General features: G+C 66.7%; 53 protein-coding genes (2 of these 53 running past the window's edge). 21 read left to right on the top strand and 32 right to left on the bottom strand.

The window, feature by feature from the left end; genetic code table 11:
- Both WFK61_RS15635 and WFK61_RS15630 read left to right on the top strand, forming a co-directional pair.
- Positions 1-212, top strand: the 3' portion of a protein-coding gene (locus WFK61_RS15635; protein ID WP_336813009.1) for a cupin domain-containing protein. It extends 151 nt beyond the left edge of the window; 212 of the gene's 363 nt are visible here — the last part of the coding sequence; its start codon lies off the left edge, out of view; it ends in the stop codon at positions 210-212.
- Positions 213-261: 49 nt separating this feature from the next.
- Positions 262-1,227: a LysR family transcriptional regulator gene (locus WFK61_RS15630; RefSeq protein WP_336813008.1), complete on the top strand. Its 966-nt coding sequence runs from the start codon at positions 262-264 to the stop codon at positions 1,225-1,227.
- Positions 1,228-1,233: 6 nt separating this feature from the next.
- Here the strand turns inward: WFK61_RS15630 and WFK61_RS15625 are convergent, their stop codons facing one another.
- The 9 genes from WFK61_RS15625 to WFK61_RS15585 form a co-directional block, all read right to left on the bottom strand.
- On the bottom strand, positions 1,234-2,490 hold the full coding sequence (locus WFK61_RS15625) for an acetyl-CoA hydrolase/transferase family protein (protein ID WP_336813007.1): 1,257 nt from the start codon (positions 2,488-2,490) through the stop codon (positions 1,234-1,236).
- Positions 2,491-2,492: 2 nt separating this feature from the next.
- Positions 2,493-3,689, bottom strand: a complete 1,197-nt coding sequence (locus WFK61_RS15620; RefSeq protein ID WP_336813006.1) for an acetyl-CoA C-acetyltransferase — start codon at positions 3,687-3,689, stop codon at positions 2,493-2,495.
- 169 nt (positions 3,690-3,858) lie between these two features.
- Complete coding sequence (locus WFK61_RS15615; RefSeq protein ID WP_336813005.1) at positions 3,859-5,028, bottom strand: acyl-CoA dehydrogenase family protein; 1,170 nt, start codon at positions 5,026-5,028, stop codon at positions 3,859-3,861.
- A gap of 50 nt (positions 5,029-5,078) precedes the next feature.
- The gene (locus WFK61_RS15610; protein ID WP_336813004.1) at positions 5,079-5,987 is read right to left on the bottom strand and encodes an SDR family NAD(P)-dependent oxidoreductase; all 909 of its coding nucleotides are present in this window, start codon (positions 5,985-5,987) and stop codon (positions 5,079-5,081) included.
- A 28-nt stretch (positions 5,988-6,015) separates the two neighbouring features.
- Positions 6,016-7,179: an acyl-CoA dehydrogenase family protein gene (locus tag WFK61_RS15605; protein WP_336813003.1), complete on the bottom strand. Its 1,164-nt coding sequence runs from the start codon at positions 7,177-7,179 to the stop codon at positions 6,016-6,018.
- Entirely contained in the window at positions 7,176-8,252 is a 1,077-nt protein-coding gene (locus WFK61_RS15600) for an acyl-CoA dehydrogenase family protein (RefSeq protein ID WP_336813002.1), read from the bottom strand. Before WFK61_RS15600 ends, WFK61_RS15605 begins: the two co-directional genes overlap by 4 nt.
- Positions 8,253-8,309: 57 nt before the next feature.
- The gene (locus WFK61_RS15595) at positions 8,310-9,173 is read right to left on the bottom strand and encodes a MaoC/PaaZ C-terminal domain-containing protein (protein WP_336813001.1); all 864 of its coding nucleotides are present in this window, start codon (positions 9,171-9,173) and stop codon (positions 8,310-8,312) included.
- Positions 9,170-10,024: an HTD2 family dehydratase gene (locus WFK61_RS15590; protein WP_336813000.1), complete on the bottom strand. Its 855-nt coding sequence runs from the start codon at positions 10,022-10,024 to the stop codon at positions 9,170-9,172. The genes WFK61_RS15595 and WFK61_RS15590 overlap by 4 nt, the downstream gene beginning before the upstream one ends.
- 17 nt (positions 10,025-10,041) lie before the next feature.
- Positions 10,042-10,908: an HpcH/HpaI aldolase/citrate lyase family protein gene (locus tag WFK61_RS15585; protein WP_336812999.1), complete on the bottom strand. Its 867-nt coding sequence runs from the start codon at positions 10,906-10,908 to the stop codon at positions 10,042-10,044.
- A gap of 396 nt (positions 10,909-11,304) precedes the next feature.
- On the opposite strand from WFK61_RS15585, the gene WFK61_RS15580 reads away from it, so the two are divergent.
- A complete protein-coding gene (locus tag WFK61_RS15580) occupies positions 11,305-13,245 on the top strand; it encodes an AMP-binding protein (RefSeq protein ID WP_336812998.1) in 1,941 nt (646 codons plus the stop codon).
- 19 nt (positions 13,246-13,264) lie between these two features.
- Here the strand turns inward: WFK61_RS15580 and WFK61_RS15575 are convergent, their stop codons facing one another.
- Entirely contained in the window at positions 13,265-13,915 is a 651-nt protein-coding gene (locus WFK61_RS15575) for a TetR/AcrR family transcriptional regulator (RefSeq protein ID WP_336812997.1), read from the bottom strand.
- Positions 13,916-14,311: 396 nt separating this feature from the next.
- On the opposite strand from WFK61_RS15575, the gene WFK61_RS15570 reads away from it, so the two are divergent.
- From WFK61_RS15570 to WFK61_RS15560, 3 genes are read left to right on the top strand one after another with little or no spacing between them, the layout of a single operon-like run.
- A complete protein-coding gene (locus tag WFK61_RS15570; protein ID WP_336812996.1) occupies positions 14,312-15,091 on the top strand; it encodes an SDR family oxidoreductase in 780 nt (259 codons plus the stop codon).
- Between the two features lie 31 nt (positions 15,092-15,122).
- Positions 15,123-15,926, top strand: coding sequence for an enoyl-CoA hydratase/isomerase family protein (locus WFK61_RS15565; RefSeq protein ID WP_336812995.1), 804 nt, complete (start codon positions 15,123-15,125; stop codon positions 15,924-15,926).
- A gap of 10 nt (positions 15,927-15,936) precedes the next feature.
- Complete coding sequence (locus WFK61_RS15560) at positions 15,937-17,961, top strand: oxidoreductase (protein ID WP_336812994.1); 2,025 nt, start codon at positions 15,937-15,939, stop codon at positions 17,959-17,961.
- Positions 17,962-17,979: 18 nt separating this feature from the next.
- Here the strand turns inward: WFK61_RS15560 and WFK61_RS15555 are convergent, their stop codons facing one another.
- The 10 genes from WFK61_RS15555 to WFK61_RS15510 form a co-directional block, all read right to left on the bottom strand.
- On the bottom strand, positions 17,980-18,468 hold the full coding sequence (locus WFK61_RS15555; RefSeq protein WP_336812993.1) for a MaoC family dehydratase: 489 nt from the start codon (positions 18,466-18,468) through the stop codon (positions 17,980-17,982).
- Between the two features lie 50 nt (positions 18,469-18,518).
- A complete protein-coding gene (locus tag WFK61_RS15550; protein WP_336812992.1) occupies positions 18,519-19,775 on the bottom strand; it encodes a CaiB/BaiF CoA transferase family protein in 1,257 nt (418 codons plus the stop codon).
- Between the two features lie 64 nt (positions 19,776-19,839).
- Positions 19,840-20,715, bottom strand: a complete 876-nt coding sequence (locus WFK61_RS15545) for an HpcH/HpaI aldolase/citrate lyase family protein (protein WP_336812991.1) — start codon at positions 20,713-20,715, stop codon at positions 19,840-19,842.
- A 21-nt stretch (positions 20,716-20,736) separates the two neighbouring features.
- A complete protein-coding gene (locus tag WFK61_RS15540) occupies positions 20,737-21,903 on the bottom strand; it encodes an acyl-CoA dehydrogenase family protein (RefSeq protein ID WP_336812990.1) in 1,167 nt (388 codons plus the stop codon).
- Positions 21,904-22,067: 164 nt separating this feature from the next.
- A complete protein-coding gene (locus tag WFK61_RS15535; RefSeq protein ID WP_336812989.1) occupies positions 22,068-23,537 on the bottom strand; it encodes an MmgE/PrpD family protein in 1,470 nt (489 codons plus the stop codon).
- Positions 23,538-23,618: 81 nt separating this feature from the next.
- Positions 23,619-24,689: a zinc-dependent alcohol dehydrogenase family protein gene (locus WFK61_RS15530; protein ID WP_336812988.1), complete on the bottom strand. Its 1,071-nt coding sequence runs from the start codon at positions 24,687-24,689 to the stop codon at positions 23,619-23,621.
- Between the two features lie 59 nt (positions 24,690-24,748).
- Positions 24,749-25,981, bottom strand: a complete 1,233-nt coding sequence (locus WFK61_RS15525; protein ID WP_336812987.1) for an ABC transporter substrate-binding protein — start codon at positions 25,979-25,981, stop codon at positions 24,749-24,751.
- A 150-nt stretch (positions 25,982-26,131) separates the two neighbouring features.
- Positions 26,132-27,619: an aldehyde dehydrogenase gene (locus WFK61_RS15520; RefSeq protein ID WP_336812986.1), complete on the bottom strand. Its 1,488-nt coding sequence runs from the start codon at positions 27,617-27,619 to the stop codon at positions 26,132-26,134.
- 161 nt (positions 27,620-27,780) lie between these two features.
- Positions 27,781-28,521: a nitroreductase gene (locus WFK61_RS15515; RefSeq protein WP_336812985.1), complete on the bottom strand. Its 741-nt coding sequence runs from the start codon at positions 28,519-28,521 to the stop codon at positions 27,781-27,783.
- A gap of 212 nt (positions 28,522-28,733) precedes the next feature.
- Positions 28,734-29,714, bottom strand: a complete 981-nt coding sequence (locus tag WFK61_RS15510; protein ID WP_336812984.1) for a LysR family transcriptional regulator — start codon at positions 29,712-29,714, stop codon at positions 28,734-28,736.
- A gap of 360 nt (positions 29,715-30,074) precedes the next feature.
- Here WFK61_RS15510 and WFK61_RS15505 point away from each other — a divergent pair, with 360 nt between their 5' ends.
- Positions 30,075-31,247, top strand: coding sequence for a CaiB/BaiF CoA transferase family protein (locus WFK61_RS15505; RefSeq protein ID WP_336812983.1), 1,173 nt, complete (start codon positions 30,075-30,077; stop codon positions 31,245-31,247).
- 112 nt (positions 31,248-31,359) lie between these two features.
- On the opposite strand, the gene WFK61_RS15500 is transcribed toward WFK61_RS15505, so the two are convergent.
- The 4 genes from WFK61_RS15500 to WFK61_RS15485 all read right to left on the bottom strand — a co-directional run bounded on the left by WFK61_RS15500 (position 31,360) and on the right by WFK61_RS15485 (position 36,049).
- Positions 31,360-32,130, bottom strand: coding sequence for an SDR family NAD(P)-dependent oxidoreductase (locus WFK61_RS15500; protein ID WP_336812982.1), 771 nt, complete (start codon positions 32,128-32,130; stop codon positions 31,360-31,362).
- A 75-nt stretch (positions 32,131-32,205) separates the two neighbouring features.
- Positions 32,206-33,402: an ABC transporter substrate-binding protein gene (locus WFK61_RS15495; protein ID WP_336812981.1), complete on the bottom strand. Its 1,197-nt coding sequence runs from the start codon at positions 33,400-33,402 to the stop codon at positions 32,206-32,208.
- Between the two features lie 883 nt (positions 33,403-34,285).
- The gene (locus WFK61_RS15490; RefSeq protein WP_336812980.1) at positions 34,286-35,662 is read right to left on the bottom strand and encodes a PleD family two-component system response regulator; all 1,377 of its coding nucleotides are present in this window, start codon (positions 35,660-35,662) and stop codon (positions 34,286-34,288) included.
- 18 nt (positions 35,663-35,680) lie between these two features.
- Positions 35,681-36,049, bottom strand: coding sequence for a response regulator (locus tag WFK61_RS15485; protein ID WP_047574547.1), 369 nt, complete (start codon positions 36,047-36,049; stop codon positions 35,681-35,683).
- Here WFK61_RS15485 and WFK61_RS15480 point away from each other — a divergent pair.
- Together WFK61_RS15480 and WFK61_RS15475 are read left to right on the top strand one after the other, a co-directional pair.
- Positions 36,009-36,473 carry a DUF3572 domain-containing protein gene (locus WFK61_RS15480; RefSeq protein WP_336812979.1) on the top strand — a complete coding sequence of 155 codons (465 nt, stop codon included), beginning with the start codon at positions 36,009-36,011 and terminating at the stop codon, positions 36,471-36,473. The two genes, WFK61_RS15485 and WFK61_RS15480, sit on opposite strands and share 41 nt — an antisense overlap.
- Positions 36,470-37,819: a DNA polymerase IV gene (locus WFK61_RS15475; protein ID WP_336812978.1), complete on the top strand. Its 1,350-nt coding sequence runs from the start codon at positions 36,470-36,472 to the stop codon at positions 37,817-37,819. The genes WFK61_RS15480 and WFK61_RS15475 overlap by 4 nt, the downstream gene beginning before the upstream one ends.
- Here WFK61_RS15475 and WFK61_RS15470 read toward each other — a convergent pair.
- Positions 37,776-38,621, bottom strand: coding sequence for a cell envelope integrity EipB family protein (locus WFK61_RS15470; protein WP_336812977.1), 846 nt, complete (start codon positions 38,619-38,621; stop codon positions 37,776-37,778). The two genes, WFK61_RS15475 and WFK61_RS15470, sit on opposite strands and share 44 nt — an antisense overlap.
- Before the next feature lie 195 nt (positions 38,622-38,816).
- Between WFK61_RS15470 and WFK61_RS15465 the strand changes: the two genes are divergently transcribed.
- From WFK61_RS15465 to WFK61_RS15435, 7 genes are all read left to right on the top strand, one after another.
- Entirely contained in the window at positions 38,817-39,290 is a 474-nt protein-coding gene (locus WFK61_RS15465; protein WP_257731959.1) for a RidA family protein, read from the top strand.
- Positions 39,290-40,069 (top strand): glycerophosphodiester phosphodiesterase family protein, encoded by a 780-nt coding sequence (locus WFK61_RS15460; RefSeq protein ID WP_336812976.1) that lies wholly within the window; start codon positions 39,290-39,292, stop codon positions 40,067-40,069. The genes WFK61_RS15465 and WFK61_RS15460 overlap by 1 nt, the downstream gene beginning before the upstream one ends.
- Positions 40,066-41,304, top strand: coding sequence for a GNAT family N-acetyltransferase (locus WFK61_RS15455; RefSeq protein ID WP_336812975.1), 1,239 nt, complete (start codon positions 40,066-40,068; stop codon positions 41,302-41,304). The genes WFK61_RS15460 and WFK61_RS15455 overlap by 4 nt, the downstream gene beginning before the upstream one ends.
- A gap of 67 nt (positions 41,305-41,371) precedes the next feature.
- Positions 41,372-42,193, top strand: coding sequence for a 2'-5' RNA ligase family protein (locus WFK61_RS15450; RefSeq protein ID WP_336812974.1), 822 nt, complete (start codon positions 41,372-41,374; stop codon positions 42,191-42,193).
- A gap of 89 nt (positions 42,194-42,282) precedes the next feature.
- Complete coding sequence (locus tag WFK61_RS15445) at positions 42,283-42,711, top strand: HIT family protein (protein WP_336812973.1); 429 nt, start codon at positions 42,283-42,285, stop codon at positions 42,709-42,711.
- 62 nt (positions 42,712-42,773) lie between these two features.
- Positions 42,774-43,244 carry a carboxymuconolactone decarboxylase family protein gene (locus WFK61_RS15440; protein WP_336812972.1) on the top strand — a complete coding sequence of 157 codons (471 nt, stop codon included), beginning with the start codon at positions 42,774-42,776 and terminating at the stop codon, positions 43,242-43,244.
- A 19-nt stretch (positions 43,245-43,263) separates the two neighbouring features.
- Positions 43,264-44,157, top strand: a complete 894-nt coding sequence (locus WFK61_RS15435) for a sigma-70 family RNA polymerase sigma factor (protein WP_336812971.1) — start codon at positions 43,264-43,266, stop codon at positions 44,155-44,157.
- Here the strand turns inward: WFK61_RS15435 and WFK61_RS15430 are convergent.
- From WFK61_RS15430 to WFK61_RS15410, 5 genes are all read right to left on the bottom strand, one after another.
- The gene (locus WFK61_RS15430) at positions 44,154-44,513 is read right to left on the bottom strand and encodes an AzlD domain-containing protein (RefSeq protein WP_336812970.1); all 360 of its coding nucleotides are present in this window, start codon (positions 44,511-44,513) and stop codon (positions 44,154-44,156) included. The genes WFK61_RS15435 and WFK61_RS15430 overlap by 4 nt on opposite strands.
- A complete protein-coding gene (locus WFK61_RS15425) occupies positions 44,510-45,232 on the bottom strand; it encodes an AzlC family ABC transporter permease (protein ID WP_336812969.1) in 723 nt (240 codons plus the stop codon). Before WFK61_RS15425 ends, WFK61_RS15430 begins: the two co-directional genes overlap by 4 nt.
- A gap of 138 nt (positions 45,233-45,370) precedes the next feature.
- Complete coding sequence (locus tag WFK61_RS15420; RefSeq protein ID WP_336812968.1) at positions 45,371-45,781, bottom strand: hypothetical protein; 411 nt, start codon at positions 45,779-45,781, stop codon at positions 45,371-45,373.
- The gene (locus WFK61_RS15415; RefSeq protein ID WP_336812967.1) at positions 45,778-46,230 is read right to left on the bottom strand and encodes a DNA polymerase III subunit chi; all 453 of its coding nucleotides are present in this window, start codon (positions 46,228-46,230) and stop codon (positions 45,778-45,780) included. The genes WFK61_RS15420 and WFK61_RS15415 overlap by 4 nt, the downstream gene beginning before the upstream one ends.
- Before the next feature lie 49 nt (positions 46,231-46,279).
- Positions 46,280-47,773: a leucyl aminopeptidase gene (locus tag WFK61_RS15410; protein ID WP_336812966.1), complete on the bottom strand. Its 1,494-nt coding sequence runs from the start codon at positions 47,771-47,773 to the stop codon at positions 46,280-46,282.
- Positions 47,774-47,927: 154 nt separating this feature from the next.
- Here WFK61_RS15410 and lptF point away from each other — a divergent pair, with 154 nt between their 5' ends.
- The 5 genes from lptF to rsmA are packed head-to-tail and all read left to right on the top strand — an operon-like array spanning position 47,928 to position 54,752.
- Positions 47,928-49,121 (top strand): LPS export ABC transporter permease LptF, encoded by a 1,194-nt coding sequence (lptF, locus tag WFK61_RS15405; protein WP_336812965.1) that lies wholly within the window; start codon positions 47,928-47,930, stop codon positions 49,119-49,121.
- Positions 49,121-50,212: an LPS export ABC transporter permease LptG gene (lptG, locus tag WFK61_RS15400; protein ID WP_336812964.1), complete on the top strand. Its 1,092-nt coding sequence runs from the start codon at positions 49,121-49,123 to the stop codon at positions 50,210-50,212. Before lptF ends, lptG begins: the two co-directional genes overlap by 1 nt.
- A gap of 49 nt (positions 50,213-50,261) precedes the next feature.
- The gene (locus WFK61_RS15395; protein ID WP_336812963.1) at positions 50,262-52,835 is read left to right on the top strand and encodes an LPS-assembly protein LptD; all 2,574 of its coding nucleotides are present in this window, start codon (positions 50,262-50,264) and stop codon (positions 52,833-52,835) included.
- Positions 52,836-52,887: 52 nt separating this feature from the next.
- A complete protein-coding gene (gene pdxA / locus WFK61_RS15390) occupies positions 52,888-53,907 on the top strand; it encodes a 4-hydroxythreonine-4-phosphate dehydrogenase PdxA (RefSeq protein WP_336812962.1) in 1,020 nt (339 codons plus the stop codon).
- Positions 53,904-54,752 carry a 16S rRNA (adenine(1518)-N(6)/adenine(1519)-N(6))-dimethyltransferase RsmA gene (gene rsmA, locus WFK61_RS15385; RefSeq protein ID WP_336812961.1) on the top strand — a complete coding sequence of 283 codons (849 nt, stop codon included), beginning with the start codon at positions 53,904-53,906 and terminating at the stop codon, positions 54,750-54,752. The genes pdxA and rsmA overlap by 4 nt, the downstream gene beginning before the upstream one ends.
- Here rsmA and gmk read toward each other — a convergent pair whose 3' ends face one another.
- Together gmk and WFK61_RS15375 are read right to left on the bottom strand one after the other, a co-directional pair.
- The gene (gene gmk, locus WFK61_RS15380) at positions 54,753-55,400 is read right to left on the bottom strand and encodes a guanylate kinase (RefSeq protein ID WP_336812960.1); all 648 of its coding nucleotides are present in this window, start codon (positions 55,398-55,400) and stop codon (positions 54,753-54,755) included.
- A 5-nt stretch (positions 55,401-55,405) separates the two neighbouring features.
- Positions 55,406-56,191: the 3' portion of a YicC/YloC family endoribonuclease gene (locus WFK61_RS15375; protein WP_336812959.1), read on the bottom strand. It continues 96 nt past the right edge of the window; 786 of the gene's 882 nt are visible here — the last part of the coding sequence; the start codon falls outside the window, past its right edge; it ends in the stop codon at positions 55,406-55,408.

Here is a 56,191-nt window from a genome sequence, read left to right as displayed (position 1 = left end):
CGCCGGGGGTCGAGACGAAGGAAGCGCTGACGCACGACTATTTCGAAGAGGCCATGCTGATCGCCGGCGACCTGCACGGCGTTCGGGAAGCCAGCGCTTTCGGCTCCTTCTCCGAACAGGCCTATGTCTTCCGCCCGCCGGGCACGCCGCATGGCCCGATCCGCTCCGAAGGCGGTTGCGTGCTGCTGGAAGTGCAGTACTACGCCGATTGAACGGCCGCTCCGGTTCGCCGCCCGGCCCGACGGTCCATGAGATGCCCCGATGCGCAAACCCAAGCCATCCGTCGACCTGCGCCAGATCCGCTATTTCGTGACGGCCGCCGAAACCGGCTCGATCTCGGCCGCGGCGGCGCAGCTATCGCTGTCGCAGCCCTCGCTATCGGAGATGCTGGGCCGCCTCGAGGACGCGCTCGCGGTCCAGCTCATGACGCGCGGCAACCGCGGCATCCAGCTCACGAATGCCGGGCGCCTGTTCGCCGAGCGCGGCCGCGCCATCATCGCCAGCCTCGATGAGGCGATGGCCGAGGTCACGCGGATCGGCGGTGAGGCAAAAGGGCCGGTCGTGATCGGTTTCCCGCCCTCGATTGCCCTGCTGCTCAGCGTACCGCTGGCCGAGACCGTTCAGCAGGAGCTCCCGGATGTGAAGCTGCGCATCGCGGAATCGATGTCCGGCTATGTGCTGAACTGGGTCGAGGAGGAGCATATCGACCTCGGCATCGTCTATCAGGGGCTGAATTGCAGCCATCTCGACGTGAAGCCCCTGCTCAAGGAAGAGCTTTTCCTCGTCACCGCTCCCGATAACTGGCCCGGCGCGGCGGAAATCGAAGGTCCACTGCTGCCCCCGGTCGAATTCAGCGCGCTATCCGGCATTCCTCTCGTGCTGCCGAGCCGCCTTCATGGCCTGCGCGAGCTCGTCGAGCGCTATGCCAGGGCCCAGAACGTCGCGCTCGACGTCACCATGGAGGTCGATGCGCTCCGGCACATCGTCTCGATCGTCTCGCGCGCCAGCGCTCACACCATCCTCTCGCAGGCAGCCGTGATGGACGAGGTGCTGCGCGGCGAGCTCAAGCTCGTTCCCATCGTCAACCCACGGATCGAACGTACGGCCCATGTGGTGCGCAAGCCCGGCCGCGAGGTCAGCGCGGCGAGCCTCGCCGTCGAGCGGCTTCTGGGCGCCATCCTCGGCGAGCTGATCCAGCGCCACCATCTCATCGCCTCGCTGACGTGAGGCCCCTCAGCCGGTTGCGACGGCGCGCTCCAGTTCCTCGCGAAACTCCGGCGCCGCGAGCGCGATCATCCGGGCCCGCCGCTCGGGCAGCGACAGCCCACGCAGATCGGCGCTCCCATATTCGGTGACGATGATCCCGGCATCGGCGCGCGAGGTGCTGACCGGGCCGCCAAGCCTGGCGACGATGCGGCTGACCGGCCCGTCCCGCCCCTTTGCCGTCGCCGGCAGGGCGATGATCGGCCGGCCGCGCGCCGCCAGATGCGCGCCGCGCAGGAAATCGGCGGCGCCGCCGACGGCGCCGACATAGCGGCCTGCGACCTCCTCGGCATTGATCTGGCCGGTGAGATCGACCTCGACGGCGGCGTTGATCGCAGTCAAGCGGTCGAGCCGGCTGAGGACATTCAGATCGTGGGTATAGGCGGTCTCGCGCAGGGAGAAGGCCGGATTGCGATGCGCCAGATCGGTCAGGCGCCGGCTTCCGGCCAGAAGCCCGGCAACGTTGCTGCCGGCATCGAAGGGCTTGCGCGCATTGGTTATGACGCCGCGCTCGATCAAATCGGCCATGCCATCCGTCATCAGGCCGGAATGGACGCCGAGGTCGCGATGGCCCGCAAGCGCCTGCAGGGCGCTTTCCGGCAGAGAGCCGAGCCCGACCTGGAGCACCGCGCCGTCCTCGACCAGTCCGGCGATGATCTGGCCGATAGCCTGCTCCGCCGCACCCGGGGCCGGCGAAGGGGCGCTCACGAGGGGCCGCGAGCTGTGCACGATGATGTCGATATCGGCTTCCGTCAGCGCATGCGGGCCGGGCGTGGCCGGCGCCTGGTCGTTGACCTCGGCGATCACCAGCCGGGCACTATCGACCAGCGGGCGCAGATATTCGCAGGCCGCCGCCATGCTGTAGTGTCCCTCGGAATCCGGCGGCGCGAGCTGGAGCATGAGCACATCGACCCGCGGCGCCAGCACGCGCGGCAATGTCGAATAATGCGAGGGAATGATGTGGAGGCAGCCAGCCGCGGCGAGGCGCCGGTTCGTACCGGTCGCGCAATAGGAATGGAAGCGGACATGGTCGGCGAAGGCGGGGTCGGCGGTCTCGCTCCAGCCGATGCCAATGAAGGCGTCGAAGCGGCCGATCTCGGCGCGCCGCTCCATCAGCGCTTGCGTCAGCATGAGCGGTTCGGCCGAGGCCTGCCCCCAGCAGACCATGCTGCCGGGGCGGATCAGTGCCGGGAAATCCAGCGCCTCGACCGTCATCTCGATCGCCATGCTCAGGCGCCTTCGAAGATCGCGGCCATGCCCTGCCCGCCGCCGATGCACATGGTCTCGAGGCCATAGCGAACACCGCGGCGCTTCATCTCATGCAGCAGCGTGGTCATCATGCGCACGCCGGTCGCGCCGATCGGGTGGCCAAGGGAGATGCCGGAGCCGTTGACGTTGACGCGGCTCTGGTCGTCCAGATTCCACGCCTTCAGAACCGAAAGCACCTGCGCCGCGAAGGCCTCGTTGACCTCGATCAGATCCATTTCGTCGAGTGTCAGGCCGGTTTTTTTAAGCAAACGCGCGGTCGCAGGCACCGGGCCGATGCCCATGGTCCCCGGCTCGCAACCGACGGCCGACCAGCCGACGAGGAAGCCCAGCGGCGTCAGGCCGAGCTCTTCCAGCTTGTCCTCGGCAACGATCAGGCAGGCGGCGGCGGCATCGTTCTGCTGGGCGGCATTACCAGCCGTCACCGTTCCGCCAGCAATGACCGGCCTGAGCTTCGCGAGGATCTGCGGTGTAGTGTCGGGGCGCAGGCCCTCGTCCTTGGCGACGACAACCGGATCGCCCTTCTTCTGCGGCACGCTGACGGGAACGACCTCCTCGGCAAAGCGCCCCTCCGCCCAGGCAGCCGAGGCGCGCTGCTGGCTCTGCGCGGCGAAGGCATCCGCCGCCTCCCGCGGGATGTCGTATTCGCGGGCGAGATTCTCGGCCGTCTCGACCATGCCTGAGATGTAGCCGAAGCGTTCGACCGGCTGCGAGCGCTCGCGCCCGCGGTCGAGCCGGTCATAAAGCATCATCGAGCCGGAGCGGCCGCCCCAGCGCGCACCAGTCGTATAGTACTCGATATTGCTCATGCTCTCGACGCCGCCGGCGAGGACGACGTCGCAGGCACCGCTCTGCACCATCATCGCGGCCGTCGTGATCGCCTGAAGTCCGCCGCCGCAGCGCCGGTCCAGCTGCATGCCGGGCACATGGACCGGTAACCCCGCCTCCAGCGCGATCCAGCGGCCGACGCAGGGCGTCTCGCTATTGGCATAGGACTGGGCGAAGACGACATCCTCGATCAGAGCCGGATCGAGCCCCGTGCGCTTGAGCACCTCGGTCACCACGACCGAGCCTAGTTTTTCGACGGAAACCGGCCGGAGCGCGCCGCCGAAGGCGCCGACCGGGGTGCGGACTGGACTGACGATGGCGGCGCGGCGCATGGCGACTCTCCGATTGGCTGTTGGGCTTGGTCCCGGGTCGAACCTTCTCGGTCCTCCCGGGCGACCGCAGGGAGACCCGGGATCCATGCCAGAACCGTTCCGGCATGGATCCCGGATCGGCGCCGCTTGCGCGGCCTGTCCGGGATGACCCGCGGGTAGGTTGCGAATTTCAGTAGGATCTCGGCATGCCCAGCACGTGCTCGGCGATGAAGGAGAGGATCAGGTTCGTGGAGATCGGCGCGACCTGGTAGAGCCGCGTCTCCCTGAACTTGCGCTCGACATCGTATTCCTCCGCGAAGCCGAAGCCGCCATGGGTCTGGATCGCGGCATTGGCCGCCTCGAAGGAAGCATCAGCCGCCAGCATCTTGGCCATGTTGGCCTCGGCGCCCGGATTGGCGCCGGCCTCATAGAGCCGGATCGCCTCGCGCACCATCAGTTCAGCGGCGCGCATGTTGGCGTAGGCCTTGGCGATCGGGAACTGGATGCCCTGGTTCTGGCCGATCGGCCGGCCGAAGACATGACGCTCCTTGGCGTAGTTCGAGGCCTTGTCGATGAACCACTTGGCGTCGCCGATGCATTCCGAGGCGATCAGGATGCGCTCGGCATTCATACCGGAGAGGATGTAGCGGAAGCCCTTGCCCTCCTCGCCGACGAGGTTTGCGGCCGGGACCTTCACATTGTCGAAGAAGACCTCGGTGGTGGCATGGTTCATCATCGTACGGATCGGCCGGATCGTCAGGCCGTCCTTCAGCGCCTCGCGCATGTCGAGGATGAAGACCGAGAGCCCGTCGGTGCGCTTGGCGACCTGATCGCGCGGCGTCGTGCGGGCGAGCAGCAGCATCAGGTCGGACTGTGCGGCACGGCTCGTCCAGATCTTCTGGCCGTTGACAATGTAGTGGTCGCCCTCGCGGCGGGCGGTGGTGCGCAAGGCGGTGGTGTCGGTGCCGCTGGTCGGCTCGGTGACGCCGAAGGCCTGGAGGCGCAGTTCGCCGGAGGCGATCTTCGGCAGATAGCGCTGCTTCTGATCCTCGGTGCCATGACGCAGCACCGTGCCCATCACATACATCTGGGCGTGGCAGGCGGCGCCGTTGCAGCCCTGTCGCTGGATTTCCTCCATGATGACCGCCGCCGCCGAGAGCGGCAGGCCGGCACCGCCATATTCCTCGGGGATCAAGGCCGAGAGGAAACCGCTTTCGGTCAGCGCCGTCACGAATTCCGTCGGATAGGCCATCTCGCGGTCGAGCTTGCGCCAGTACTCGCCCGGATAATCCGCGCAGAGCCTGGCGACGGCGTCGCGGATATCGGCATGGGCGTCGGCGTGGTGATGATCTGTCGTCATGGCTTCGACTCGTTCTTGGCGCGGGGCGAGGGTTCGGTCCGAACCGTCGCTTACACCGGGTCCCAGGTGAAGATATCGGCGCTGCGGTCGAGCGGCACGAAAGAGGCGCGCAAGGCAGGCTCCGCGTGTTCGGCGACCGTCTCGGGCGTCCAGCCTTCGCTCCGTTGCACCGAGCGCAAGGGCCGGCTCTGGCCCATCAGGAATATCTCGTTATGGCGCACGGCGAATATCTGGCCGTTGACGTGGCTTGCGGCATCCGAGGCCAGGAAGACGGCGAGCGGCGCGTTCTTATCCGGCGTCATCTTCATCAGCCGCTCGACGCGGGCCTGCTGCTCGGGGCTGTCGACCGGAATGGAATCCGTCATCCGGCTCCAGGCGAAGGGCGCGAGGCAGTTCGAGCGCACGCCGAAGCGCTGCATATCGAGCGCGATCGATTTCGACAGCGCCGCGACGCCGAGCTTGGCGGCGGCATAGTTCGCCTGGCCGAAATTGCCGATCAGGCCGGAGGTGCTGGTCATGTGCACGAAGGCGCCGGATTGCTGCGCGCGGAAAGCGTCCGCCGCGGCGCGGCTGACATAGAACACGCCGTTCAGGTTGACGTTGATCACCGAGAGCCACTGCTCCGGCTCCATCTTGTGGAAGATGCCGTCGCGCACGATGCCGGCATTGTTCACGACGGCATCGAGCCGCCCGAAACTGTCCTGCGCGCATTGCACGATGCGGCGGGCGCCCTGCCATTCCGCGACGCTGTCGGCATTGGCGACCGCCCGGCCGCCTTCCTGCTCGATCAGCTTGACCGTCTCCTGCGCGGGCGAGGCCGACTGACCATCGCCGCCGAGCGAGGCGCCGACATCGTTGACGACCACCGCCGCGCCCTCGCGTGCCATGGCGAGCGCGACCGCGCGGCCGATGCCACCGCCGGCGCCTGTGACGATCGCGACCTTTCCGTCCAGAAGCATGTTCGTTCTCCCTTGCTCCGCAGCCGTCTCAGGGCAGCCGCAGGACGTTCTTGGCGATGATGTTGCGCTGAACCTCGGAGGCGCCGCCATAGATCGTGGCGGCCCGCGCGGTCAGGAAGATGCCGGGCGCATGCAGGTCGGCGTTGCCGTCGACCGGCTCCAACCGCCCGCCATCCTCCCCAGTGATCTGCAACATGAATTCCGAGATGCGCTGGTAGAGCTCGCTCTGGTTCAGCTTGAGCAGCGAGACTTCGGCGCCGAGCATCTCGCCGCGGCGCAAGGTGTCGGCGAAGCGCTCGTAGAGGGCCTTGTGGTCCTCCAGATCGAGCCAGAGCTGGTTGTAGCGATCGCGCACGACCGGATCGTCCCAGACGCCGTAATGCTGCGCCAGCCCCTTCAGCCGCGCGAAGGCATGGGCCGATTGGCGCGGCGAGCCCAGGAAGATTCGCTCGAAGCCGAGCAGGGCTTTTGCCATGCTCCAGCCCTTGTTGAGCTCGCCGACCAGATTGGCCTTGGGCACGCGGACATCGTCGAAGAAGACCTCGCTGAACTCGTCCTGCAGGTCGAGATTGACGATCGACTTGACCGAGACGCCCTTGCTCTTCATCGGCACGAGCAGGAAGCTGATACCCTCCTGCTTCTTGGCGCTCGCGTCGGTGCGCACCAGCATGAAGATCCAGTCGGCATCGCCGCCGAGCGTGGTCCAGGTCTTCTGGCCGTTGATCACCCATTCGTCGCCATCGAGCACGGCCTGCGTGCGCAGGCTCGCGAGATCGGAGCCGGCATTGGGCTCGCTATAGCCCTGGCACCAGATATGCTCGCCCGAGAGGATCTTCGGCAGGAAATGCGCCTTCTGCTCCTCGCTGCCGTAACGGATCAGCAGCGGGCCGAACAACATCATGCCGTGATCGGGCGTGCGGGCCGCGCCGAAATTCTCGAACTCCTCGACATAGATCAGCTGCTTGGAGGCCGAGAGCCCCATGCCGCCATATTGCTTCGGCCAGTTCGGCGCGAGCCAGCCATATTTGGACAGCTCCATGTACCAGGGCTTCGCCTCGGCCCAGTGCAGGCGCTTCACCGGGTTGCGCAGCTCCGGCGGATGGCGCTCGGCCAGGAAATCGCGGACGAGCACGCGGAAATCATTGTCGCTCAGCGCGTTATAGTCGTCGATTGTGTAGCGGGAGGCGCTCATGCGGGCTGCCCTTCCTTGCTGTCGGCGGCGGCCAAAGTCTGGAAATGCGCGAAGCGGCGGCGATGCAGGGCGGAATCGCCGAGCGAGGGCACCAGCACCATGGCCTTGCGCAGGAAGAGCCCGATATCGTGCTCATCGGTATAGCCAATGCCGCCATGGAGCTGGATCGCCTGCCGCGTCACGATCAGCGCCGCGTCGCTGGCGCGGGCCTTGGCGCGGGAGGCAGCGGCCTTGGCGGCCGGGCCCTGCCCTTCGTCCATGATCGCGGCAGCGTCCTCGATGCTGGCGCGGGTCAGGAGCGCCTGCTGCTTCAGATCGACGGCGCGATGCTGCAAGGCCTGGAAGGTGCCGATCTTGACGCCGAACTGCTGGCGCACGTTGAGGTAATCGATGGTCCGCTCCAGAGCGGCATCGATGATGCCGAGGAGTGTGGCCGCCGTCGCGAGAACCGCTTCGTCCAGCCAGCTTTCGCGCGGTGCCCGGCCCGGCTCGCCGCGGGCGCCATTGAAGGTCAGTGTGCCCCAATGGCCGCCATCCTGCGCCGGCGTGATCTCGATGGTCAGGCCAGGATCCTTGGCATCGACAATCGCCACGCCCTGCCGGGTCGCCACCGCGAAGGCATCGGCGCCCGCCGCCATCGGCACATGGAGCTTCCGCCCGCTGACGCGTCTGTCGACGAAGGTGGTTTCGACCTCGCCGTCGAGTTGGCGGGGCTTCTCCTGCCAGGCCGCGAGGATGATCGCTTCGCCGGTCAGAGCTGCTTCGAGGCGCGCCCCATCGAGCATGTCGGTGGCCATCAAAGCGGAGATGAACGGCTCCGGCGCGAGTGCGGCGCCCATCTCCTCGGCGAGAGCGATCAGCTCGGCCATGCCGAGCCCTGCTCCGCCCTGCTCCTCCGGCAGCCGCAGGCCGAGCCAGCCGAGCTCCGCCATCTGCCGCCAGACGGCGCGGTCGAAACCGGGCTGGCGGAAGCGCTGAGCCCGAACCCGTGAAAGATCGCTCCTGTCGGCAACGGCGGCAGCGCTTTCGCGCAGCATCCGCACGTTTTCGAGCCGCTCCTCGTCCAAGGCCATGTCGTCTTCTCCCTGCCGCCGCCCATCGCCTTTTTCAGGCGGCGGCCCTGTTGTCGTTCAGCCTGTCGTGGCCAGTCCGTTGGTAGCGACGAGCACGCCGCGCTCCGGCACGTGCGCCTGAAAACTGCCGTCGCGCCAGAGATCGACGGCGATCGTCTCGCCGGGATAGACCGGCGCTGAAAAGCGCAGCTTCATGCTCTTGAGGCGCGTCGCGTCGTAGTCGAGAAGCCCGCGCAGGATCGCGTGGCAGATCACGCCAAAGGTGCAGAGGCCGTGCAGGATCGGGCGGGCGAAACCGGCCTCGGCCGCCCGCTTCGGGTCCGCATGAAGCGGGTTGTCGTCGCCATTCAACCGGTAGAGCAGCGCCTGCTCCGACCGCGTCGGCAGTTCGATCGTCAGGTCCGGCGGCGCCCCGGGGACGGCGTGGACCGGGCGAACGGGGCCGTCAGCCCCGCCGAAACCGCCATAGCCGCGCAGGAAATGCGACATGGTCGTGGTAGCGAGCAGGGCGCCGCTTTCGGCGTCGAGGATCTGGCGCTCGCTATAGAGCAGCGCGCCGCGCCCAGCCCCCTTGTCGATCAGGCTCGTGATCCGCGTCCGGCCGACGATCCGGCCGTTCACCGGCAGGGGCCCGTGCAGCGCGATCTCCTGCTCGCCATGGAGGGCGGAACGCGGATCGACGCCCGTATCAGGATTGCCGATCCAGAAGCCGGGAAAGCCGAGCACGACGGCGTAGGACGGTACAACCTGAAGCGCGCGATGATGATCGACATAGCGCAATTGCTGCTCGTCGAGCGGGTCCTGCCCCAGCCCGATCGACAGCGCGTAGAGGATCGTATCCTTCTGCGTGAAGGACTGCTCCATCTCCGGGATCGGATAGGCGAGCAACCGGGCGGGATCGAAACCGGCCAATGCAGTCATGGCGCCACCTGCGCTTCCGCCTGCATGCCGATCTCGCCGGCACTGTCGGCGGCCCAGATGGAGTACTGCCCGTCGCCCGTCGCCTTCAGGGCGACGGTCAGGGCGTCCCCTGCGAAGAGCGGTTTCATGCCGCGATATGAGAATCTTACAACGGGACTTTCGAGCTTCTCCGTAAGCACGGAGAACAGCTTGGTCGCGGTGAAGGGCCCCTGCACCACCAGCCCCGGATAGCCCTCGACCTCCCGCGTATAAGGCAGGTCGTAATGAATGCGGTGGCCGTTGAAGGTCGCCGCAGAGTAGCGGAAGAGCGCGACCTCGTCGGGATGCCAGGCTTCGCTGTGATCGGCATCGGCCGGAGCCGGTTTGCCCTTCGGGGCCGGCTGGCCGGGCGCCGGGTCGTCGCGATAGACGATGTTCTGGATTTCCGAGATCGCCGGCCCCTCGCGATCGGAAATCTCGTGCTGGACCTGGACGAAGACCAGCGGGCCGCTGCCGCCCTCCTTCAGCGTGACGCTGAGGATCGTCGAATTCCGCCGCAGCAGGGCATCGACCCGGATCGGGCGCAGGAACGAGACCTCGCCGCCGGCCCACATCCGCCGCGGCAGCGGCACCGGCGGCAGGAAACCGCCGCGAACGGGATGACCGTCCGGCCCGATCAGCGATTGCCGCTGCGGCGGAAAGGCGTTGGCCCAGTGCCAGAGCCCGGGCACAATATCGCCCTGGCGCGGCGGAGCCTCCCGGTCGAAGAGCGCCGCAAATTGCGCCGCCTGCAAACTGGTCACGGTCTCGCCATTGGACTGGCTCCGTCCGACCCAGCCTTGCAGATGCGCAATGTCGATTGCGTTCGCCATGCTTGCCTCCGCCCCCGTCACTCTGCCGCCTGCAGCGGCGCGGCCCGGCGCAGCAGCTGGTGCGCCCGCACGAGATGCGGGCGGTCCACCATCTTGCCGTCGAGCGAGATGACGCCGCTGCCCGCGGCTGCGTCGAAGGCGGCGACGATCTTCCGGGCCCAGTCGATCTCGGCCGGGCTCGGCGAGAAGGCCTCGTTGACGATGCCGACCTGACCGGGGTGGATGCAGAGCTTGCCGGAGAAGCCGTCCGCCAGCGCGTCCGTGCTTTCGCGGCGCAAGCCGTCGAGATCGCCGGGAACGGGATAAGGCGTATCGATCGCCGGGACGCCGGCCGCTGCGGCTGCCAGGAGCACCGTAGCGCGCGCCAACAGCATCGGGGCACGATAGCGTCCAGCCGGCGAGCGCGGCGCGATGCCGAGATCGGTCGACAGGTCCTCGGCCGCGAAGCACAGGCCGATCAATCGCCCGGACACGCCGGCATAATCGCATTGCCGGACAGCCGCCGCATCTTCCGTGACCAGCGGCAGGATGCCGATGCTCCCGGCGGCGATCCCGGACTGCATCTCCAGCAGGTCGAGATGATGCGCGAGCCGGGCGATATCGGCCGCGCCATTGCATTTCGGCAGCATGACGAAGCGCGGCTTCGCCGGGGCGACGGCGATGAGATCGGCGAGATACCAGGGCGTGTCGATCGCGTTGACCCGGACGCCGACATGGCCGCGCCCGCCTTGCCCGAGCGCATCGGCCACCATGCGGCGCGCATCGTCCTTCCGCGACGGCGCAACCGCGTCCTCGAGGTCGAGGATCAGCGCGTCGGCATCGCCCGTCATCGCTTTCGCGATCTTCCTGTCGGAATCGCCGGGAACGAAAAGGAGGCTGCGCATGGGTTCGCTTGCCGTGATCTGGGGTTGTTGCCGTGGCTCGCCGGCCTGTCGGCCCGGGCCTCGTCTTGTTGCGACGAGTGACCATGGATCGCCCGGAGACACAAGGACACGTCGACTTCCATAGGTTTTACCTATGTCTCCCAAAGGCCTGCGGCGAAACCTCTTTCAAACGTTAGATTTATGATCGTAAGAATTCTGCATCGACGCCGTTGGCGATCGGCCGCGCGCAAGACGCGGCCCGGGAGAGAAACGATGCCAGAGACATCCGTTCCGGTTGCCGCCCGCATGCGGCGCGCCCATCCTTTCCCGCCGAAGGGCTGAAGACCTGCCGCAACCCCGGCAAAGCTCGCCGAGCGCCGGTCATCCCACCCTGCATCCGCATCAAAGGCCATGATCATGAACGCAGCATCCGGCGAAGCCTGGCAGCCTTCACCCCGGCAGATCGCGGAGGCGAACGTCACCGAGATCGCGCGCCGGCTCGGCGTCGCGGATTTCGATGCGCTGCAGCGCCTCTCGGTCGAGGACCCGGCTGCCTATTGGAAGGTGATCAACGACTATTGCCAGATCGTCTGGTCGAAACCTTACGAGCACTATGCCGACCTCTCACGCGGCAAGCAGTTCCCGCAATGGTTCGTCGGCGGCGAGTTGAACTGGACCGATTCCGTTTTCGCCTGGGGCAAGCGCGGCGCTGAAAAACGGCCGGCCGTCATCGCCGAGAGCGAGGATGGCAGCCTCACGCAAGTGACCTATGCCGAGCTGCAGCAGCGGGTCGAGCGCTTCGCGGCCGGCCTCAGCGCGCGCGGCATCAACCGCGGCGATCGCGTCGGCCTGCTGATGGAGAGCGGGGTCGAGGCGACGATCTCCTTCCTGGCGATCGCCTATCTCGGCGCCCTCGTCGTGCCGCTGTTCAGCGGCTTCGGCTCGGACGCCATCGTCTCTCGGCTAAGTGCCTGCGAGGCTCGCGCCATCATCGCCACCGCCGGCTTCCACCGCCGCGGCAAGCTCGTCGATACCAGCGCGGTGGTGATCGAGGCGTGCAAGCGGCTGCCGACCGTCGAGCGCGTGATCCTGAAGGCCGCAGTCGAGCACTCCCCCCAATTCGCCCTCTCGGAAGCCTGGAGCGCCATCGAGCAGGACGCGCCCGCCGGCTTCGCGGCCGAGCGGATGGGCGCGAACGATCCCTTCATGGTGATCTACACATCCGGCACGACCGGCAAGCCCAAGGGCGCCGTCCACGTCCATGGCGGCCTGCCGCTCAAGATCGCCCATGACTCCGCCGTCCATTTCGACGTGAAGCCCGGCGACGTCTTCTTCTGGCCGGCCGATATGGGTTGGATCGCCGGCGCGCTGATCATCTGCTCGACGCTGATGCGCGGCGCGACGCTGGTCTGCTACGATGGCGCGCCCGACTTCCCGGACTGGTCGCGCATGTCGCGGCTGGTCGAGCGGCACAAGGTCACGCAATACGGCTCGGCGCCAACGCTGATCCGGGGGCTAGCCGCCCATGAGGCACTCGCCACCAAGGGCGATCTCTCCTCGGTGCGCCTGCTGATCACGGCCGGCGAAGGCATCGATCCCGATCATTTCCTCTGGTACCAGCGCCATTTCGGGCGCGATCTCGCTCCGGTGATCAATTACACCGGCGGCACCGAGGTCTCGGGCGCGCTTCTGTCCAGCGTCATCGCCAAGCCGATCCTGCCGACGGCCTTCAACACCGCTTCGCCCGGCGTCTCCGTCGATGTGGTCGATCCGCAAGGCCGCTCGATCAGCGAAACGGTCGGCGAACTCGCCGTGCGCGAGCCCTTCGTTGGGATGACCCGGTCGTTCTGGCAGGATGACGAGCGCTATCTCGAAACCTACTGGAGCGCGGTGCCGGGCCTCTGGCTGCATGGCGATCTCGCGATCCGGCTGCGCGAAGGCGGCTTCATGCTGCGCGGCCGCTCGGACGACACGATCAAGGTCGCCGGCAAACGACTCGGACCGGCCGAGGTCGAGGAGGTCGTGCTGGAACTGGCCGGCATCAACGAGGCGGCGGCGATCGGCGTCGACGATCCCGTCAAGGGCCAGAAGCTCGTCGTCTTCGTCGTGCCTTCCGACAAGGCCGGCGCGGATATCCCGAAGGAGGTATCGGCCCATGTCGACGTCCGACTGGGCCGGCCATTCCGGCCATCGCATGTCCATGTCGTCGCGATGCTGCCGAAGACCAAGAGCTCGAAGGTGATGCGCCGCGTGATCCGCAGCCTCTATTCGGGGCTGCCGGCCGGCGACCTTTCCTCGGTCGATAACGAGGCGGCGCTCGACGAGATCCGGCGGGTTGCTCCCGCAGCCAATGGCTGACCGGCGTCGCCCGCCATCGTCAGGCCCGCAGGCCGACGCCCCTCAGCAACATGGTCGTGGCCAGCGTCGTGACGGTGTCGCTGGTCGCGCCGCTGGCACGGATCCACTCCGGAACGCGGTTCAACCCGCCGAGGAAATAGGGAATGACGATCGCCAGATCGATCGCCGGGTCCACTTCCCCGCCGTCAACGCCGGCGGCGAAGAGATCACGCCAGAGCTGCGCGTATTTCTCACGCATCTTGCGGCTGCGGCGTTTGATGACCGGGGGAAGGTGCTCGTAGACATGCATGAACGTGCGATCCTTGCCGACCATGCTGGACAAGTGCGCGCCCACTGCAGCGCTGACCTTCTCGGCGAAGGGCGCCTCGGCCGGCAGGTTGCGGATGGTGTCCTGGACGAACTCGAACAGGGTCTCGATGCCCTGGTTCAGGATTTCCTCGACGATCTCGTCCTTCGACTTGAAGTGGTAGTAGAGGCTCCCCGCCTTCATATCGACGAGAGCTGCGACCGCACGCATCGTGCAGGCCTCGTAGCCCTGACGAACGATAATCTCCGCTGCCGCGTTGAGGATTTCGCCCCTCATCGGATTCGGCTTCGCTGCTTCCGCGGCCTGCGAAGCGGCCGGCTTCCTCGTGCTGCGTGCTCTCATCTCGAGTCCGGTCTTTCCCATCAGGTCCGAAGACCAGATTCCATTGATTTCGACCGCCTGATCATGCCAGCCGCGGCGACGAGCGCTTCTCGTCACTACTCGCCCTTGAATCCTGAATCAAGCTGATGCCTCCTGCACTTAGGCAGCAATGAAGCCGGTGACTCGTTAATTTTTCAACCAAACGATAGTTTGTATTGATGCTCTGTGAAGCTTGTCCTACTGTAGCGGCCGGTCGGTTGGACCGGACCGTCCGGCACAAGGCAAAAGCAGCGGGCGCAAAGGAGCGCCACGGCCGCCGCAGCGCCGCGCTTCATGCCGAACCGTCGTCGGGGCCAATTCGGCGAGGGGGGGGCCAATGTCAGCGGAGCCGTTTTCGCGCATCCGCTGCCAATAAGATCAAGGGATGGAACGAGTGCCATGGATCTGTTTCTGAGAGGCAAGCGCGTCGTCATCACCGGCGCCTCGCAAGGCATAGGCGAAGGGCTGGCCCATGCCTTCGCCGAGGAAGGCGCAAATCTGCATCTGGTGGCCCGCTCGGGCGACCGCCTCACGGCATTGCAGAAGGAACTGAGCGGGACCCATGGCGTCGATGTCCGCATTCAGCCGCTGGACCTCACCGCTCCCGGCGCGGCAGAGGCGGTGGTGGCTGCGGCCCCCGATATCGACATCCTCGTCAACAATGCCGGCGCCATCCCGGGCGGTGATCTCTGGACGGTCGATGCGGAGAAATGGCGCGCGGGCTGGGAGCTCAAGGTCTTCGGCTATATCGATCTGACCCGCGCGATCTACCCTGTCATGAAGGCCCGCGGCGCCGGCGTCATTCTCAACAATATCGGCAATGGCGGCGAGAATTTCGACTTCGACTATGTCGCCGGCTCGACCGGCAATGCGAGCCTGATGGCCTTCACCCGCGCCATCGGCGGGCGCAGCCTGGAGGACGGCATCCGCGTGCTCGGCATCAATCCGGGCCCGGTCGCGACGGAGCGGATCTACAAGGTGCTGAAGGCCCGCGCCCAGTCGCGCCTTGGCGATGCCGAGCGCCATACCGAATATCTCCAGCACTATCCGCTCGGCCGGCCGGCTTCAGTGCGCGAGGTGGCCGACCTCTTCGTCTTCCTGGCCTCATCGCGCTCCGGCTACACCTCGGGCACGATCATCACGGTCGACGGCGGGATCACCTCCAAACGCAGCATCTGAACCCGCACGCGGGCCAACAGGACGACGGATCATGAGCGACTATTCCGGCTACCAGCGCATCCTCTTCGACCGCCCGGCCGAGGGCGTGCTGCGCCTCACCCTCAACCGCCCAGAGCGGCTGAACGCGCTCGATGCCATCGGCCATACCGAATTGACCTATGTCTGGTCGAAGATCGACGCCGATCCCACCGTCCGCTCCGTCATCCTCTGCGGCGCCGGACGCGGCTTCTCGGCCGGCGGCGATCTCGATGTGGTCCAGGCGATGATCGAGACGCATGAAGAACGCGCCCGGATGTGGCGCGAGGCCAAGGACCTCGTCTACAACATCATCAACTTCTCAAAGCCGCTGGTTTCGGCGATGCACGGCCCCGTCGTCGGCGCCGGCCTCGTCGCCGGCATCCTCGCCGATGTCTCGATTGCCGCGAAGACCGCCAAGATCGTCGATGGCCATACCCGCCTCGGCGTTGCCGGCGGCGATCATGCCGCGATCATCTGGCCCCTGCTCTGCGGCATGGCCAAGGCGAAATACTATCTCCTGCTCTGCGATCCGCTGACCGGCGAGAAGGCCGAGGAGATCGGCCTGATCTCGCTCGCCGTCGAGGATGCCGAACTGCAGGAAAAGGCCGTATCCGTCGCGGCCCGATTGGCCGATGGGGCGCCCAGCGCCATCCGTTGGACGAAGTATGCGCTGAACAACTGGCTGCGCATGATGGGGCCGAGCTTCGATGCCTCGCTGGCGCTGGAGATGCTCGGCTTCGGCGGGCCGGAGGTGGTCGAGGGCCTGGCCTCGCATCGCGAGAAGCGCCAGCCCGATTTCAGACAGTTCCCCGGCTAGGAGCGCTGCGATGAGCGGGCCGTTTCCTCATCTCTTCAGCCCGCTGACGATCGGCCCGATGACGCTCCGAAACCGGATCGTCATGGCGCCGCATGCGGTGGTGTTCGCGCCCGGCTACGGCTCCACCGTCGAGCGCGTCATCGACTACCATGTCGAGCGCGCCAAGGGCGGTGCCGGCCTGATCGTGATGTCGAACTTCCTGTTTCCGCCTTCCTGGAAGCGGCTGGCGAACTGGGGCGGCGCCTTGGAAACCAGCTCGCTCGGCACCCTCGACCGCATCGACGATCCCGAGCTGATCCCCGCTTACAAGCGCCTGATCGACGGGGTGCACGCCCATGGCGCACGCTTCGTCTCGCAGCTCAATGCCAGCGGCCGGCAGCTCCATGCGCCGGGTGTGAAGAGCTACAATATCCCGCTCTTCGCTCCCTCGGCCCTGCCCTGCCCGCGCACCCGCGAAATCCCGCGCGCGATGGAGATCGCCGATATCGAGGAGTACATCGAGACCTTCGCCACCGCCGCCCGCAATGTCGCGGAAGCGGGCGGCGACGGCGTCGAACTCTTCGCCTCGCAGGGCTATCTGCTGCATGAATTCCTCTCGCCCAACACCAATCTGCGTGAGGATCGCTATGGCGGCAACCTGGAGAACCGCTGCCGCTTTCTGATCGAGAGCATCGCCCGTATCCGCCGGGAGCGCGGCGCTGACTTCGTGATCGGCGTGCGTCTCAACGCCTATGACGGCCTGCCGAACGGGATCGACCCGATGATGTCGGTCGAGATCGCGACGCGCCTCGCTGCAACCAGGCAGGTCGACTATCTCAACATCAGCGGCCTGACCTCGGCCGCCTATCCCGGCTGGATCTCGGACATGGGCGCGCCGGAGGCCCAGTTCGCCGAGGTCGCCGGGCAGATCCGCTCCGCGACCGGCCTGCCGATCTGCGTGGTCTCGCGCATCCCTTCGCCGGCCATCGCCGAGGATGTCGTGGCTTCCGGCCAGGCCGACATGATCGGCATGGCGCGTGCCCTGATCTCCGACCCGGAATGGCCGACCAAGGCGCGGGGCGGCGCGGTCGAGGATATCCGCCAGTGCACCTATTCGAACCAGGCCTGCCTGATGGGGCTCGATCAGGGTCGCGGCATCGGCTGCGTCCACAATGTCGCGGTCGGGCGCGAACGCCAGCTCGGCATCGGCACGATGAAGCCGGCCGGAAGCCGCAAGCGCGTCGCCGTGATCGGCGGCGGGCCGGCTGGGATGGCGGCGGCCCGCGTCGCCCATGAGCGCGGGCATGAGGTCGTGCTGTTCGAGGCCAACGGCCGGCTCGGCGGCCAGAACCGCATGACGGCGCAGATGAAAAGCCGCTACGCCTTCGGCGAGATCACGCGCTGGCAGGAACATATGCTGCGCAAATGCCAACTCGACATCCGGCTCAACACGCAGGCGACACCCGCTCTGCTTGCCGGATACGAGGCGATCATCCTCGCGACCGGCTCGACACCGCGGCGCGACGGGCGCTCCAGTCTGCGTCAAGGCGAGGCACCGATCGCTGGGCTCAATGGCGAGCACGTCCTCACCGTCTGGGACGTGTTCGAACGGCCGGAGTCCATCGGCACCTCGGTCGTGGTGATCGACGAGGACCCTCACCTCTCTGCCGCTTATGCGGCGGAGCATCTGGCCGAGCTGGGGAAGACTGTGACCATCGTCACCCCCTTCCTCCATGCCGGCGCGGCTCTCCACTCCGACCACGTCCCGGATTTCTACCGCCGGCTTCGCCCCAAAGGGGTGCAGGTTCTGCCGAACATGCTGGTCGAGTCGGTCGGTGAAACGACGGTCGCGCTGCGCGACCGCTATACCGGCCAAGGCACCACACTGGCCGGCATCGAGACCGTGATCGTCGGCATGGGGCAGGAGGCATCGCGAACGCTGGCTGATGCCCTGGCTGATGGTCCGGCCGAGCTGCACATCGTCGGCGATTGCCGCACGCCGCGGCTCGTCACCGACGCGATCGTCGATGGCGAGCGTGCGGGCTGGATGCTTTGAGACCGCCTGCGGCGCGTTTCACGCCGCCGGCAGCTCGCTCTTCTTGAGCATCAGGCCAGTGCGACGGAAGGACAGCACGACCTGACCGCGCTGGTTGATGCTGCGGGTCTCGAACTCGACGATGCCGGATTGCGGGCGCGACTTCGACTCGCGCTTCGAGATCACCTCGGTCTCGCTGTAGAGCGTATCGCCGATATAGACCGGCGAGGAGAACTTGACGTCGGTGAAGCCGAGATTGCCCTCGGTGGTGCCCAGCGTCGTATCGGCGACCGTGACGCCGCAGGCCAGCGACAGCGTGAACAGGCTGTTGACCAGGCGCCGGCCATGCGCGGTCTGCTTGCAGTATTCCTCGTCCATGTGCAGCCAGGCCGAGTTGTAGGTCAGCGTGCTGAACAGGAGATTATCCGTCTCCGTGACGGTGCGGGTGATCGCGTGCTTGTAGACGTTCCCGACGACGAGTTCCTCGTAATATTTGCCGGTCGCGAGCTTCTGATAGTCGACGGTCATGGGAATCTCCCTGGTGCTTGGATAAGGGCGGCCCGCGAGCCGCCGGTAAGTCAGATGACCTGCTCTGCCCGCAGCCGCGCGATGGCCTGCGCGTCGAGGCCGAGAAGCTGGCCGTAGATGTCCTCGTTGTCGGCGCCGAGCTTCGGCGCCGGACGATCGAACCCGACCTTGGCGCCTGACATGCGGATCGGCACGCCGGCGCCGACGGCGTCGATCTTGCCGGCATCGGGATGGACCAGCGTCTGGATCGCGCCGCTGGCGTGAAGGCGCGGGTCTGCCAGCGCTTCCAGCGCCGTGCGCACGGTGACGCTGGGTACGCCGCGTTTCGTCTGCAGCTCCGCGATGACGTCCTGCGTGTTGTGCTGGCTGGTCCAGCCCTCGATCAGGGCGTTGAGCGCATCGGCGTTCTTGGCGCGCGGCCCCCGACCGGTGAAGCGCGGGTCCTGGCTCAGCTCCGGCTGCCCCATCGCGTCGAAAATGGCCGCAGCCCATTTGTCGTTGGCCGCCGCGATCGAGACATAGCCGTCGGCGGTCTTGTAGATGCCGAAGGGCGCCAGACGGTTCTGGTGATTGCCCGAGCGTGGCGGGAAGCCGGCGCGCTGGAAGACGTCGAAATGCTCGAAGGGCAGGAGCGAGGTCAGGCAGTCCAGCATCGAGACGACGATGTTCTGCCCCCTGCCCGTCTCCTCGCGCTGGCGCAGAGCGGCCTGGATGCCGATGATGCCGTAGAGCGGCGTGATCAGGTCGGCGATCGGCAGGCCGAAGCGGACCGGAGAGCCGTCGGCGAAGCCGGTCGTGTCCATCACGCCGCTGAGCGCCTGGACGGTGATGTCCATCGCCTTGACGCCCGGATAGGGGCTCGGGCGCCCCAGCCCCGTGATCGAGCAATAGACGATGCGGGGGTTGATCCTGCTGATGCTCTCGTAATCGACGCCGAGCCGGTCGACCGTGCCGTCGCTCATGTTCTCGACGATGATGTCGGCGTGCGTGGCGAGGTCCCGGAAGATCTCGCGGCCGCGCTCGGTCTTGAGATCGAGCGAGATGCTGCGCTTGTTGCGGGCGCGGGCCAGGATCGAGAGCGAAATGTCGCCCGGCTCCATATTGTCGAGATGGATGCCGTCCTTGCCGTAGAAGGGCGGGTTGAAGCGCGCGATGTCGCCGCCGGTCGGCGACTCGATCTTGATGACCTCCGCGCCAAGTCCGGCCAGCAGCAGCGTGCAATAGGGGCCGGCGAGCGCGACAGTGAGGTCGAGCACGCGAAGCCCCGCCAGGGGCGGCAGGCGCCCGGAATCCGCAGCCTGTTCCAAGATAGTCCTCCCGTTGTCTTGTTTCGGCCGGGCCTCGTTCGGCGAAGCCCTCCGCTTGTCGCGGTCAGGCGCGGTATTCGGCCGCCAGCGCGATGATGTCGTGGGCCGTTTTGACGTGGGCGATGTCGATATGTTCGCCGTCGTACATCACCGAGGCGCGCCCGTTGGCCTGGGCCTGCGCCAGCGCATCGACCATGCCTTGATAGTAGGCGACCTCGTCCTGCGTCGGCGTATAAGTGCGGTTGATCGTCTCGACCTGCATCGGATGCAGCGCCAGTTCGCCGGCCATGCCGAGCTGGCGGTCGAATTGCGACGCCTTCGCGAGGCCGTCGAGGTCCTTGATCTGCTGCCAGATGCCACCGATCGGCAGCTTGCCGGCGGCGCGGGCCGCCATGACGACGCGGGATTTCAGATACTCGGATTCGCGGCCCTCGGCCGTCCAGACATATTTCAGCGCGCGGCCGACATCGGCGTTCTTGGCGGTGGCGCCGACGATGCCGGCGACACGCGGAATCTGCGCGATCTCGAAACAGAGCTGCATCGAGCGCGCGGTCTCCAGCAGCGGGATCAGCTTGATCGTGCCGATCTCCAGATTGGCCCGGCTCTCCGCCTCCGCGATCATGCAGGAGGCCATGTGCACATCCTCCGGCCCCCAGGGCTTGGAGATGTAGATGCCCTCGACGCCCGGCTGCACGACCGCCAGCAGATCGTCGAGATCGTAGATATGGGCGGTGCGGTTGATGCGCACCCAGATGCGCTGGCCCTTGGCGATCAGCTCCGGAATCTTGCCGGCGACAAGCGCGCGGGCCGCGGCCTTCTCGGCCGGCGGCACGCTGTCCTCGAGGTCGAGGATCAGCGCGTCGGCACCGGCGTTCACCGCCTTGTCGAGCATCGATTCCTTGTTGCCGGGAACGAAGAGGAACGAGCGGATCGGTTTCATGGCGTTTCCCCCTGGCTTGTCTCAATAGGACTTGGGCAGGCCGAGCTTGCGCTCGGCGATGTTAGAGAGAATGAGCTGGGGGGTGACCGGGGCGATGTAGCCGATCCAGGCTTCGCGCATGAAGCGCTCGACATGGTATTCCTTGGCGTAGCCGAAGCCGCCATGGGTCAGGATCGCGGTCTGGCAGGCTTTCATGCAGGCTTCCGACGCCAGCAGCTTTGCGGCATTGGCCTCGGAGCCACAGGACAGGCCCTTGTCGTAGAGATCGGCCGCCGCCAGCATCATGTGGTTCGCCGCTTCGAGCTCGGCCCAGTTGCGCGCAAGCGGGTGCTGGACGCCCTGGTTCTGGCCGATCGGCCGGCCAAACACGACGCGGTCCTTGGCGTATTGGGTCGCAAGGCGCAGCGCCGCCTGGCCGATGCCGATCTGCTCGGCGGAGACGAAGACCCGCTCGGCATTCATGCCGTGGAAGATGTATGTGAGGCCCTTGCCTTCCTCGCCGATCAGACTGTCCGCGGAGACCGGCAGGTTGTCGATGAAGAGCTCATTGGTGTCGACCGCGGCGCGGCCGAGCTTGTCGATCTCGCGGATCTCGACATAGTCGCGGTCGAGCTTGGTGTAGAACAGGCTCAGGCCTTCGCTATGCTTCTTGACCTGATCGATCGGCGTCGTGCGCGCCAGGATCAGCATGTGGTCGGCCTGCTGGGCGGTGGAGATGAAGACCTTCTTGCCCGAGATCAGGTAGTTTCCATCGGGCTGCTTCCTGGCGACGACCTTGAGCTTGGTCGTATCGAGGCCGGTATCGGGCTCGGTCACGGCAAAGCAGGCCTTGACCTCGCCGCGGGTGAAGGGCGGCAGGAAGCGCTGCTTCTGCTCCTCCGTGCCGAAATGGACGACCGGCTGCAGGCCGAAGATGTTCATATGGATGGTCGAGGCAGCCGCCTGCCCGCCGCAGGAGGCGACCGTGCGCAGGAACAGCGCCGCCTCGGTCACGCCGAGATTGGCTCCGCCGAATTCCTCGGGCGTACAGATGCCGAGCCAGCCGCCCTCCGCTACCTCCTTGAAGAACTCATGCGGAAACGCGTGCTCGCGATCCTTCCGCAGCCAGTATTCGAGCGGGAACTTGTCGCAGATGCGCTGCGCCGCATCGATGATGGCGCTTTGATCTTCGCTGAGCTGGTAACCCATCGTATCGGCCTCCCGCCGGGCGAGCGTCGCCGTGCCCCCGAAGCCGCGATCCAGCGGAACCCGGGAGGCGGCCTGCGCTGATCGGCAGGCAAGGCGCTCGTTTTGTGTAGCGTTGCGTCTGACTCTAACGAGTGTTTGAGAACCGGGTAATCCGGGAGCCCCCTCTACTGGCTCAAGGCTTTGCCTATGGCCATTTCCGGCTCGCGGCGGCCGGCCTCCCGGCTCCCGCCCGAAGGCGAGGACAGCGCGGTCAGCGACGCGGCACTGGCACGCCCGTCAAGCGCCTTGATCCCCTTGAGGAACGCCGCCACCCTGCCCTCGTCGAGGACAGCCGCGGCGATCTCGCTGAACTTCTCGTCGAGCATCTTCTGCGACATCGGATTCTCGACCGTCCCGGCCGAATCCTCGACGAAGACATGCTGCGATGTGCCGTCGCGAAAAGTCGCGGTGACATCGGCCACGAACTTGCCGGGGTAGCGCTTGTCGAGCTCCGGATCTTCGATGATCTCGATCATCCGGGCGGTCTTCAGGATCTGCCCGTCGGGGCTGAGGTCGAGCTTGCCGTCGAGATAGCCGAGATGGACCAGATAGCCATTGCCGAGGCCGAGCAGCGTGAAGGCCATCTGCACCGGCAGGCTGTACTGCACATGCTCGATCGTCTCCGGCGCATAGGCGTGGATGTTCTTGGTGCCGACGACGGTATTGGCCGAGCTCTGGATCCTGATTGTGAGGCCGGTGATATCGCCGGCACGGTCGCGCAATTGCCGGGCGGCATCGATATAGGCGTGGATGCAGCCGCAGCAGAGATGCGGCTTGATCCAGACCTTCTCGATCTGGAACGGCGCCGAAGGCTCGAACCACGACAGTGCGTCGCTGGCGACCGGCCGCTGCAGGAAGGTGCGGTAGAAGCCCTTCGGGCCGGTCAGGTAGTCGAGCGGGCCGGTGATGCCGGCGCTCGCCATGTCGGCCGCGACGATGCCGCTGCGCGTGCCGATGCCGGAATGCACCCGCTTCACCGAGCCGCCCGAGGAGGTGTATTCCGTCGTGCCGGAAGCGTGGCTCATCGCGATAGCCAGGGCATGCCCGGTCGTGCGCTCGTCGAAGCCCCTGAGCCTGGCCGTCACCGCAGCCGCGCCGAAGGTGGAGAGGATCGCGTGCGGATGGAAGCCACGGGTCAGCAAGTCCGGCGCCGCGAGGCAGCCGAGGCGCGTATAGACTTCGTAGCCGACGACGATCGCCGCCACGACCTCGTCCAGCGTCGCACCAAGTTCCTCCGCGACGGCCAATGCCGAGGAGACGACGCAGGAGCCCGGATGGCTCGCGCTCTGCCGGTGGGCATCGTCATATTCGAAGGAATGGCCGAAGGTCGCGTTGACGAAAGCCGCGTCGATTGCGCTGACCAGCCGGTCGCTCGCCATGATCCGCGAGCGCCCCGGCCGGCTCTGCGCCAGGGCATATTGCTCGACCTGGCCGCACCAGGGCAGGCGCGAGCAGCCGACCTGCAAACCGAGCTGATCCTCCATCAGCCGCTTGACCCCGTCGAGGGCACCCGGCGTCAATTGGCCAAGATCGAACCCGGTCACGAACTGGGCGACCGCCTGCTCCAGGGAGCGTTGCGAAGATGTCTGAGCCATGTCGGCAACCTCATTTCTCGCTGATGTTTCATTTCTTCGGCGGGGCGCATGCCGCGCGCCGCCGGAAGAGCCTCGCGGCCGTCAGAACAGGAAGACGCCCTTGCCGCCGGCCTGCCTGTCGAAATCCGCATAGGCTTCGGCGGCCCGATCGAGCGTCCATTCCTCGGTGAAGAGCCGGTCGACCTCGACGCCGTGATCGGCGATGAAGCGGGCGCAATCCTTCATGCCGACCTCGGAGAAGGTGTAGGAGCCGATCAGTGTCCGCTGTTTGCCGATCAGGTCCTTCATCACGTCGAGCGTGACGTTGCCGCCAACAGCCACCAGGGCGATGCGGCCCCAGGTCTGCGTGCTGCGGACCGCCTGGCTGCGCGGGGCTTCCCCGCCGGCACATTCGGCCGCGCAGGAGACACCCCTGCCCCGGGTCAGCTTGAATATCTCCTCGACCGGATCGTGCGTGCCGGCATCGATCGCATGCGCGACGCCGAAATCCCCAGCGCGCGCCACCCGATCGGGATTGATGTCGATGCCGATGACTTCGACGCCCATCGCCGCCGCGAGCTGCGCGACCGAAAGCCCAACCGGCCCAAGCCCGTAGACGGCGAGCGTATCGCGCGCGCTGATGTTCAGGCGCAGCAGGGCGCCATAGGCCGTGCCCGTGCCGCAGGCGACTGCAGCTCCACCCTTGAACGACATCTCCTCCGGGAGATGGACGAGGGTCGAAACCGGCACCTTCATGTAATCGGCATGGGCGCCATGGCTCATCACGCCATGGACCCGCGCACCATCGTCGCAGAGCTGCGACCAGCCGGTGCGGCAATGATCGCAATGCCGGCAGCCTTCGTAGTGGAAGACGATGACGCGGTCGCCGACCTTGAAGGCCTTGGGATCGACGCCCGGCCCCAGCTCGGCGATCACGCCGCAGGGCTCATGCCCGGCGATGATCCTGATCTCGCCGTCGGCGCTGGCAGCGATCCGGTCCTTGAAGCCCATCGCCTCGATCGCCGCGGCCATGCCGTTGCGATAGAAATGCAGGTCGCTGCCGCACAGGCCCGAGGCCTTCATCGCGATCACCGCCTCGCCCGGCCCCGGAACGGGGTCGTCGAAATCCAGAAGCTCGACCTCTCTGGAACCTTTGAAGATCACGCCGCGCATCGATGTCCTCCCCTCGGATAGCGCGGCCGCAGGTCAGGCCCGCGACCGCGGCACGCTTCTTACTGAGCGCTCTTGAGCAGCGGGCAGGCGCTTTCCGAAACCGGGCGGAAGGCATCGGCGCCGGGCACCGTCTTGACGATCTTGACCAGGTCCCACGGCCCGGTGGATTCCGACGGCTTCTTGGCCTGGACTAGGTACATGTCGTGCACCATGCGCCCGTCCTTGCGCAGGACGCCGTTGGTCGCGAACATGTCGTTCACCGGCAGCTCCTGCATCTTGGCCATGACCTTCGCCGCGTCGTCGGTGCCAGTGGCCTGCATCGCCTTGAGATAGTGCAGCACCGCCGAGTAGATGCCGGCCTGGACCGCGTTGGGCATCGCCTTGCGGCGCTCGAAGAAGCGCTTCGACCAGGCCGTCGCCTCCGGGCTCTGGTTGTCGACCCAGCCGGTCGCGAAGGACAGCCCCTCCGCAGCCTCGAGCCCCATCGCCTTCACGTCGGTGACGAAGATCGCGGTGCCGACGATGGTATGGCCGTTGCGCCCGAGATCGAACTCGCGGGCCTGCTTGACGACATTGAGCAGATCGCCGCCGGCGCCGGCGACCGGAATGAACTTGGCGCCCGAGGCCTGGGCCTGGAGGATGAAGGACGACATCTCCGAGCCGGCATGCGGCGGGAACCGGACCGTGCCACGGATCGCCGCGCCCGACTTCTTGAGGAAGGTGGAGAGCGATTCCTGCAGCGCCGTGCCGCCGGAATTATCGGCCGTCAGGAAGAACCAGCTCGAATCCGGGGCGCCGAGCGCCGCCGCCAGCGTCTTGCCGACGGAGTAGCTGTCATAGGCCCAATGCGCGCCATAGGGCGAGCATTGCTGGTTGGTCAGCGCGTCGGTCGCGGCCGAGGACGCGATGGCGAGCTTCTTCTTCTCGGTGGCCAGGGCCTGCACCGCCAGCGCGATTGGCGAGTTCGGGAGATCGACGATCAGTCCGACGCCCTCCTGATCGTACCATTGCCGCGCGATGGTGACGGCGGCATCGGGCTTGAGCTGCGGATCGGCGGAGAGGATGCGGATCGGCCGGCCCAGCACCGAGCCACCGAAATCCGCAGCCGCCATCTCGGCGGCGGCAATGGAGCCGTGCCCGCCGATATCGGCGAACGGCCCGGCTATGTCGGTGAGGACGCCGATCTTCACCGGCGCGCTGGCCGTCTGGGCTCCTGCCGCGGACAGAGCCAGCGCAGAAGCCAGGCCGAGCGACACCGCACTCAATGCGGTCTTGCCGGCCAGATCGGCCATCGTGGCTCGCAGGGGTCGCGTTTGAAGTTTCCGACGCATGGTTTTCCTCCCGGTTTTGCGATTTCGATTGTCATTTCGGACGACAGGCGGCCCTTTCCGGGTTCTTCGATCGCCGCCGTCCGCAGCTCTGGATCTCCTCTGGCGCCGCCCTCAGCCACTCGCCGGCAGGCTTTGCGACAGCGCGTCGGCATAGGCCGGCGGCAAGCCGATGGATTTCAGCTCGACATAGGCGTCAAAGCCTTCGAGCCCGGCTTCGCGGCCGATGCCGGATTGCTTGAAGCCGCCGATCGGCGAATGGAATCCGACGCCCGAGCCGTTGATCTCGACCGTGCCCGTCCTGATCCGCCTGGCGAGGCCGACGGCGCGCTCGACATCGGCGCCGAAGACGGAGCCGTTCAGGCCATAGATCGAGTTGTTGGCGATCGTGACGGCCTCGTCCTCGTCGCCATAGGTCAGGACGCTGACCACGGGCCCGAAGATTTCCTCCTGGGCGATGGTCGCGTCGGGCTCGACATCGGCGAAGACGGTCGGCTCGACGAACCAGCCGCTGTCCAGACCTCTCGGGCGGCCGCCCCCGGCGACGACGCGAGCCCCCTCGGCCTTGCCCCTGGCGATATATCCCTCGACGCGCTCGCGCTGGCGGGACGATACCAGCGGCCCGATCTGCGTGGCCGCGTCAGCCGGATCGCCCACTGGCATGGCGCCGACCATGGCGGCATAAGCGTCGAGGAAGGCGTCCCTGCGCCGCCGCGACACGAGAATCCGCGTCTTGTTGCTGCAGACCTGGCCTGAATTGCGCAGCGAATTCAGCCGGAGAAACTCGACGACCGTCGGGATATCGGCATCGTCGAGGACGATCGCGGCCGATTTGCCGCCCAGTTCGAGGGTGATCCGCCGGATTTCCTGGCCGCACAACGAAGCCAGCTTGCGACCGGCGGCCGAGGAGCCGGTGAACGACACCTTGTTCACGCCGGGATGGAGGCAGAGATATTCGCTGACCTCGCGATCCGCCGGCACGACATTGAGCACGCCCTTCGGCAATCCGGCCTTCTGCGCCAGCTCGGCCAGCAGATAGGAATCGAACGGCGTCTCCAGCGCCGGCTTCAGCACGACGGTGTTGCCGGCGAGCAGGGCCGGCGCCAGCTTGATCATGGCGATCAGCATCGGCGCGTTCCAGGGGATCACCGCCGCGACGACGCCGACCGGCTCGCGGATCACCAGACCGTTGCCGGTCGACGAGCGGCGCAGTTCGGTGAAGGGATAGCGCGGCGCGAGCTCAAGAAAGCTGTCGAGCAGCACGCGCGGGCCGGCAGCCTGCATGCCTTGCGACAGGGTGATGGGGCAGCCCATCTCGGCCGTGACCAGCCGGGCGATCCTGTCCTGTTCCACCTTCAGCAGCTCGCTCAGGCGCTGAAGGATCGCCATCCGCTCGGCGAGCTGCATGCGCGGCCATGGGCCGCTGTCGAGAGCTGCCCGCGCCGCCGCCACGGCGCTGTCGATATCCGTCCGCGACGCCGAGACCGCGCGGCCGATCGGCTTCTCGCTGAACGGCGAGATGACATCGACACCATCGCCGGATTGCGGCCGCGCCCACTCTCCGGCGACAAAGATGCGATCCTGCGGCCCGTCCCAGATCATTGCTGCTTCCTCTCCTTGGCTGCCCGCTGCGCCGTCGCCCGCCTGTAGCGATGCAAGTCGGGCAACCCATTCTTCTAATTAACGTTTGTTAGATGAAATCGACATGGTTCGGCACCGACGATCTCCGGCTCGCCAGCTATGCCATTGACGTCAGCTGCCGCTCAGCCGGCTTCCGACACGCGGCTTTCTGCTTCGCCGACCGGCTCCTGTCCCACGAGCCGCGCGATCTCGTCGGCAGCGGCACGCCTGGTCCGGAAGCTGTTCGCGGGATGCTCCCTGTCGGCATAGCCAAAGGAGATGCCGCACAGGATGCGCTGCGTCTCGGGTATCTCGAAATGGCCGCGAATGAACGCCGAATGCTGCGCCAGCGCAGCCTGTGGCGTGGTGTCCACGCCATAAGCGCGCGCCGCGAGCAGGAACGAGCCGACGAACTGTCCGCAATCGGCAATGGCATAAGGCCCGATCTCGGCCGGCACGGAGACGATCGCGACATGGGGCGCGCCGAAGAGACGGAAGTTCTCGAAGCTCTGCTCCTGGCGCCGCTCCCGATCCTCGCGAGCGATGCCGAGCGCGGCATAGAGCTGGTAGCCGGTTTCCTGCCGGCGGGCCTTGTAGATGCCGTGATAGCCCGGGGGGAATGGAATATCGGGCTCGCCTTCGGGATGCGCGCGGGCTTCGTCCATCAGTGCGCCACGAAAGAGATCGGTGGCTTCGCCCGAGGTGATGACGACCTGCCAGGGCTGCACGTTGCACCACGACGCCGTGTTGCGGGCGAGCTGGAGAATGCCCTGGATCGTCGCTTCAGGCACCTGCTCGGCCCGGTAGGCCCGGCAGGTGAAGCGCTCGCTCATCAGCCCGTTGAGGACTTCGACATTCGTGGTGACGTCCCGCGGCACGGTCATCCTCCCGGCTCGACCCGCGAGGGTCGAACGCGATGCTTATGGCCCGGCACGGATGCGATCCGGCCAATGGCGCTGTTGTTTTCTTCGCCGCTGAATCGAGTAACACCGCCACCGGCAGGCAACAATTGGCCCGCCAGCCGCTATAGGAATGCCCTTTGATGCTATTGGAACCGGCCGGAAAGGCCGCAGCGGGAAGCCCGCGCCAAGAGCCTCTAACCGCCCCGGATCACCGGAATATCGCCGCTGGAGAGCTTGTGGCGTTCGACCAGCTCCCCGATGATCTTGAGGATGACGTCCTGCACCGCGGCCGTCGAGTTCGAGGCCGAGCGCGTGCGTTTGCGCACGAGATAGCCGGTCCGGTGCGCCGGCGGTTCGAGCCGCATCAATGCCAGGGGGCCGGAGGGCCTGGCTCCGGTCAGCGCCGAATGCGGCAGCAGCGAATAGGCGCTGGCGCGACTGACCATCTCGACGATCTGCGGCAGGGAATCGATTTCCAGAACCACGTTCAGGCCGATATTGTTGGCTTTGGCATAGCGCTCCACGATGCGGCGGAAGCCATGCGGATGGCTGGGCAGCACCAGCGGCACCTGCGCCAGCATCTCGGGCGTGATGCGCCCTTCCCCCGCTTGTGCTCCGGCCGGAAGATTGTCGTCCGCCGCGGCGAAGAACAGCTCCTCGGTCATCATCGGAACGGTCTCGAAGATCGAGGGATTGGCCGCCTCGAAGATGCAGCCGAGATCGTATTTCTCGCTCTCGATCCAATCGAGGATGTCGCCCGACGAGGCCTCGGCGATGTGGAGGCGGATACTGGGGAATTCCGCATGGATCGTCTCCGCCAGCGGCACGCTGAGGAAGACGTTAAGGGACGGCGGAAGACCGACGGTGACCCGGCCGCTGGGTTCCGCTCCGAATTCCTGGACGGCCGCCGCCAGGACGTTGGCGTGCTTGATCAGCTCCTTGCCGCGAACCGCGAGCATGCGGCCGGCCTCCGTCAGCACGGCGCCGCGCGGGCCGCGCGTGGCGAGCTTGACCTGAAGCTTGCGCTCCAGCCGGGCTACGTTCTCCGAGACCGAGGGCTGGGTGAGACCGAGCGCGCTAGCCGCCGCCGAAAGCGAGCCGTGTTCCGCGAGCATGATGAAGTTGAGCAATGCCCGCAGCTCGATCAGGGGCGCCGAATGGTCAGCGTCTTGCACTCTTGTCCCCCCTTGTCGACCGGATTGCCTGATCTGAACGCCGGCCAACCCAGAGTTTCCTCGCCCTCATCCTAGCGGCAGTCCCGCGCGAGCGCGACCACCGACATCGCGGGCGGCGCCATGTCGAGCGAATGGCATCCGCGAAGACGAGGCGGAACCCCGGCCGCCCGGCAGCGCCTGACCTGAAAGCGATGCCTATAGGCCTCGACGGCCGAGCCTATGGCGTTTGGACAGCCCGAACCCGGAATGCTTAGAAGACCGGACAAGCACAAAAGCCGGACATGCCGAGGCAGACGCCGCCCTCTCTGGAACGGGCGCGCGAGCGGCTGCCTGTCGTCCGGCGAGAAGCGGGAGAAGCGCATGCCAGGCAAAGACCAGGCGACGGCCGGCAAGGGGCCCTTGAGCGGCGTGTGCGTCGTCGAGATGGCTGGGCTCGGCCCGACACCATTCTGCGGCATGCTGCTCGGCGACATGGGAGCCGACATCATCCGCATCGAGCGCGTCGAGGATGCCGGCCTGGGTATCGCGATCCCCTCCGCCTATGACCTGCGCAATCGCAACAAGCGCTCGATCGCGCTCGACCTCAAGACCGCCCAAGGTCGCGAGGCGCTCACGCGCCTCGTTGCGCGCGCCGACGTTCTGCTGGAGGGTTTCCGGCCCGGGGTGATGGAGCGGCTCGGCTTCGGTCCCGAGCGCTGCCTCGCCCTGCGGCCGCAACTGGTTTTCGCTCGGGCGACCGGCTGGGGGCAGGACGGGCCGCTGGCGCAGCGCGCCGGGCACGACATCAACTATATCGGCCTGGCCGGCGCGCTCGGCATGATGGGAGCCTCGGAAGGCCCCCCCTCCGTGCCGCTCAATCTCGTCGGCGACTATGCGGGCGGCGCCCTCTATATGGCCTTCGGCATCCTCTGCGCGCTGCGATCCGCTGAACAATCGGGACAGGGACAGGTCATCGACTCCGCCATGATCGACGGCGTCACCAGCCTGCTCACCGTGTTCCACGGCATGCGCCAGACGGGCGCGCTGCATCCGCGCGGCGAGAACGTGCTGGATGGCGGCGCGCCCTATTATCGCTGCTACCCCACGCAAGACGGCGGCTGGCTCGCCGTGGGGCCGATCGAGAGCAAGTTCTACGCGGCCTTCCTCGACCGCCTCGGCCTTGAGGCCGCAGCATTGCCCGCCCAGAACGACCGCGCCGGCTGGTCGAACCTGGAAGAAGCGATCGCCGGCAGGATCGCGAGCGGCACGCGGGCCGAGTGGGAAGCCGCTTTCGCGGGCACCGATGCCTGCGTCTCGCCGGTGCTGTCGCTCGATGAAGTGCCGGCGCATCCGCATTTCCAGGCCCGCGCGATGTTCCACGCGATCGACGGGATCGAGCATCCGGCGCCGGCGCCACGTCTCTCGCGCACGCCGGGTACGGTCACCAGCAACGCCCCTCGCCCCGGCGAGCACACCGCGGAGATCCTGCGCGAAATCGGCTTCGGCGATGGCGACATCGCAGCCGGCGTGGACGCCCGCGCCTTCGCCGCCTGAGATTATCAGCGGGGGGCGTTGGCTGCCCCCGCGCCGCCGGGATCAATCGCCTGAAACACCGAAAGCCGGGCACGCGGAAACGCACCCGGCTTTTCGATTTTGGCGAGAGCGCTCAGCGCGAGGTGTAACCGCCATCGACCGGCAGTGCGACGCCGGTGACATAGGACGCATCGTCCGACGCCAGCCAGAGCGCGCCATGGGCGATTTCCTCCGGGCGGGCGACACGCCCGAGCGGAATCGATGCCATCACGCGGCGCTCGAGGCTTTCGCGTCCTTCGTCGTCGTCGGAGCGCCCGAGGAAGACCGCCTTCATCGGCGTCTCGGTCAGACCGGGGCAGACGGCATTCACACGGATGCCATCCGGCGCGAAACGTTGGGCCAGCGATTTCGCCAGGCCGACCACGCCGAACTTGGCGGCCGAATAGACCGGGCTCGCCGGCGATCCGACGAGGCCGGACACCGAAGCCGTGAAGACGATCGCTCCGCCATTGCGCGCGCGCATGGCCGGCGCCGCCTCGCCCGCGCAGATCAGGGCCGAGGTGATGTTGAGATCGATCGCGCGCCGGTACTCGGCGAGATCGACATCCTCGACCGCGGCAGGGCCCGGGATGCCGGCATGAGCCCAGAGCACGTCCAGGCCGCCCAGCTCCGCAATGGCCGCCTTCATCACGTCCTTGCACGCCTCGGGGCTGGAGAGATCGGCCTGGAGCGCGATCGCCCTCCCCCCGGCGGCCTTGATTTCGGCAACGACCTGTTCGAGCCGCTCCCTGTCGATATCGATCGCGGCGACTGTCGCGCCATTCTCCGCGAAGAGCTTGCAGCCGGCGCGGCCCATGCCCGATGCCGCCGCCGTGATGATGGCGAGCTTTCCCCCGAGTCTCATCCGAGACCTCCCTTCATGTCATGAAAAAGGGGCGCGTCAGCGCGGCGCGCCCCGTCGAAACAAGGTCAGGCGATGTTACTGGGCAGCCTTGACCAGCGAGCAGCCGCTCTCGGACAGGGGGCGAAACGCCTCCGCGCCGGGAATGGTCTGCACGAGCTTGACGATGTCGTTCGGCCCCTTGGATTCCGCCGGCTTCTTGACCTGGACGAGATACATGTCGTGCACCATCCGACCGTCCTTCCGCAGGACGCCGTTGGTCGCGAACATGTCGTTGACCGGCGTCTCTCGCATCTTCGCCATGACGGCGTCGGCATCCTTCGTCCCGGCCGCCTTCACAGCCTTCAGATAGTGCAGGATCGAAGAGTAGACGCCGGCATGCACGTCGTTGGGCGCGGTCTTGAAGCGCTCGATGAAGCGCCGCGACCACTCCGCGGCCTCCGGGGTCCGATCGTTGACGAAGCCGGTGCCGAACTGCAGGCCGCCGGCATCCGCCAACCCCATGGCCCTGACATCCGACAGGAAGATCGCGGTGCCGACGAGCGTCTGTCCGTTCTGGGAGAGGCCGAATTCCTGCGCCTGTTTCAGGGCCGTGGTCGTGTCCATGCCGCCGTTCGCGAGCGCGATGTATTGCGCTTTCGAGGCCTGGGCCTGCAGCAGGAAGGACGACATGTCGGTCGTGTTGATCGGGTGCCGGACGCCGCCGACGATCTTCGCCCCCTTGGCCTGCAGGAACGGCGTCAGCGCGTTCTGGAGACCGGTTCCGCCGGCATTGTCGACGGTCAGGAAGAACCAGGTCGAGCCGGGCTTGGCGACGCCGGAGGCCACCACCTTGCCGATCGAATAGCTGTCGTAGGTCCAGTGCGCTCCGTAAGCCGTGCACTCATGGTTCGTGAGCGCATCGGTCGACGCGGTCGAATTCAGCGTGATGCGCTTCTTGTCGGCTGCGAGCTTCTGCACGGCGATGGCGACCGGCGAGGTCGAGAGATCGGTGATGACATCGACGCCATCGACGTCGAACCAACTGCGCGCGATGGTCACCGCGGTATCCGGCTTGGATTGGTGATCGGCCGAGACCAGCTCGATCGGTTGGCCCAGGACCGAGCCGCCGAAATCCGCGATCGCCATCTGCGCGGCCACCACGGAGCCGTGGCCGCCGACATCGCCATAGGGGCCGCTCGATGCGCCGAGCACACCGATCTTCACGCCCTTCTTCTCCTGCGCGGAGACAGGCGACGTCATCGTTCCGGCGCAGGCGATGAGCGCGGTGCTCACGAGCAGGCCATATCGGGCCGGTTCGCAACGCCTCCACCAGCGGGCAAGCGGGCCCGGAACGGGCTGCTTTTCAGGACGGGCGCGGGACATCTGCACCATGTTTCATTCTCCCGGAAACGAGGCGCTCTCCTGGGAAAACGTCGGCGTGTCCAACGTTCCAGACGCCATTGCGCATCACTGTAGGAGCGGGAAATAACAAAACAACTGTTAGTTATATTTTCGAACGCCCGGCGAAGCAGCCATCGGAACTCCTTTCACCCGATACAGGCCATTCCTTGATCGCTGAGGATTCCGCCCCGATATCAAGCGCAAGACCGCGACCGGCGCGGCGCTGGCGTGCCATGGCGGTGTCGACAAGGTGACCTTCACCGGGAGCGTCGCCGTCGGCCATACGCTCGTAGGGAAGCTCCGGAGCCGGGCATCAGGATTGGCGACGGCGAGCTGCTCGCGAAGAGGTCCCGGAGCCGCGCAGCCAAGGCGAGCTAGTAACGGTAAATAAAGCTCTTGTAATTGCTAGGCACCGTACTGCAACGCAAGGTGGCCGGTCGGAAGCGGTTCTGAGGAGGCCAGAAATCCGTCACCGACCGGCCGAGCCCTTCGGTTTCCCAGGAGATGCGGCGGACCTGAGCACCCGAGGGGCATTTGGGAGCGATCTGCGTGATCACTGCGTTGCACAACCTCTACAATGCACCGGATCCGAATCAATCAAATCCGACCGATCGCCGACATTCATCGATCGTTAACCCTACCTGCTAAGCTTAAAGCCTCCGATGCATGCACAAATGCCGAAGCACATTACTGCTCGACGTCAGCAGCTTGCCGCGACGGCCTAAGAATAAGCTTGAAGATGACGCTGCAGGCCTGCGGCGGAGGCGTTGGTGCCTCACGCCGCGCTGGCGACGATCACGCGATTGCGGCCGCTGGCCTTGGCCCGGTAGAGCGCGTCATCCGCGCGCTTCATCATGTCGGCGGAGGATGCGTCACCCGCGCGCCGGTTCGACACGCCGACCGAAACGGTCACCTTGATGTCCCGCGTATGGCTCTGGACCGCGAAGGGCGCGCTCTCGACCCGCTCGCGGATGCGCTCGGCGACGCGATAGGCAGCATCGCGCCCGGTATCGGGCAGCACAACGACAATCTCCTCGCCGCCCATGCGCGCGACGAGATCGATGCCGCGGGTGCAGGCGCGGACGCGGTCGGCGAATTCGCGCAGAACCTCGTCGCCGGCATCATGGCCCCAGCTGTCGTTGACCGACTTGAAATGATCGATATCGAGCACGAGCAGCGAGAGCGACCGGGCCCTGAGCGCCGACTCGTCGAACATCACGGCGAGCCGGTTATCCATGAATCGGCGGTTATGCAGCCCGGTGAGCTGGTCCATCACCGCCATTTCCATCGAGGATTGCACGCTGTCGCGCAGCCGCTCGGTGAAGCGCTTGCGGCGCACCTGGGTGCGCACGCGCGCCAGCAGTTCGTTGCGGTCGATCGGGCGAACCAGAAAGTCATGCGCGCCGATCTCAAGGCCACGCAGGATGCGGTCGCGATCCTCGATCTCGCCCATGAGCAGCACGGAAATATCGCGCGTGCGCTCCAGCGAGCGCAGCTGACTGCACAGGCGCAAGCCGTCCTGCCCCTGCAGACCGAGGCTGATGACGACGGCGTCGAAATCGCCCTCGGCCGCGCGCATCACGGCCTGCGGGGCGTCGGCCTCGATCTCCACGGCATGGAAGGCCGAAAGCGTGTTCTGCAACCGCTCGGCCGCGCTCGGGCGATCCTCGATCACAAGGATGCGGCCATTCAGGCCCGTCTCGGCCGCCGCCGAGGCGAGCGGGTCGGCGATTCCCAGACGGACGGAGGCCACGGCACGGCTGCGCAACTCGTCGGTCATCGCCTTCAGCCGGGCTAGGCTGCGCACGCGAGCAAAGAGCGCGGTATCGTCGAGTGGCTTGGTCAGGAAGTCGTCGGCGCCGGCATCCAGCCCCTGCAGGCGGTCGCGCGGCTGGTCGAGCGTCGTGACGATGACGACGGGGATATGCGCGGTCGAGGGCGCGCCCTTGAGCCGCCGGCAGACCTCGAAGCCGTTCATGCCGGGCATCATCACGTCGAGCAGGACGATATCGACCTCGCCGCGCTCGCAGAGCGCAATCGCATCACGCCCGTTCGTCGCGGTGACCACGTCGAAATACTCGGCCGAGAGCTTGGCTTCGAGAAGCTTCACATTGGCGGGAATATCGTCGACGACGAGGACGCGGGCAGTCATGGCTGTGCTTTCGCCGGCTCAGGCCGCGCCGGCATAGGTGCGGACGGTCTCCAGGAATTTCGCGACCGAGATCGGCTTGGAGAGATAGGCCTCGCAGCCGCCCTCCCGGATCCGCTCCTCGTCGCCCTTCATCGCGAAGGCCGTGACCGCGACGACCGGAATCGCCTTGAGGTCGTCATCTTCCTTGATCCACTTGGTCACTTCGAGCCCGGAGACCTCCGGCAGCTGGATATCCATCAGGATCAGCGCGGGATGATGCGTCCGCGCCAGTTCGATCGCTTCGATGCCGTCCGACGTTTTCAACGTCGCATAGCCATGGGCTTCGAGCAGATCGTTGAAGAGCTTCATGTTGAGCTCGTTGTCTTCGACGATCAGAACCGTCTTCATCGGGCCGCCCTTCATTCGCGCCGGGAAGGCTCACGCCGATGGCGGGCTTTCCAAATTGGCGGCGTCGTTCGATGATTGCGTAACACGCGAGCAGTTGACGAAACGCAAACCGGATACGCGACTCAAGGCCCCCATGATACGACGACCGACCACCGACGAGGCCGAGGCGCTCGCGCTCCAGGCCCTCGCCTTCCTGGCCTCCGAACCCGAGCGGATCGAGCCCTTTCTAAGCGTGACCGGCCTCAACCCCGCCAATCTGCGCCAGGCCGCCGGCGAGCCCGGCTTTCTCGCCGCCGTGCTCGACCATATCGGCAGCAGCGATTCGCTCCTTCTGGAGTTTGCCGGAAATTTAAGGCTGAATCCCGAAATCGTCGCCGACGCCAGGCGCGTCCTTGCCGGGCCGGAGCCGGACGACTTCTCTTGAGCACGGGCGCGCCCTCGCCGCGCTGGCTCTGCCGCGATTGTCTCGCGGATCATGACTTGTCCGGGCCAGCGAAGCGCTGCCCGGCCTGCGGTTCGCCGCGCCTGCTCAGTCATGTCGAGCGCGACAGCTTGAGCCTCGCCCATATCGATTGCGATGCCTTCTACGCCACGATCGAGAAGCGCGACGATCCGAGCCTGCAGGACAAGCCGGTCATCGTCGGCGGCGGCAAGCGCGGCGTGGTCTCGACCTGCTGCTATATCGCGCGCACCTATGGCGTGCGCTCGGCCATGCCGATGTTCAAGGCGCTGAAGGCCTGCCCCGAGGCGGTGGTCGTCAAGCCGAACATGGCGAAATATGTCGCCGTCGGCCGTCAGGTCCGCCAGCTGATGCGGGAGCTGACGCCGCTGGTCGAGCCGCTCTCGATCGACGAGGCCTTTCTCGACCTCTCCGGCACGGAGCGCCTGCACCATGCCAGCCCCGCCGTGACGCTGGCGCGCTTCGCCCGGCATGTCGAAGCCGAGCTCGGCATCACCATCTCGGTCGGGCTGTCCTATGCCAAGTTCCTCGCCAAGGTCGCCTCCGATCTCGACAAGCCGCGCGGCTTCTCGATCATCGGGCGGGGCGAAGCCGTGGCCTTCCTCGCGACCAAGCCGATCAGCCTCATTCCCGGCATGGGGCCGGCTGGCGTGGCCAGGCTGGCGGAAGGCGGCTTCAAGCTGATCGGCGATCTGCGCGAGGCGCCCGTCGACAAGCTCTTCAAGCTCGCCGGCAAGGACGGCCCTCGCCTGAAGAACCTCGCGAACGGCATCGACCCGCGTCAGGTCACGCCGGAGCGCGAGACCAAGAGCGTCTCAAGCGAAACCACGCTCGACGTCGATCTCGCGCGCTTCGAGGAGCTGGAACCGATCCTGTGGCGGCTCTGCGAGAAGACTTCGAAACGGCTGAAGGCGCAGGAGCTTGCGGGCCGGACCATCACGCTGAAGCTGAAGACCGCCGACTTCCACATCATCACCCGCGCCGCCCGTCTGCCGGAGCCGACGCAGCTCGCCGCGCGCCTCTTCGCCGCCGGGCGCGATTTGCTGAAGCGTGAGTGCAACGGCGCGCATTATCGCCTGATCGGCATCGGCGCGAGCGATTTCAGCCCGCCGGATGCCGCCGACCATGGCGACCTCGCCGACACGGCAACGCCGCGCCTGAAAGCGATGGAGGGCGCGCTCGATAAATTGCGCGCCCGCTTCGGCGACGAGGCGATCGGCAAGGGCTTGAGCCTGCGGCTGCCGCAGCGCCGCTCGTCGGAGCCCGCTACTTCGCGCAAGGCTCCTGAGGAAGAAGATCCAGACGCGTGAGCGTGCCGCGCAGCGCAAACGAGCCGTAATCGAGCCGGATCGCGCCGGTGACGCCGTTCTCGTAGAGCTCGAAATTGATGCTGTAGGCGGGTGTCGATTCGCCGGAGCCCGCCTTGAAATAGGAGATCGTCACCGGCCAGCGCGCCAGCTTCTCGAATTCGGGGCGCTGCAAAGGCTTCTCGGAGGGCGCGGCCTCGATGCGCTTCCCGATGATCGAGAGCGTGTCATAGACCTCCTTGCCGGAATTCGCGCCGTCATAGAGGCGCACGCTCAAAGTCTTCTGCCCGGCGCGCGCGGCCTGGATCACGGCCTTCATCTGCGCATTGGGGAACAGGGCATCGCTCGCCTCGCGATGGGTCTCGACCTTGGGCAGGCGCAGCTTCACCTCATAGCCGCCATCGCTTTTCTGCGCGGTGCCATCGACCGTGTCGGGCTTGGCGCCGGCGGCCGTGCTTTCGGTCTTGAAGCGGTAATTCGCGCCGTCGCCAGCCTCGAAACTGGTGGTGCGGGCATCGATCAGCCGCGGCCCGGCTTCGGTGCCGAGCTGCGTCACCTGCCGGAAGGACAGCGCATAGCCCTCGCAGGCGTCGCCGGTGAACTCGAAGGCGATGCGGCCCTTCGCCGTCTCGATATTGCCGGATGGCTTGGTGCTGTCGAGCACGAGATCGTAGACCGCGCGGTGCGGCGCCAGCACCACGCGCTCGGACGTCGCCTGCGCAAAGGCCGGCATCGCGGCCAGAACCAGCGCCCCCGTCAAAACCCCGCTCGCCTGGGCCGCGAGCTTCGAGACTGTTCCGTTCATGCGCCGCTTGTCCGTTATGGCCTTCTGCGAAATCTAGGTGCATCGCGGCAATGGCGCAAACATGGCAATGGCGCCTCTCTCGAGCATCGCATCGGCCCTGCCCGCCCGGCATGCCACGGTGCTTGCGGGCCGCCCGGCCATCGGCCATGAAAGGCCTGCCCGAAGGCACCCTGCCTCGCTCGCGGAGCCAAGCCCATGAACGCCGCCGATACCCGCCTCGCCGAACTCGGCATCACGCTGCCGTCTCCGGCCGCGCCGATCGCCAATTACGTGCCTTATGTGATCACCGGCAACCTGCTGATCATCTCGGGCCAGATCTGCTTCGGGCTCGACGGCAAGCTCGCGGACAAGCACAAGGGCAAGCTCGGCGCCGAGATCTTCAACGAGGCCGGGCTGGAAGCCGCCCGCCTCTGCGCCATCAACGTGCTGGCCCAGGCCAAGGCCGCGCTCGGCGGCGATCTCGGCCGCATCGTGCGCTGCGTCCGCCTCGGCGGCTTCATCAATGCCGCCCCGCATTTCGCCGCCCTGCCCGCGATCATGAACGGCGCCTCCGATCTGATGGTCGAGGTTCTCGGCGACAAGGGCCGCCATGCCCGCTCGACCGTCGGCGTCGCCGAATTGCCGGCCGATGCCGCCGTCGAGGTCGAAGCGATGTTCGAGATCGCCTGATGTCCGCAGGGTCCATCAAGAATGCCGGCCGGCCCGATCTGGGCTGGCTTGTCGCCAGGCCGATCGCCCATCGCGGCCTGCATGATCTCGCCGCCGGCGTGATCGAGAACAGCCCCTCCGCCGCCACGGCCGCGATCGCAGGCGGTTTCGGCATCGAATGCGATGTCCAGCTCACGGCGGATGGCGAGGCGGTCGTGTTCCACGATTTCGTGCTCGACCGCCTGACGGGCGCGACTGGCGCCGTCGTTTCGCGCAAGGCTGCGGAGCTCGGCGCGATCACGCTCAAGGGATCGAGCGATCCCATCCTGACGCTCTCTGCCTTCCTCGACCTGATCGGCGGGCGCGTTCCGCTGGTGATCGAGATCAAGAGCCGTTTCGACGGCGACCTGACCCTGACCAAGCGGACCGTGGAGGTCGTCGCCGGCTACAAGGGTCACCCGATCGTGATCAAGTCCTTCGATCCGGATATCGTGACGGCGCTGCGCGAGCTGGCGCCGGAGATTCCGCGCGGCATCGTGGCGATGAACGCCTATGATTACGGCGACTATGTCAGCCTGTCGCCGGAGCGGAAGCATGCGCTCGCCAATCTCCTGCACTTCACCGAAAGCCGCCCGGACTTCATCTCGTGGAAGGTCACGGATCTGGAGAGCGCCGCGCCCTATCTCTGCCGCAACGCGTTGGGCTTGCCGCTGATGAGCTGGACGGTGCGCACGTCGGAAGAGCGGCAGCGGGCCGCGGCCATGGCCGACCAGATGGTCTTCGAGGGCTTTCGCCCTTGAGCGAAGCGGGGAACGGCGATCTCACCGTTCGTGTCGCGACCTCTCTCAAGGCCGTCCCCGCCGGCGCATGGAATGCCTGTGCCAATCCCCACGCGCTGGCGGACGCCATCTCGGCGCCCGCTGCGCCACTTGCCGACCCAGCGCTGGACCGGGACAATCCCTTCGTCAGCCATGAATTCCTCATGGCGCTGGAAGACAGCCGCTGCATCGGCGGCCGCACCGGCTGGTCGCCCGCCTATCTCCTTGTCGAGGACGAGGCCGGCCAGCTCCTGGCGGCGGCACCCAGTTTCCTGAAGAGCCACAGCCAGGGCGAATACGTCTTCGACCACAGCTGGGCCGACGCCTATGAGCGCGCCGGCGGGCGCTATTACCCCAAGCTCCAGGTCGCGGCGCCCTTCACCCCGGCCACTGGCCCCCGCCTGCTGGTAGCGGACACGCCACGCGCGGAGGAAGCCCGCGCCGCCTTGATCGGCGGGCTGGAGGCCTTGCGCGGACAGACGCAGGCCTCCTCGGTCCATGTCACCTTCGCACAGGAGCCGGATATCGCCGCGCTGAAACAGGCCGGCTATATCGAGCGCAACGACCTGCAATTCCACTGGCAGAACGAAGGCTTCGCCACCTATGACGATTTCCTGGCGACGCTGGCCTCGCGCAAGCGCAAGGCGCTGAAGCGCGAGCGGCGCGAGGCGCTTTCGGCCGGGATCACGATCGATGTCCTGTCGGGCAACGATCTCACCGAGACGGTCTGGGACGACTTCTTCTCGTTCTACGAGGATACCGGGGCGCGCAAATGGGGCCGGCCCTATCTCAACCGCGCGTTCTTCTCGGCAGTCGGCGCGGCGATGGGAGAGCGCATCGTGCTGGTGATGGCGAAACGCGCCGGGCGCCATATCGCCGGCGCCATCAACTTCCGCGGCGCCAACACGCTCTACGGCCGCAACTGGGGCTGCATCGAGGACCACCCCTTCCTGCATTTCGAGGTCTGCTACCATCAGGCCATCGACTATGCGATCGCGCATGGCCTCGCCCGCGTCGAGGCCGGTGCGCAGGGCGAGCACAAGCTGGCGCGCGGCTACCGGCCGGTCATCACCCGCTCGCTGCACCAGATCGCCGATCCCGGCCTGCGCCGCCCCGTCGCCGCCTATCTCGCGCAGGAGCGCGAGCAGATCGCGGCGGCACGAGAAGCGCTGGCAGTCGAAAGCCCCTTCCGCAAGACGGACACCGCCGATGACTGACGAAGCCGTCAAACACGCGAGCCCTCATCCTGAGGAGCCGCGCAGCGGCGTCTCGAAGGATGTTCCAGTGGGTTCCAGAGCCTCGGCGAACATCCTTCGAGACGCCACTCCTGACGGAGCGGCTCCTCAGGATGAGGGCTCGGGTCGATCAATATCGTTCTGCGAGGATGGCGAACTCGGCTATCGCCGCAGCCTCACCGACCTCACGACGCCGCTGACGCTCGACGAGAGCTACCGGCTGGCGCATCTGCCGCTGGTCGCGCCTGAGCATCCCGGTGTCATCGCCCGGCGCGAGGACAAGTTCTACGAGATGGGACGCCACCCGGCGGTCTATTCGCTGGTTCTGCCGGTGGAAGACGATGCCTTGCGCGCTTCGCCCGCCTTCCTCACTCTGGAAGGCGAACTGAAGGCCGCTTCTTTCGCCCACAAGATCGCCTGGAACATCCTGCCGAAACGGCAGGACCGCTTGCACGCAACCGTCTGCGGCTCGCTCAGCCTCGCCGAGCCTCCGGCCATTGTCGCCGAAACCCGCGAAGCGCTGCGCCGGATCGAACCCTTCTCGGTCGAACTGCGCGGGCTCTTCTCCGGCAACGTCAATCGCGGCCGGCTCTATCTGCCGGTCTATCCGGAGAAGCGGGACGGCCAGAACACGTTGCAGGAGGTTCAGGGCGCTTTCGGCCGGGTGCCGGGCGATCTCTGGCTCATCGGCCTCTACAATCTGACCGACGACCTCGATGCCGAGGAGACCTCCGCGCTGGCCGAGATCGTCGCGCGCTGGTGGGGCAAGTCCCTGCTCCGCCTCACCGTGAGCGAGCTTCAGGTGATGGGCGCGAGCGACGACCTCGTGCTCGACGCCCATATCGAGACGGTTCTGCCGCTCGGCGCCTGAGGCGGGGCCGGCAGCCGGTCCGCGGCCTTGACGCCCCGGCTGGCGCGCCGCAGCTTGCGCCGACCCTTTTCGATCCTGCCGGACCCGCCATGACCGCCTATGATCCCTCAAACGTCTTCGCCAAGATCCTGCGCGGCGAACTGCCCTCTCACACCGTCTACGAGGATGCCGAGACGCTGGCGATCATGGACATCATGCCGCGCGCCGACGGCCATGTGCTGGTGATCCCCAAGGCGCCTTGCCGCAACGTCTTCGATGCCCCGGCCGATGCGCTGAAAGCGGTGGCGCTGTCCACGCAGAAGCTGGCACGGGCGGTGAAAGCCGCCTTCTCGGCCGAGGGCGTCACCATCCAGCAGTTCAACGAGGCTGCCGGCGGCCAGGTCGTGTTCCATCTCCATGTCCATGTCATGCCACGTTTCGACGGCGTGGCGCTGCGCCCGCATACCGGCGCGATGGAGAAGAACGAGGTGCTCGCCAGCAATGCCGAGAAAATCCGCGAGGCCCTGAAAAAAATCTGACGGGCCATGTCACAGCGAGGCGTTCTGCCTCGTCTTGTCGTCATCAACCGATGGAGACAATCATGAGCCAACGCCTCAACGCCTTCCAGATCGCGCCCGAAGCCTACAAGGCCATGCTGGTCCTGCAGGATTACATCAACAACTCGGCCATCGAGCACAGCCTGATGGAACTGGTGAAGATCCGCGCCTCGCAGATCAACCGCTGCGCTTATTGTCTGCACATGCATGTGCTCGACGCGCGCAAGGCCGGCGAGAGCGAGGCGCGCATCAACCTGCTCAATGCCTGGGAGGAGTCCGAGCTCTATACGCCGCGCGAGCGCGCCGCCCTGCGCTGGACCGAGGAACTGACCCGCGCCTCCGAGCGCAGCCCGAGCGACGCGGCCTATGCCGAGCTCAAGGAGCATTTCAGCGAGAAGGACATGGTCGACCTGTCCTTCGCGATCGGCGCGATCAACACCTGGAACCGCGTCAATGTCGGCTTCCGCACGCGCCACCCGGCCGACCGGCCGCGCAAGAGCGAGGCTGCCGCCTGATGACACCAACCCGGCGCGCATGACGGGCGCGCCTGCCAGCCCTTTCGAGGCCAACCGGTCCTATCTGACCCGTCTCGCCTACCGCATGCTCGGCTCGCTCAGCGATGCCGAGGATGTGGTGCAGGATGCGTGGCTGCGCTGGCATGAATCCGCACCCGAGGCGGTCGCCAACCCGCGCGCCTGGCTCGGACGCGTGGTGACCCGGCTCTGCCTCGACCTGCTGAAATCGGCCCGGCGCAAGCGCGAGACCTATGTCGGCGCCTGGCTGCCGGAGCCCCTGATCGAGACGATCGGCGCCGCCCCGAGCACTGATGAGGCGATCGACGTGCCCTATGCGCTCCAGCTCGCGCTGGAGCGGCTCTCGCCACTGGAGCGCGCCGCCTTCCTGCTGCACGATGTCTTCGACCTGCCCTTCGCGGAGATCGCGGAGACGCTCGGGCGCAGCGAAGCCGCCTGCCGGCAGCTGGTGTCTCGAGCGCGCCGCCATGCGCGCGAGGAGGACGGCCTGCGCCACCCGCTCTCGCCCGATGATGCCCGGCTCTATGCGAAAGCCTTCTTCGAAGCCGCCCACAGCACCGATGCGACGATCCTGAAGAGCATGCTGGCCCATGACGCGATCCTCCGCGCCGATGGCGGCGGCAAGGTCAATTCCGTGCTGAACCCGATCCTGGGCAGCGACAAGATCGGCCGCTTCTTCGCCGGAATCGGCCGCCGTGTCGAACGCGAGGCGCGCGCCACCTCGCGCTATGAGTTCGTGATGATCAACGGCCTGCCCGGCTATATCAGCCTGGAGCGGGGCGAAACGGTTCAGGCGATGGCGCTCGACATCCGCGACGGGGCCGTGGCCGCGATCTACATCACCCGCAACCCCGACAAGCTCGGCCATGTCCGGCGGTTGCTGGTGGAGGCCTAGCCGGCGAACAGCCAGACGCCAACGATCAGGACGGTTTCGCCGGCGAGCACCGCGAGCATCATCCGGCGCTTGTCGAACAGCATCACGGCGGCCGCGGCCGCCAGCGCAGCGACCCGCACCCAGCCCGGAGCTGCCGCGAGCACGCCCGGCGGCGAAACGATCAGCTTGGCGACGATGCCAGCGAGCAGCGCGGTCGCGACCGCCCTCACCCATTCCAGCAGCGGCGAATCGTTGGAAAGCCCGCGCGCGAAACCGACCGCGAGCCAGCGCCAGATCTCCGTCGGCAGCACGGCGAACAGCATCAGCGCGAGATAAGGCCAGAGCGGCCCGTCGAGCATGGCGATCGGCTGGGTCATGCCGGCTTCCGCCTCCGTCCGATCAGGAAGGCCAGGGTTCCTGCAACAAGGCCAGCGACGATCAGGTCGAAGCCGCCGCCGATGAAGCGCTCGCAGATCGGTGCCAGCGCAAGCCCGAGCAGGAGCGCCGCGACATCGCCGCGATGGCGCAAGCCAGCGATCAGCGAGACCAGAAAGAACATGGGCGTCAGGCACAACAGGCCGGCGGCGAAGGGAACCGGCAGCGCGCCGAGCAGGTAGTAACCCGCGAAGGTACCGATCGAGCTCACCGCCATGCAGGTATTGGCGAAGCCGAGGAAATAGGCGACGCGCTGATGCGGAGCGATGCCGGGCAGGCGCCGCAAGCCCTCGCTCCAGGCGGTGACAGCGACGTAATGCGCCAGGAAAAGCTGCTGCCAGACGCTCTGGCCGGGCCGGCGCAGCAGCGGCAGGATCGCCATGGTCATCGGCAGGAAGCGCAACGAGGCAAAGCCGATCGCGATCGCGATGGCGCTCCAGGCGGCTCCAGCGGCGATCGAAGCGAAGAACAGCACCTGCGACGGGCCGGCCCAGACCAGAATCGTCGAGAGCACGGCAACATCGACGGGATAACCGACATCGCGGGCGAGCGAGCCGATCCCGATCAGCCCGAAGCCGACGATCCAGGCCGGCAGCATCAACGCATCGCGCATGCCGGCCAGCGCGACGCGCTGCCAGCTCCAGTCGGCGGATACGCTCATAAGGTCGTCGCAGGAGGATGCATGAGGAAGAGGCTCGATCCCGGCAGGTCCGGAAGCTTTCCTCTATCGTTCATGCATGCGGCGCTTGCCTAGAGACCGGCAAGCCGGCCCGCCCTGCGACTGGCGCAGGAAGCGCCCTCAACCCTGTCCGGGCTTCACGATCCGGGTCAGGCGGTTGTCGGTGAAGAGGTAGATCTCACGGCCGCCGGGCTCGGAATAGAGCACCTGGACCTCGCGCTGGCCCTTGCCGCTCTCGCCGACGAGCACGTCGGTCGGGCGCGCGCCCTTCAGCTTCAGCAATTCGCATTCCGTGATGCCGGGCGCGATCTCCTTCGGCAATGGTCGGGTCGAGGGATCGAGCGAGACGCCGACGCTGCATTCGCCTTCCGGGGTCAGCACCGGTTCGCGTGTCGAGATGCCGGCGCTGGCGGTCGTGGTCGTCGTCGTGGTGACGCCGCCTTTCGTTTCGGACTGGAAGGCGAAACCGCCCATATCGACCGAACAACCCGCAAGGGCCGCGGTGCAGAGCAACAGAACAGGCAGTCTCACGCTTTCTTCTCCCAGCGGCCGGCGTCGTCCTGCTGCCAGTAGCTGGCGGCATGGCCCGAGGCCCTGGCCTTCTTCCAATCCTCGCGGGCGGCAGCGAGCGCCTCGGGATCGTCACCATCGAATATCAGGACGACGCGCTCGTAGTCCTGCATTGCGTCGGGAATGCGAACTCCATCGGCGCAGATCCGGACCTGTGCGGCGTTCGGATTATGCGCCTGCGTCGTCAGCACGATCGGATTGCTCGCCGCATCCGCCTCCAGCGCCGTGACATGCGGCAGGAAGCTTTCATCCGCATAGGTCCAGAGATGGTCGTCGAGCACGCTCAGGCGCTCCTGGCCGCCGACCTCGACGACGACCTTCTGGCCGCGCGACAGGGCGCGGTCGAGGATCGTCGGCAGGACCTGCTCCAGCGGGCGGGACTGCAGATGGAAGAACAGGATTTCAGCCATCGAAACCCTTGTTTCCTAACGGGTTGCCGGCATTTTCGCAGACAGCGAATCAGCCTTCGTAGTGATCCGCGACCAGCCGATCGAGCAGGCGCACGCCCCAACCCGGCCCCCAGGAGCGGTTGATCTCGGAATTCGCGGCGGCCATTCCGGTTCCCGCGATGTCGAGATGCGCCCAGGGTGTGTTGTTGACATGGCGCTGCAGGAACTGCGCCGCGGTGATCGAGCCACCATAGCGCCCGGCCGAGTTCTTCATGTCGGCGAATTTCGAGTCGATCATCTTGTCGTAGGCCTTGCCGAGCGGCATGCGCCAGACGGTCTCGCCGGTGGCGATGCCGGCGGCCGTCAGGCGCTCCGAGAGCTCGTCATTGTTGCTGAACAGGCCGGCATGCTCCTGCGCCAGCGCAACGAGGATCGCGCCGGTCAGCGTCGCCAGGTTGATCATGAAGCGCGGCTCGAAGCGCTCCTGCGTGTACCAGAGCACATCCGCGAGCACGAGACGGCCCTCGGCGTCGGTATTGATGATCTCGATGGTCTGGCCGGAGAGCGAGGTTACGATGTCGCCCGGACGCTGGGCGTTGCCGTCGGGCATGTTCTCGACGAGGCCGATCACGCCGATGGCGTTGACCTTGGCCTTGCGGCCGGCAATCGCCTGCATCAGGCCGACGACGCAGGCGGCGCCCGCCATGTCGCCCTTCATGTCCTCCATGCCGGCACCGGGCTTCAGCGAAATGCCGCCGGTGTCGAAGGTCACGCCCTTGCCGACGAAGGCGACGGGTTTCTCGTCCTTCTTCGCGCCGTTCCAGCGCATGATGGCGACGCGGCTTTCGCGGCGCGAGCCCTGGCCGACGCCGAGCAGCGCGCGCATGCCGATCTTCTTCAGCGCCTTCTCGTCGAGGATCTCGATCTCGACGCCGAGCTTTTCGAGCTTGGCGGCCCGGTCGGCGAACTCCTCGGGATAGAGAACATTCGGCGGCTCGTTCACGAGGTCGCGAGCCTGGAGGACGCCAGCTGCGATGGCGTCAGCCGTCTTGACCGCCTTCTTGACGGCGGCAAGGTCGGCCGTGCGCAGCGTGACCGTCAGCGGCTCGGCCTCGTCCTTGTCCTTGCTCTTCGTCTTGTAGCGATCGAAAGCGTAGGCGCGCAGCCTGAGCCCCAGCGCGATATCGGCGGCCTGCTTGGGCTCCAGCGCGCCTTCCGGCAGCGCGAGGATGATCTCGGCGCTGCGGCCGGTGCCGAGCTTGCCGGCGATGGCGCCGCCCAGCTTGACGAAATCGAGCTTGGCGCGGTCGTCCTCCGGCCCGACGCCGACGGTGATCAGGCGCTCGTAGGCGGCGCCCTCGGGCGAAGGCAAGGTCAGGCCGGCCAGCGCCTTGCCCTTAAAGCGCTCCGCGGCGGCGGCCCGCGCCAGCAGGGCCTGCGCGCCCTCGCCCGCCCATTCCTGCGCCGCTTCGGGCACCGCGAGCTTGTCCGAGACGAGGATCACGAGATCCTGCCCCTCGACGGCATCCAGGGCTTTGATCTCCAGCTTCAGGCGCTGCGACATGATCCGCTCACAATCTTGCGAAAATGACAGGGAAAGAACATTTGACGGCAGACGGCAAACGATTCCCGTTTGCGCCCTCGCCGCGGCTATACCATAGGGTGTGTCCGACGAACCACCTCGGAGGGCTCAGGCTCTCCAGCCCCGGAACCGACGCGTGCTCCTCAATCGCCTCGATCGCTACATCCTGAAGATCGCGGCGGTGGCGGCGATCGTGCTGCTGCTCGGCCTGACCGGCGTGATCTGGGTCACGCAGGCGCTGCGCGAGGTCGATCTCATCACCGGCAAGGGCCAGACGGTCCTGATCTTCCTGACCGTGACATTGCTCACGCTGCCGGCGCTGATCGCCGGTATCGCGCCGGTCGCGCTGTTCATGTCGACGCTCTACACGCTCAACAAGCTCAACGGCGATTCCGAGCTGATCGTGATGAACGCGGCCGGCGTCGCGCCGCAGCGCATCACCCGGCCCTTCATCGTGCTGACGATGGCGACCTCGCTGGTCGTCGCCTGGATGACGATCTCGGTGATGCCGGCGAGTTTCCGCGCGCTGCGCGACCTGATCACGCTCATCCGCGCCGATTTCGTCGCCAATGTCGTCAAGGAAGGCCAGTTCGTCTCGCTCGATTCCGGCGTGACCTTCCATTATCGCGAGAAGGCCGGCGACGCGCTGGTCGGCATCTTCATGCAGGACCGCCGCGATCCGTCGCAGCCCTCGATCTATCTCGCCGAGCGCGGCCGGACGGTCGAGGCCGAGGGCCAGAGCTTCCTCATGCTGGAAAAGGGCACGATCCAGCGCGAGACCAAGAACACCAGCACGACCTCGATCATCTCCTTCGAGCGCTATGCGCTGAACCTCTCGGCGCTGACCGGCGATTCCAGCGGCGGCCCCGGCGAAGGCGACGGCGACAAGGTGATCTACAAGCCACGCGAGCGCTCGACCTGGGAGCTGCTCACGCAGGACAAGAACGAGCCCTATTACAAGATCCAGGAAGGCCGCTTCCGGGCGGAGCTCCACAACCGGCTTTCGTCGCCGCTCTACCCCTTCGCCTTCATGCTGATCGCCTTTGCCGCCATCGGCGAGGCGCGCACCACCCGCCAGGGGCGCGCGCTGGCGATCCAGTCGGCGATCATGATCGTCGGCGCCACGCGCATCGCGGCCTATGCCGCCTGGACCGCGAGCGTGCGCTCGCCCTTCGCGGCAGCGCTGCTCTATATCCTGCCGATCGGGGCGATCGTCCTCGCCACGGCCTTCATCTTCTACGGCGCCCGGATCCAGCCGGTCCTGGCCCGCCTGCTCTCTCCCCTCACGACGCCGCTGGTCAATCTCGCGGCCCGGTTCCGGCGCGCCTGATGCTGCTGTTCACGACCTTCGGCCGCTATCTGACGAAGCGCTTCACACGCGCCATCGTCGGGGTCTTCAGCACCTTCTTCTTCCTGATCGGCACGCTCGACTTCGTCGAGCTGATGCGCCGCGCCGGCGATTCCCCGATCGCGACGACGCCACGCATCGTCCAGCTCGCACTTTTCCGGGCGCCGGCCGTGGCCGAGCAGATCTTCCCCTTCGCCGCGCTGTTCGGCGGCATGTTCGCGCTGCTGACGCTGAGCCGGAAGCTCGAGCTCGTGGTCGCTCGCTCCGTCGGCGTCTCGGCCTGGCAGTTCCTGCAGCCCGCCGCCGCGGTCGCCGGCGTCGTCGGGCTCGTCTCGATCATGATCTACAATCCCGTCGCGGCCGAGCTGAAGCGCAAGGCCACGGCGCTGGAGACGCGCCTGTTCGTCCGCTCGGGCGGCAAGTCCGGCCTGTCCCAGGAAATCTGGCTGCGGCAGCGCAGCGTCGACGGGCAGGCGATCATCCGCGCCGCGGGCGCCTTGCCCGACGAGGATGGCCTGTCCCAGGTCGCGTTCTTCGTCTTCAGGCCGGATGGCAGCTTCAGGGAACGAATCGACGCCAGACAGGCTCTGCTGCGGCCCGGACACTGGGAACTTTCCGACGCGCGCTCCACCTCCGCCACGGAAGAGCCACAGAGCTATAAGAGCTACGTGCTCGCCACGACGCTGGAGCCGGAACAGATGCGCCAGAGCTTCACCCCACCCGACGCGGTGGGCTTCTGGTCCATGCCGGCTGTGATCGACAGGACACAGCGCGCCGGCCTCGACACGACCCCTTATGAGCTGCGTTATCAGTCGCTTATGGCGCGCCCGCTGCTGCTCATTGCGATGGTGCTGGTGGCCGCATCCGTTTCTTTAAGATTTTTCCGGTTTGGTGGTGTGACCAAACTGGTGATAGGTGGCGTCGCGGCCGGGTTCGTGCTCTATGTGGCGACGCACTTGTCGGAGGAACTCGGATCGTCGGGAATCGTCAATCCGGTTGTCGCGGCGTGGTTGCCTGCAGCATTGGGGGCAATGCTGGGAGCACTCGCCCTCCTCCATCAGGAAGATGGGTGAAACGTACTGTGCCTATGGTTAATTTCGAGTTTACGAGATGGGGCCAGGAGTGAACCGGCTAGCACGCTTTGCGGCGGCGACGGCTCTCGCCTCCAGCCTGGCCTATCTGCTGGCCGAGCCGGCCCATGCCCAGAATCGGGCCGTGGGCGCGCAACCCAAGCCCGCGACCGCCGCTGCGGCCAAGCCGCAGGACCGGATGGTCGTGGACGCGCGCGAGCTCGTCTATGACAACGACAAGAAGACGGTCGCGGCCGTCGGCGACGTCCAGATCCTGTATCAGGGCCGGACGATCGAGGCCGATCGCGTCATCTACGACCAGGGCAACAAGCGCGTGGTCGCCATCGGCAATGCCCGGATCACCGAATCCAACGGCACGGTCATCACGGGCGACAAATTCAACCTGACCGACGATTTCCGCGATGGCTTCATCGACTCGCTGCGCGTCGTGAACCCGGACAAGACCCGTTTCTCAGCGCCCCGCGCCGAGCGCACGGACGGCGAGACCTTCGTCTTCGACAAAGGCATCTACACGGCCTGCGAGCCCTGCAAGGACAATCCCGAGCGGCCGCCGCTCTGGCAGGTTCGCGCCGCGCGGATCATTCACAAGAAGTCCGAGCAGACGATCTATTACGAGGATGCGCGCGTCGAGTTCGCGGGTATCCCGATGGCCTATATCCCCTACATGTCGGGCCCGGATTCGACGGTGAAGCGCAAGTCCGGCTTCCTGTCGCCGCGCTTCGTCAACACGTCCACGCTCGGCTACGGCGTCGGCCTGCCCTATTTCCTCAATCTCGCGCCGAACTACGACCTGACGCTGACCCCGAGTTATTTCAGCCGTCAGGGCTTCATGGGGCAGGCCGAATGGCGGCACCGGCTGATGAACGGCTCCTACGCGATCCGGGCTTCGGGCATCTTCCAGCAGGAAGCGAACGCCTTCCTGCCCAGCCCGCTCGGCCCGCGCGACAAGGACTTCCGCGGCTCGGTGGAGACGAACGGCAAGTTCTTCATCAACCCGCGCTGGACGGTGGGCTGGAACGCCTCGATGTCGACGGATCGCTGGTTCTACAAGAACTACCGCATCCGCAACGAGAGCTTCAGCAACACCACCTATCTGCAGGAAGCGATCTCGACCGCCTATCTGAACGGGCAGAGCGAGAGCGCCTGGTTCGACCTGCGCGGCTACTATTTCCAGCCGCTGAACTACCAGGACTGGCAGAAGCAGCAGCCCGTCGTGCTGCCGGTGCTGGACTACGACAAGCGTGTCCACAAGCCGTCCTTCCTCGGCGGCGAGCTCTCGTTCAACGTCAACCTGACCAGCCTGACGCGCGACACCGCGGCCTTCGCCGAACTGCCGCAGCAGAGGACCTACCTCATCACGGGCAAGAGCTCTCCGCTCGGCTTCGGCTATTCGCTCTATGACGGCTGCGCGATCTACGACAAGCAGCACTGCCTCGTGCGCGGCCTCGCCGGCAACGTCTCGCGGGCGACGGCGCAGGTCTCGTGGCGCCGCAACTTCATCGACCCGCTCGGGCAGATGTGGACGCCCTACGCCTCCGTTCGCGCCGACATCTTCTCGATCAACCCGGATACGCAGGGCGTGATCAATTCGCGCGTCGCGACGATCGCCGACACCTCGGACGAGGTGTTCGGCCGGGTCATGCCGGCGATCGGACTGATGTATCGCTACCCGTTCGTCGCCAAGACGGGCTGGGGCACCCATATCATCGAGCCGGTCGCGCAGGTCGTCGCGCGCCCGAACGAGACGAACAGCCTGCGCGTCGCCAACGAGGACGCGCAGAGCCTCGTCTTCGACGCCAACAACCTGTTCGAGTGGAGCGGCAAGTTCTCCGGCTTCGACCGCGTCGAAGGCGGCACCCGCGCCAATGTCGGCGCGCTCTATACCGGGCGCTTCGGCCAGGAAGCCTTCGCCAACCTGCTCATCGGCCAGTCCTTCCAGCTCGGCGGGCGCAATTCCTTCGCCAGCGGCGACCTGCTCAATACCGGCCTGAATTCCGGTCTCGAGACTCGCAATTCGGACTATGTCGCGCGCGCCCAGTTCTCGCCGTTCAAGGGCTTCTTCCTGACCGGTGCGACGCGCCTCAACTCCACGACCTTCGAAGCCCAGCGCATCGATGCCGCCGCGACCTATGCCACCAGCCTCATCACCGCCTCGGTGGGTTACGGCCGCTACGAGCCGCAGCCCGAACTCGGCATCTCTCGCCGCCGCGAAGGCTTGTCGCTGAACGGCTCGCTGCGCGTGGCCGAGAACTGGCGCGTGCGGGCCGGCGTGCTGTTCGACCTCGACAAGTACAAGTACGACCGCGAACGCTACCGGGACGCCTATGCGACCTATATGGCGGCGCCCACGGTCGCAGCGGTGCCGATCTACCCGAATACCGGTCCGTTCCAGACCGCCTCGACCTCGTTCGGCATCAACTACACCGACGAGTGCACGGTCTTCGACGTCAGCTATTCGCAGAGCTACGCGGATCGCCAGGCCGGCTCGACGAAGGACACGCGCACGATCATGTTCCGCCTCGAGCTGCGCACGCTGGGCGAGATCAGCTACTCGCAGAACCTCAGCACGAGCTCCTCGAGCGACGGCGTCACTACGTCGAACTAATCGCCGGCCCGCCAGGACGGGCCGGCTCTCACTTCAGGTCGCGGAGTTCGTCTTGCCGGCAACGCCGCTCGCATTGACACAGGGCGATCCGGCCGGGATCGGGCCGGAGCTGACGCTGCGGGCCTGGCTGGAGCGCGGCGAGCGCCGGTTGCCGCCCTTTGCCTATATCGGCGATCCCGATCATCTCGCGGATGTCGCCAGCCGCCTCGACTGGAGCGTGCCGTTGCGCGCCTGCGACTGGGGCGACGCTGCCGCGATCTTCTCCGAGGCGCTGCCCGTGGTTCCGCTCGGCAGCCCGAGCCGCGTCGCACCGGGCAAGCCGGATCCGGCTACGGCGGCAGGCACGATCGCCTCGATCGACCGCGCGGTCGCGGCCGTCCGCACCGGAGAGGCAGCCGCCGTCGTCACCAATCCTATCGCGAAATCAGTGCTTTACAGCACAGGTTTCAAGCACCCCGGCCATACCGAGTATCTCGCGCATCTGGCCGCCCAGGGCGGTACCGAGCCACGCCCGGTCATGATGCTGTGGTGCGAGGAGCTTGCGGTCGTTCCGGTCACGATTCACGAGCCGCTTCGCCGGGTGCCCGACCTGCTGAGCACGACACTGATCGTCGAGACCGGCAGGATCGTCGCCGCCGAGCTGCGCAGCCGCTTCGGCATCGCAGCGCCACGGCTGGCGATCAGCGGGCTCAATCCCCATGCCGGCGAGAGCGGCACGATGGGCCATGAGGACGATGCGATCATCGCGCCGGCCATCGCTCAACTGCGAGCCGAAGGCATCGACGCGCGCGGCCCGTACCCTGCCGACACGATGTTCCACGCGCGGGCGCGGGCCGGCTACGACGCGGCGCTGGGGATGTATCACGACCAGGCGCTGATCCCGATCAAGACGATCGCCTTCGACGAGGGCGTCAATGTCACGCTCGGCCTGCCTTTCATCCGGACCTCGCCGGACCATGGCACCGCCTTCGACATCGCCGGCAAGGGCATCGCGCGGCCGGACAGCCTCTGCGCCGCCCTGAAGCTCGCCGCCCGGATGGCCGAGCGCACCATCACGGACACCGCGGCATGAGCCAGATCGACGACCTGCCGCCGCTGCGCGAGGTGGTGGAGCGCCATGGGCTGATGGCACAGAAGGCGCTCGGCCAGAACTTCCTGTTCGATCTCAACCTGACGAGCCGCATTGCCCGCTCTGCCGGCCCGCTGGAGGGCCAGACGGTGGTCGAGATCGGGCCTGGCCCCGGCGGGCTGACGCGGGCGCTGCTGGCCAATGGCGCCGGGCGCGTCATCGCGATCGAGCGGGACCGGCGCTGCCTGCCGGCGCTCGCCGAGATCGCGGCGCATTATCCGGGCCGGCTGGAGGTCATCGACGGCGATGCGCTGGCCGTGGACCTCACGCCCCATCTCGATGGCGGCCGGGCGCGGATCGTCGCCAACCTGCCTTACAATATCGGCACGCCGCTGCTGGTCGGCTGGCTCAGCCTCGAACCCTGGCCGTCCTGGTGGGATTCGCTGACGCTGATGTTCCAGCGCGAGGTCGCCGAGCGCATCGTCGCGACGCCGGACGAGCGGGCCGATTACGGCCGGCTTGCCGTGCTGTCGAACTGGCGCTGCGAGACGAAGATCCTGTTCGACGTGCCGCGCAGCGCCTTCGTGCCGCCGCCGAAGATCACCTCGTCGATCGTCCAGCTCGTCCCGCGCGCGCAACCCGAGCCTTGCGACCGGCGCCTGCTGGAGCGTGTGACGCTTGCCGCCTTCGGGCAGCGCCGCAAGATGCTGCGGCAGAGCCTCAAGGCCGTGCTGCCGGACCCGGCGCCGATCATCGCGGCTGCCGGTCTCACCGAGACGGCACGGGCCGAGGAGATCCCGGTCGCGGGCTTCGTCAAGCTGGCCAACGCGCTGGCCGCCCAGCGCTGATCAGGGCAGCTGCTCGGTCAGGAGCTGATCGACGAAATCGGTGAGTCCAACGGCGCGGCTGCGCTTCAGGCGCTCGGCCGTCAGGATCGCCTTGATCGACTCGTAGGCCGCCTGGAGATCGTGGTTGACGATGACGTAGTCGTACTGGCTCCAGCGCGCGATCTCGTCGCGGGCATTGGCCAGGCGCTTGACGATGACCTCCTCGGCATCTTCGGCGCGGCGGATCAGACGCGAGCGCAGTTCCGCCATCGAGGGCGGCAGGATGAAGATGGTGACGACGTCGGCGCGCGCCTTCTTCACGATCTGCTGGGTGCCCTGCCAGTCGATATCGAAGAGCACGTCGCGCCCGGCCGCCAGCGAGGCCTCGACCTCCCGGCGCGGCGTACCATAGCCGTTGCCATGGACCTCCGCCCATTCCAGCAGGTCGTTGTGCTGGCGCATGGTGTCGAAGGCGGCGCGGTCGATGAAGCGGTAATGCACGCCTTCGATCTCGGACGGGCGCTTGGCGCGGGTCGTGACCGAGATCGACAGATCGAGATTGTTCTCGCTCTTGAGGTTGCGCGTAAGCGTGGTCTTGCCGGCGCCTGATGGCGAGGACAGGATCAGCATGAGGCCGCGACGGGCCGGGCGAAAGGTCTCGGCAGCCATCAGGCTCACTCCACGTTCTGAACCTGCTCGCGCATCTGGTCGACGACCGTGCGGAGTTCGAGCCCGATGCGCGACAGGCCGGGATCATTGGCCTTGGCACAGAGCGTCGAGGCCTCGCGACCGAATTCCTGCGACAGGAAGTCGAGCTTGCGACCGATCGGCCCGCCCTTGGCCAGAAGCTCGCGCAGAGCCGCGACATGGGCGTGCAGGCGGTCGATCTCCTCGCGGATATCGGCGCGCACGGCGATCAGCGCCGCCTCCTGATGGAGGCGCTGCGGGTCGAAGCCGTTATTCGCCCCCAGAAGCGTCTCGACCTGTGCCGCGATGCGGGCACGGATCGCCTCGCTGCTGCGGGCGGGGTGATGCTCCGCCTCGCCGGCAAGCCGGGCGATGGTTTCGAGATGGCCGAGGACGATGGCTTCGAGCGCGCGGCCTTCGGCGGCCCGCGCTTCCTTCAAAGCCGCAGTGACGGCGTCGAGCCCCGTAAGAGCAGGCGCTTCGACAGCGCCCAGCGCATCCTGCGCCTCGTCGGCATATTCGACGACGCCGCGAATGCCGAGCAGCCCATCATACGAAGGTGGGTTGATGCCGGCAGCCGGCGGCAGCTTCTCGACAGCCTCCAGCAGGGCGGCAAGAACCGCCTCGTTGACGCGCGGGCGCGGCGGCCCGGCATCGCTGGTGACGGCGAGGTTGACGTGGAGCGTCCCGCGCGAGAAGGCCGCGCCCAGCTTCTTGCGGGCGGCCTCGGCGAGAACTTCGAAGCCGGGCGGGACACGGACGCGCAGGTCGAG

It is taken from the genome of Allobosea sp. MMO-172, assembly GCF_037147855.1.
Lineage (GTDB): Bacteria > Pseudomonadota > Alphaproteobacteria > Rhizobiales > Beijerinckiaceae > Allobosea.
The sequence above is the reverse complement of the archived record's forward strand: the minus strand, read 5'-3'. Positions and strand labels throughout refer to the sequence as shown.

What these genes read in the sequence shown, in the direction of transcription:
- WFK61_RS15630 (WP_336813008.1), top strand. Translation starts at nt 262, where the DNA reads ATGCGCAAACCCAAGCCATCCGTCGACCTGCGCCAGATCCGCTATTTC.
- WFK61_RS15625 (WP_336813007.1), bottom strand. Translation starts at nt 2,490, where the DNA reads ATGGCGATCGAGATGACGGTCGAGGCGCTGGATTTCCCGGCACTGATC.
- WFK61_RS15620 (WP_336813006.1), bottom strand. Translation starts at nt 3,689, where the DNA reads ATGCGCCGCGCCGCCATCGTCAGTCCAGTCCGCACCCCGGTCGGCGCC.
- WFK61_RS15615 (WP_336813005.1), bottom strand. Translation starts at nt 5,028, where the DNA reads ATGACGACAGATCATCACCACGCCGACGCCCATGCCGATATCCGCGAC.
- WFK61_RS15610 (WP_336813004.1), bottom strand. Translation starts at nt 5,987, where the DNA reads ATGCTTCTGGACGGAAAGGTCGCGATCGTCACAGGCGCCGGCGGTGGC.
- WFK61_RS15605 (WP_336813003.1), bottom strand. Translation starts at nt 7,179, where the DNA reads ATGAGCGCCTCCCGCTACACAATCGACGACTATAACGCGCTGAGCGAC.
- WFK61_RS15600 (WP_336813002.1), bottom strand. Translation starts at nt 8,252, where the DNA reads ATGGCCTTGGACGAGGAGCGGCTCGAAAACGTGCGGATGCTGCGCGAA.
- WFK61_RS15595 (WP_336813001.1), bottom strand. Translation starts at nt 9,173, where the DNA reads ATGACTGCATTGGCCGGTTTCGATCCCGCCCGGTTGCTCGCCTATCCG.
- WFK61_RS15590 (WP_336813000.1), bottom strand. Translation starts at nt 10,024, where the DNA reads ATGGCGAACGCAATCGACATTGCGCATCTGCAAGGCTGGGTCGGACGG.
- WFK61_RS15585 (WP_336812999.1), bottom strand. Translation starts at nt 10,908, where the DNA reads ATGCGCAGCCTCCTTTTCGTTCCCGGCGATTCCGACAGGAAGATCGCG.
- WFK61_RS15580 (WP_336812998.1), top strand. Translation starts at nt 11,305, where the DNA reads ATGAACGCAGCATCCGGCGAAGCCTGGCAGCCTTCACCCCGGCAGATC.
- WFK61_RS15575 (WP_336812997.1), bottom strand. Translation starts at nt 13,915, where the DNA reads ATGGGAAAGACCGGACTCGAGATGAGAGCACGCAGCACGAGGAAGCCG.
- WFK61_RS15570 (WP_336812996.1), top strand. Translation starts at nt 14,312, where the DNA reads ATGGATCTGTTTCTGAGAGGCAAGCGCGTCGTCATCACCGGCGCCTCG.
- WFK61_RS15565 (WP_336812995.1), top strand. Translation starts at nt 15,123, where the DNA reads ATGAGCGACTATTCCGGCTACCAGCGCATCCTCTTCGACCGCCCGGCC.
- WFK61_RS15560 (WP_336812994.1), top strand. Translation starts at nt 15,937, where the DNA reads ATGAGCGGGCCGTTTCCTCATCTCTTCAGCCCGCTGACGATCGGCCCG.
- WFK61_RS15555 (WP_336812993.1), bottom strand. Translation starts at nt 18,468, where the DNA reads ATGACCGTCGACTATCAGAAGCTCGCGACCGGCAAATATTACGAGGAA.
- WFK61_RS15545 (WP_336812991.1), bottom strand. Translation starts at nt 20,715, where the DNA reads ATGAAACCGATCCGCTCGTTCCTCTTCGTTCCCGGCAACAAGGAATCG.
- WFK61_RS15540 (WP_336812990.1), bottom strand. Translation starts at nt 21,903, where the DNA reads ATGGGTTACCAGCTCAGCGAAGATCAAAGCGCCATCATCGATGCGGCG.
- WFK61_RS15535 (WP_336812989.1), bottom strand. Translation starts at nt 23,537, where the DNA reads ATGGCTCAGACATCTTCGCAACGCTCCCTGGAGCAGGCGGTCGCCCAG.
- WFK61_RS15530 (WP_336812988.1), bottom strand. Translation starts at nt 24,689, where the DNA reads ATGCGCGGCGTGATCTTCAAAGGTTCCAGAGAGGTCGAGCTTCTGGAT.
- WFK61_RS15525 (WP_336812987.1), bottom strand. Translation starts at nt 25,981, where the DNA reads ATGGCCGATCTGGCCGGCAAGACCGCATTGAGTGCGGTGTCGCTCGGC.
- WFK61_RS15520 (WP_336812986.1), bottom strand. Translation starts at nt 27,619, where the DNA reads ATGATCTGGGACGGGCCGCAGGATCGCATCTTTGTCGCCGGAGAGTGG.
- WFK61_RS15515 (WP_336812985.1), bottom strand. Translation starts at nt 28,521, where the DNA reads ATGACCGTGCCGCGGGACGTCACCACGAATGTCGAAGTCCTCAACGGG.
- WFK61_RS15505 (WP_336812983.1), top strand. Translation starts at nt 30,075, where the DNA reads ATGCCAGGCAAAGACCAGGCGACGGCCGGCAAGGGGCCCTTGAGCGGC.
- WFK61_RS15500 (WP_336812982.1), bottom strand. Translation starts at nt 32,130, where the DNA reads ATGAGACTCGGGGGAAAGCTCGCCATCATCACGGCGGCGGCATCGGGC.
- WFK61_RS15490 (WP_336812980.1), bottom strand. Translation starts at nt 35,662, where the DNA reads ATGACTGCCCGCGTCCTCGTCGTCGACGATATTCCCGCCAATGTGAAG.
- WFK61_RS15480 (WP_336812979.1), top strand. Translation starts at nt 36,009, where the DNA reads ATGTTGAGCTCGTTGTCTTCGACGATCAGAACCGTCTTCATCGGGCCG.
- WFK61_RS15485 (WP_047574547.1), bottom strand. Translation starts at nt 36,049, where the DNA reads ATGAAGACGGTTCTGATCGTCGAAGACAACGAGCTCAACATGAAGCTC.
- WFK61_RS15470 (WP_336812977.1), bottom strand. Translation starts at nt 38,621, where the DNA reads ATGAACGGAACAGTCTCGAAGCTCGCGGCCCAGGCGAGCGGGGTTTTG.
- WFK61_RS15465 (WP_257731959.1), top strand. Translation starts at nt 38,817, where the DNA reads ATGAACGCCGCCGATACCCGCCTCGCCGAACTCGGCATCACGCTGCCG.
- WFK61_RS15460 (WP_336812976.1), top strand. Translation starts at nt 39,290, where the DNA reads ATGTCCGCAGGGTCCATCAAGAATGCCGGCCGGCCCGATCTGGGCTGG.
- WFK61_RS15445 (WP_336812973.1), top strand. Translation starts at nt 42,283, where the DNA reads ATGACCGCCTATGATCCCTCAAACGTCTTCGCCAAGATCCTGCGCGGC.
- WFK61_RS15440 (WP_336812972.1), top strand. Translation starts at nt 42,774, where the DNA reads ATGAGCCAACGCCTCAACGCCTTCCAGATCGCGCCCGAAGCCTACAAG.
- WFK61_RS15435 (WP_336812971.1), top strand. Translation starts at nt 43,264, where the DNA reads ATGACGGGCGCGCCTGCCAGCCCTTTCGAGGCCAACCGGTCCTATCTG.
- WFK61_RS15430 (WP_336812970.1), bottom strand. Translation starts at nt 44,513, where the DNA reads ATGACCCAGCCGATCGCCATGCTCGACGGGCCGCTCTGGCCTTATCTC.
- WFK61_RS15425 (WP_336812969.1), bottom strand. Translation starts at nt 45,232, where the DNA reads ATGAGCGTATCCGCCGACTGGAGCTGGCAGCGCGTCGCGCTGGCCGGC.
- WFK61_RS15415 (WP_336812967.1), bottom strand. Translation starts at nt 46,230, where the DNA reads ATGGCTGAAATCCTGTTCTTCCATCTGCAGTCCCGCCCGCTGGAGCAG.
- WFK61_RS15410 (WP_336812966.1), bottom strand. Translation starts at nt 47,773, where the DNA reads ATGTCGCAGCGCCTGAAGCTGGAGATCAAAGCCCTGGATGCCGTCGAG.
- lptG (WP_336812964.1), top strand. Translation starts at nt 49,121, where the DNA reads ATGCTGCTGTTCACGACCTTCGGCCGCTATCTGACGAAGCGCTTCACA.
- rsmA (WP_336812961.1), top strand. Translation starts at nt 53,904, where the DNA reads ATGAGCCAGATCGACGACCTGCCGCCGCTGCGCGAGGTGGTGGAGCGC.
- gmk (WP_336812960.1), bottom strand. Translation starts at nt 55,400, where the DNA reads ATGGCTGCCGAGACCTTTCGCCCGGCCCGTCGCGGCCTCATGCTGATC.